The following is a 57,671-nucleotide window of genomic DNA, read 5'->3' as shown; positions in this document are numbered from 1 at the left end:
AAGCCACTGATAACTGGAAAGAAGAAACCGGCTACGCCTTTAGTTTGTACAGCACGCCAAGTGAAAACCTGTGTGATCGTTTCTGCCGTCTGGATACCGCAGAATTTGGTGTGGTCGAGGGTGTCACCGACAAAGGCTATTACACCAACAGCTTCCATCTGGATGTTGAAAAGAAAGTTAATCCGTATGACAAACTGGACTTCGAAGCGCCTTATCCACCATTGGCTAACGGCGGTTTCATTTGTTACGGCGAATACCCGAACTTGCAGCACAACCTCAGAGCGCTAGAGGATGTCTGGGATTACAGCTACAGCCGAGTGCCTTATTACGGCACCAATACGCCGATTGATGAATGTTATGAATGCGGTTTTACCGGCGAATTCTCTTGTACCAGCAAGGGTTTCACCTGCCCGAAATGTGGTAATCATGAGCCGTCGAAAGTGTCGGTCACCCGTCGGGTATGTGGTTATTTAGGCAGCCCGGATGCACGGCCATTTAACGCCGGTAAACAAGAAGAAGTGAAGCGCCGCGTTAAGCATTTGGCAAACGGACAACTGGGCTGATTATCACATTGAATTATCACCAATATTATCCAGTCGATGTCATCAACGGCCCCGGCACCCGCTGCACACTGTTTGTCTCCGGCTGTGTGCACGAGTGTGTGGGCTGTTATAACAAAAGCACCTGGCGACTGAATTCGGGTAAACCATTTACCCAAGAAATGGAAGATCGGATAGTTGCGGATCTGAATGACTCGCGCATCCATCGGCAAGGGTTATCCCTCTCCGGCGGTGATCCGCTACATCCGCAAAATCTGCCCGCCATTCTGCAATTGGTAAAACGTGTACGCCAAGAGTGCGACGGCAAAGATATTTGGGTCTGGACCGGCTATACACTGGCTGAACTGACCACCGAGCAGCTACAAGTGGTTGATTTAATTAATGTACTGGTCGATGGTAAATTTGTGCAAGACCTAAAAGACCCTTCACTTATCTGGCGCGGCAGCGGTAACCAAGTTATCCATCACCTGCGGTAATTTATTTTAGCCATTCTGTTCACTATTCCATTCTGTGCTTTCCAATGCGCAGAATGGTGGTGGCTATCGCTGTTCATATCTCCCCCCAAAATACACTTTCCCTTGTAAAAATCGCGTTATCAACCGCGTAAAACTTCATCGTTCTGCCATCTCAGCTTAACCCTACTGTCATTAAAAACCGCCAGCATAGCGGTGAGAAAACTTACGGGCTATCACCATGACCCTCCGCCACCTGCTCATCAATATTGCTACTTTTGTTGTTTCAGTGTGGATGGCTGTCGGGAGTGTTGATACACAGAGAAGGGTTATCTGCCATGCACTTATCTAGACCACCGACCAGTTATCCCACCCGCTATCAACAAATTGCGGCCCAGTTAGAGCAAGAGTTGCGCGGCGCTTATCGCTGTGGCGACTATCTGCCTTCCGAGCAACAATTGGCTGAACGCTATCAGGTGAATCGCCATACTCTGCGCCGCGCCGTCGATGAACTGGTCGAGCGCGGCTGGCTGCAACGCCGGCAGGGCATCGGCATTCTGGTGTTGATGCGCCCTTATGATTATCCGCTGCATGCCAATGCGCGCTTTAGCCAAAACTTATTAGATCAGGGCAGTGACCCCACCAGTGAGCGCTTACTCGCGGTTTTACGCCCCTGTATTGAGCATGTCGCCAAAGCCCTGTCACTGGATGAAGGGACGACAGTGATTCATTTACGCACCTTACGGCGAGTCAATGGTGTTCCGGTCTGCGTTATTGATCACTACCTACCAGATCTAAATTGGTGGCCCGCGTTGCAGCAGTTTAACTCCGGCTCACTGCATCAATTCATCACCCAACATCTACAACAGCCATTAAGCCGTAGCCAAACTCGCATCAGCGCACGCCGTGCTCAAGCCAAAGAGAGCCGCTTGCTCGAAATCGCCACCCACGCCCCACTGCTGTGTGTGCGCACCTTGAATATTCGTGTTGATAGCCAGCAGGTGGCGGAGTATTCCGTCAGTCTGACCCGCGCTGACATGATTGAACTGACCATGGAGCACTAAATGGAAAGTACCTCGAACACGCGGCAAGGCTGGATGTCAGTGTTGGCCCACAGCCAACCGGCGCAATTACTTGCCCATTGGCAACCTTTGAATCTATCACCGCAATATCAAGTCATTCGCGCTCCCGAAATTGGTTTAAACCAATTGCAGGCGCGGATGGGCGGTACTGGCCGCCGATTTATTCTGGGCGATATGACCATCACCCGCGCGGTTATCAAACTCGACGATAACGCGGACACCTACGGCTACAGCTACATTGCCGGGCGCAATAAGCCCCATGCAGAACTTTGCGCCGTGTTGGATGCGTTATTACAGCTTTCAATAATTAACGGTAAACCTGCTGGCCTGAGTGAATTGTTACTGAAAACCGTCATTCACCCACTGGCGGCGATACAGCAAGAACGGCGGGAATTACGCGCCCAAGCTATCGCCACCAGCAAAGTTGATTTCTTCACCTTAGTACGAGGAGAAGATTAATGATCTTATTAACCCATTTCGACCAACCGGTTGATGATGCCCAACATGCTTTTCGCCGTATTCTCAAAGCGTTAAGTGAGCCTGGGGTCTTGATTTCGCTACCCCATAGTCGCGGCTGGCCACCATTAAATCCCGCCGCCACCAGTATTTTGCTGACTCTGGCAGATCAGGAAACGCCGCTCTATTTAGCACCAGTGCTTAACAGTGATGCCGTGCAGCAGAATGTGCGTTTTCATTGCGGAGCGCCCCTGACGGCTAGCATCAGTACCTCCAGCTTTGCCTTATTTGACCATGAGATAACCGAAGATTTGCTGGCTAACTGCCCGGCGGGTAATGAACTTTCGCCGGAGCACTCCACCACGGTCATTCTTCAGGCCGAAAACCTGCATCACGGCGTACCTCTGCGCCTACGCGGGCCGGGAATTGAACACTACCGCACGGTCGCGCCGCAATTACCCTCTGCTGTGCTGAATTACTTGCTTAACCGCCCCGCCGCATTCCCTGCGGGACTCGATTTTCTACTCACCTGTGGCGAGAACCTAATGGCAATCCCACGCACTACCCATGTGGAGGTGTGCTGATGTACGTTGCCGTCAAAGGGGGCGAAAAAGCTATTGCCGCCGCCCATCAGTTACTGGAACACCAGCGCCGTGGCGATACACAAATCCCGGCGGTCGATTGCGAACAAATTGAGCAACAGCTAGGACTGGCGGTGGATCGGGTGATGACCGAGGGCGGAATTTATGATCGCGAATTGGCCGCTTTGGCCATCAAACAGGCCAGTGGCGATCTGGTGGAGGCCATTTTCCTGCTGCGCGCCTACCGCGCCACTTTGCCGCGTCTGGCAGTCAGCCAACCGCTGACCACTGGCAATATGCGGCTGGAGCGCCGTATTTCCGCCATTTACAAAGATTTGCCCGGCGGCCAAGTGCTTGGCCCGACTTACGATTACACCCACCGGCTACTGGATTTCACCCTGATGGCCGCAGGAGATGCCCCGCGCGCCCCCAATAGCAGGGAAGCATCGTCAGAAGATTTATCGCAAGTTTTTTACGCCCATGTGTTTGATTTATTGGCCCAAGAGCAATTAGCGCATGTTGAGCAAGATGACGATACCCCGCCGGAAGATATCACCCGCAATCCGCCGGTTTACCCATGCAATCGCTCGGCACGGCTGCAACAACTGGTGCGCGGTGATGAGGGGTTCCTGCTGGCGCTAGGATATTCCACCCAGCGCGGTTATGGCCGCACTCACCCATTCGCCGCCGAGATCCGCACGGGCTACCTGACAATTTCCATTGAGCCGGAAGAACTGGGATTTGCCATTGATATCGGCGAAATCCTGCTGACCGAATGCGAAATGGTGAATGGTTTTGTCAGCCCAGAGTCAGAACCGCCGCACTTTACCCGCGGTTATGGGCTGGTGTTTGGCCGTGGAGAGCGCAAAGCCATGTCGATGGCACTGATGGACCGCGCCCTGCAAAGCCGGGAATATGCCGAAGATGTCGCCAGCCCGGCACAGGATGAAGAATTTGTATTATCCCACGCCGATAATGTCGAAGCCGCCGGTTTTGTCTCTCACCTCAAACTGCCCCATTACGTGGATTTCCAAGCCGAACTCGAGTTACTCAAGCGCCTGCGGTGTGAGCATTTACTTACTTTACAACAGCCATCCACTCAGCCACTCACTTCACAACCGCAGGAGCCGCGCCATGACTGAAATCCTCGCCGGTTATAATCTGGGCTATCTGGATGAGCAAACCAAACGCACCCTGCGCCGCGCGCTACTCAAAGCCGTGGCCATTCCCGGCTATCAGGTGCCATTTGGCGGGCGTGAGATGCCGATGCCCTATGGCTGGGGCACCGGTGGAATTCAGCTAACCGCCTGTTTGATTGGCCGCTATGACGTGCTGAAAGTGATCGACCAAGGGGCTGATGACACCACCAACGCGGTGTCGATCCGCCGCTTCTTCCAGCGCGTCAGTGGGGTCGCCACCACGGAAAAAACCACTGACGCCACCTTGATCCAGACCCGGCACCGCATTCCAGAAACAGCACTGACTGAAGATCAGATTCTTATCTATCAAGTGCCCATCCCAGAGCCGCTGCGCTTTATTGAACCGCGCGAAACTGAAACCCGCAAAATGCATGCTTTGGAGGAGTACGGCGTGATGCAGGTCAAACTGTATGAAGATATCGCCCGCTACGGCCATATCGCCACCACCTATGCCTATCCGGTGAAAGTGAATGACCGCTACGTGATGGACCCGTCGCCAATCCCGAAATTTGATAACCCCAAGATGCACATGATGCCCGCGCTGCAACTGTTTGGAGCCGGTAGGGAAAAACGCCTGTATGCCCTGCCGCCCTTTACCAAGGTAGAAAGTCTGGATTTCGACGACCACCCGTTTACCGTGCAGCAATGGGATGAGCCTTGCGCCCTGTGCGGTTCGCGCCACAGTTATCTTGATGAAGTGGTGATGGATGATAAAGGCAGCCGGATGTTTGTTTGCTCGGATACTGATTATTGCCAGCAGCAATTGGCTGAGGCCGCTGCACCAGAGGTAAATATCCCATGATTTCACAAGCCGCTATTTTAACATCCATTACTTTAAAAACCCCCGTCGCCCATCCGCTGTTGTCGGTGGAGAATCTCACCCATTTGTACGCGCCGGGTAAGGGGTTCAGCGATGTCTCTTTCCAACTGTATCCCGGCGAAGTATTAGGGATTGTTGGCGAATCTGGCTCGGGGAAAACAACTTTGCTGAAATCCATTTCAGCCCGCCTGACACCGCAACAGGGGCAAATTATTTACCGCCCTGATGCACAGCAAGCACTTGATTTATATCAGATGGCAGAAAGCCAACGCCGCCGTTTACTGCGCACTGAATGGGGCGTGGTTCATCAGCATCCACTTGATGGGCTGCGGCCACAAGTCTCGGCGGGCGGCAATATCGGCGAACGGCTAATGGCCATCGGGCAGCGCCATTATGGCGAAATTCGCCAACAAGCAGGCCGCTGGCTGGAGGATGTCGAGATCCCATTATCCCGTCTGGACGACATGCCCACCACCTTCTCCGGTGGGATGCAACAGCGGCTGCAAATTGCTCGCAATCTGGTGACTCATCCAAAACTGGTGTTTATGGACGAACCGACTGGCGGTCTGGATGTGTCGGTGCAAGCACGGTTGCTAGATTTACTGCGCAATCTGGTGGTGGAAATGCAACTGGCGGTGGTGATTGTCACTCATGATTTGGGGGTTGCCCGCTTATTAGCTAACCGCCTGCTGGTGATGAAAGAGGGCCGGGTTATCGAAAGCGGCCTAACTGACAGGGTGTTGGATGATCCTCACCATCCTTATACCCAATTACTGGTTTCATCCGTGCTGCAAAACTGATTGAGAGCTGACTATGAACTCCCTGCAACTGCCCATGACTCCCCTGCAACTCAAAGTTGAAAATCTCAGTAAAACCTTTGTGTTACACCACCAGCACGGCATTCGTCTGCCGGTGCTACATCAAACTTCGCTGGAAGTCAGCAGTGGAGAATGTGTCGTGCTACACGGCCATTCCGGCAGCGGAAAATCGACCTTACTGCGCTCCTTATATGCCAATTATTTACCCGACAGCGGCCATATCTGGGTGAAACATCAGGGTGAATGGCTGGATATGGTGAGCGCCGAAGCTCGGCAGATTATGGTCGTGCGCCGCCATACTGTGGGTTGGGTCAGCCAATTTTTGCGGGTGATCCCGCGGATCAGTGCATTAAATGTAGTGATGCAGCCCTTGCTGGAGCTAGGGATTGACCGGCAAATCTGCCAACAGCGGGCGCAAGACTTGCTAACCCGCCTCAATGTGCCGCCGAGATTGTGGGATTTGGCCCCCTCCACCTTTTCCGGCGGCGAACAACAACGGGTCAATATCGCCCGTGGTTTTATCGTCGATTACCCTATTTTACTGCTGGATGAGCCGACCGCCTCACTGGACAGCACCAATAGCGCGGCAGTGGTTAGCCTGATTGATGAAGCTAAACAGCGCGGAGCGGCGATTGTCGGGATTTTCCACGATGAAAACGTGCGAAATCATGTCAGTGACCGCCTACTGACCATGACCCCACCGCCCTCTAATGTCAGCACGGAGGTCTCATTATGATCCTCAATAACATTAATCTTATTCTCGAGGATCAGGTGGTCAACGGATCACTGGAAATCCAGCAAGGCGTGATCCGCAGTTTCAGTGATCGCCCGACACAACTTTCAGCGGCTCTTGATGGACAAAATAGCTGGTTATTGCCGGGGTTGATCGAGCTGCATACTGATAATCTCGACAAGTTTTTCACCCCGCGCCCCAATGTGGATTGGCCCGCGCATTCAGCAATGAGCAGCCACGATGCGCTGATGGTGGCCAGCGGCATCACCACGGTGTTGGATGCCGTGGCTGTCGGCGATGTACGGGATGGCGGTCATCGGCTGGATAATCTGCAAAAAATGATTAATGCGGTGGTTGAGAGTCAGCGGGCGGGATTGAATCGAGCTGAACACCGGATTCATTTACGTTGTGAATTACCCCATGACAGCACATTGCCACTGTTTGAAGAACTGATGATGCAGCCAGAGCTTTCATTGGTTTCTTTGATGGATCACTCGCCGGGCCAGCGCCAATTTGCTTCACGGGCTAAGTACCGTGAATATTATCAGGGGAAATATCATCTTAATGACTCGCAAATGGCAGAATTTGAAGAAGAGCAAATCAGCCTTTCAGCCCGCTGGTCAGGGCAAAACCGGCAGGCCATTGCCGCTCACTGCCGCCAACGGGGCATTGCACTAGCCAGCCATGACGATGCCACTGCCGAACATGTGGCGGAATCACAACAATTGGGCAGCGTCATTGCCGAATTTCCCACCACCGAAGTGGCGGCCAGGGCTTCGCACCAACATGGGTTACAAGTTTTGATGGGTGCGCCCAATATTGTGCGCGGTGGCTCCCATTCCGGCAATGTGGCGGCGCACCAACTGGCGACACTGGGCGTATTGGATATTTTATCTTCCGATTATTACCCCGCCAGCTTGCTGGATGCGGCATTCCGTATCGCGCAGGACTCGACCAACAGCTTCACTTTGCCGCAAGCGGTCAATCTGGTGACACGTAACCCGGCCAGGGCCTTGGGGCTGGAGGATCGCGGTGTCATTGCCGAGGGAAAACGCGCGGATTTGATCTTAGCTCGCACCCATGATGGCCCGCAGGGTCAACATGTTTACGTGCAAAATGTCTGGCGGCAAGGAATACAGGTGTTTTGATGGCGCGCTTAATCTATCTAATGGGCGCTTCCGGTGCCGGTAAGGATTGCCTGCTGTCCGCACTACGGGCAGCAATGCCCGTCAATATGATGGTAGCGCACCGCTATATTACCCGCGAGGCCCACGCGGGCGCTGAAAATCATATTGCGCTGAGTGAGCAGGAGTTTTTATTGCGCGCCGAACAGGGATTATTTGCGCTGTGTTGGCAAGCACATCAGCATCATTATGGGGTGGGAATTGAGATTGATATCTGGCTGCAACGCGGGCTGGATGTGGTGGTAAATGGCTCCCGCGCTTATTTACCTGAGGCCCTACGGCGCTATCACGACCAATTACTGCCGCTGTGTCTGACTGTTTCGCCCGCTATTTTAGCCCAGCGTTTACAGCAACGTGGCCGTGAAAACAGTGAGCAAATCGAGGCGCGTTTACAGCGGGCGCAACATTATCAGCAACAACTGCCAGTTAACTGCTTGCAACTTTGCAATGACGGCGAGCTGTACCACACACTGGGGCAATTGCAGCAATTACTGGCAATCGGCTCGTCATCAGAACACACCAAAGAGAGTCAATCATGGAACTGACATTGTTAGGAACCGGATGCGCCCAACAGGTGCCGGTGTTTGGCTGTGAGTGTGTGATTTGCGCCAAAGCCAGAGTGCAGCCCGCGCTACGCCGTAAATCTTGCAGTGCAATGTTGCGTTATCAGGGGGAAACGACCTTGATTGATGCGGGGTTGCCGACACTGGATCAGCAGTTTGCTGCGGGGGAAATTCAGCGTTTTTTGCTTACACATTACCACATGGATCACGTTCAGGGGTTATTTCCGTTACGTTGGGGGTGCGCAAATGCGATCCCGGTCTATGGCCCTGCGGATCCTGACGGCTGTGACGATCTGTATAAGCACCCAGGAATACTGGCTTTTCAGCCGCCATTAAGGGCATTTCACCCGATTAAATTTGGCAATTTACGGGTCACGCCAGTGCCCTTAAATCACTCAAAAATCACCTTCGGCTATTTACTGCAAAGCACCAACAAAATTATCGCCTATTTGACAGATACCATTGGGTTACCGGCTGATAGCGCGCTATTTTTAACCAGTAAAAACATTGATTTACTGGTGCAAGATTGCAGCCATCCGCCACAGGAGCTTTCACAAAATAATCCACCGCCACGTAATCATAATGACGTGACAATGGCGCTCGCCATCAGTGAGTTATTGCAGCCCAAAGCCACTTTACTGACCCACATTAGTCACCAGTTGGATGTCTGGGCGCTCGACAACACACTGCCCGCCGGCATCACTATTGCTCAAGATAATCAGATAATTAGCTTATAATAATTGCTCCCCAAAGTCATTGGAATCGCAGGTAGACAGCCAGTAAATGAATTCCGATGAGCTTACGCCAGTAAGTGATTCGGGTGAGTGAATGCAGCTAACCCCCCTGCGGCTTCAAGTACGAAGGGGATGTTGCATTTGGGCTGATGATAATACTGTCACGCCCTCTTTCGGCGGAGCAAAAGCTTGATCCAGCAGTGCTTGCGCCACATCTTTGGCTTTAATTAAGCGCCATTTATCAGGTAATAAGGCAAATAGCGGGGCGCTGAGACTTTCCATTAATCGTGGTGCCGTGCGCTGACCCGCCAGCATGGACGGCCGGGCGAAAGTAAGTTGTGGCCAGCCCTGAGCTTGCAAATCCCGCTCAGCCTCACCTTTGGTGCGGTTATAAAACAGCCATGAATTTGGATTCGCCCCTATCGCGCTCACTAGCAGGAAATGCCGCGCACCAAGCCGCAAACCGGTTTCACCCGCTGCCAGCACCAGCCGATAATCCACCTGCCGAAACGCCGCCTGACTGCCCGCTTGCTTACGGGTGGTGCCCAGACAGCAAAAAACTAAATCCACTGGCTCATTGAGTGTTTTTAGCAACTCGCCGATATTCTCGCCTTGCGGATTAATCAGTTTATTCATAGCAGCCAATGGTTTACGAGTTGGCGCAATAATAGATGTCACGCGGGCATCCAAACGTAGCAAGCGCAGTAATTCGCCCCCTACCAAACCACTTGCCCCCAGTAATAGTACCTTCGCCATCTAACCTCCCAATAAAAACACTAGCACCACCCAACATGGAGACAATCATCAAATCAATTGTTATGAATAATAAATACCAGAAACACCAGAACATAGCGAAGAAACTATGCCCAAAGTCATTGGAGTTTTGCAGGTAGGCGGCAAACGAACTTATCCCGATGAGCTTACTCAAGTAAGTGATTCGGGTAAGTGAGAGTAGCTAACACCCCTGCAACTTCAAGGGCTAAGGGCATGTATTCCAATACAATTTCTTGCCAAAACCAAGGGTATTATTGGTCATCTTGATTTCCAGCAAATTGAGCTGCCAGAGGGGAGCGGAGGCGACTTTAGCCACTGGGAAACGGCGGCAATAGCGCTGGCGAGCGAGGTGTTCGGCATCGCCCGTTAATTCAGTTATTTCGCCGCGATATTGAATGCCTTTTATCAAGGCCACGGTACGCGGTTGGGTAGCAATGGTTCCGACAACCTGCGGGTTTACCTGCATCAGCTCGCCGTGGCGAGTGTGTTTTTCTGTCATCAGATAAAGCGCCATTTGGGCTTCATCAAAGACATAAAAACAGTTGGCGCACCACATCTCCATACCGCTGCCAGCGCACAGCGTCAGGACATGTTGCTGGCGCAGGAAGCGGGTAATGGAGATCAGATCATCAGGGTTATTCACGTCACTCATATTCACATCACTTTCCAGCTAAAAACAGCTTTCAGTGTACATCAACTTTAGCTCGATTAACTTTTGCCTCTATTAGCTTTTACCTCTATTAGCTTTGCCACATCAGACGGTCGCGTGATGTCAGGGTGTCTGCTGGCAAAGTGGCGAGCACCGCCTGATAGCGTTTGGCCTCTTGTGGATAGCCCCGAGCCGCCTGTAATAACAGCCGCAATGCGCTGTCATAATCAATGCCGCGCAAATCGCGGTAAGGCCACAATTCGGGTTCAGCAATAAAAGGCAGTAAATAATCAATGCCTTGCTGCACATTACGGCCGTCCTGCACCCACTCCCAGCGGCCTATTTCTACATGCTCGCCGTAGCGGCACAGCAGCAAATGCGCCTCCATATTGAATAAGGAATAATGGAAAGGCACGGTGCGCTCCAGTTCCATCCATTGCTTACCGTCTTGCGCTATTTGTGCCGCCAGCCGTTGGGTTATCCCCTGGCGAATAATGGTGGAAACCAGCCCACGATCGCCATAGAACATCGCATTTGCCGCGCGCTGCACGTCATACCAGGTGCCGTGGTTGTTGTGCCAGACATATTCCGAATGGCCCACTTCGCTGTGAAACATCCAATGGTTAAAGTCACGGAACCACTGCTGCAACACCGCGGTATCCTCGGTATCCAGTAGCTTGGCGGGCAATATCAACCCAATAGTATCAATCACCATCCACATCAGCCGGGTATCGATTAACCCCGTCCCACGGCCAGAAACAATGCCGGGGATGGCCTGACCATAATTCAAGTGCGGGTTCATCCGGGTTTTGGCATCTAAAAACCAACAACGGATCTGCTCTGCCGCCACCTGAGCATAGCGGCTATTTCCGGTAAAATAGTAAGCCAGTCCGAGGGTTAGGCAGCGGTCACACATCCGTTCAATGCGCTGCGTGTCGGTATCGTCATTCTGGCTCTGTGGATTGGTATGTCCATCGCGACGCACATAAGGCAATCCATTGGGCTTACGCGGATTCGGCCACCAGTAAGTGCCAAAACTGTAATAATCGTGAATGTCGCCACTGACGGGCAGTAGCGTTTTGTGTGTCACACTTTCCGGCGGTTGATCGCGCAATGCATCGGCTTCACTTAATAACCGGCGCAATGCCGGTTGTAATGGTGAAAATGGCTGCTGCAATACCGCTTTCGCTTTGGCAAGGCAATCCACATCGAGCGTGTACAATTTCATTGGCGTCATGGGCATTGCTTCCTTTATGCAGCCTGACTGGCAACCCGCACGCCAGTGGCGGCATCAAAAATGTGGATACCGGCCAGCTTAGGCTGCAAATACACGGTCTCCCCTGCATTCACCGCCAAACGCTGTTTGAACACCGAGGTAAAGCGGCCCCCACCAGTGCTGCAAAATAGCTGCATATCCGAGCCGGTATTTTCAATCGCGGTAATGGTTGCTTTCAGTGCGCTGGCGTGGTGCGTTTCATCCACCACATTGACCTGCTCCGGACGAATGGCATACACCACATTTTGCCCATCAGTCACTTGCAAACCGGCTGGCAATGTCAGCAAAGAGCCGTCTTCCAGCCGCAGCAAGAATTCTCCATCCTGTTGTTGCTCTCCAGTATTGAGCACTACGGTGCCTTTCAACTGATTGATCTCCGGCGATCCGATAAAGCCGGCGACAAATAGATTGGCGGGACGATCGTAAAGATCCAGTGGCGAGCCGACTTGCTCAATGCGCCCATCGCGCAACACCACGATCATCTGCCCCATAGTCATAGCTTCAATCTGATCATGAGTGACATACACCGACGTGGTTTTTAGCCGCTGATGTAATTCGCGGATCTCGCCACGCACCTGAGTACGCAATTTGGCATCCAGGTTCGACAAGGGTTCGTCGAACAAAAACACTTGTGGGTTACGCACGATGGCACGGCCCATGGCAACTCGCTGGCGCTGACCACCGGACAAATCTTTCGGGAGCCGCTCCAGCAAAGCTTGTAAACCCAGTAATTCCGCCGTAGATTCCACTTTTTTATTGATATCCGCTTTGGACATTTTGGCCATTTTCAGCGCAAAACCCATGTTCTCGCGCACCGTCATTTGCGGATACAGAGCATAACTTTGGAATACCATGGCAATGTCGCGCATCTTGGGTTCAACGTCAGTGACGTCTTTATCATTGATGCCCACCGTGCCGCCGGAGATCTCCTCCAGCCCGGCGATCATGCGCAGTAAGGTGGATTTTCCGCAGCCGCTCGGGCCAACTAACACGCAGAACTCACCGTCAGGGATTTCCAGCGATACATCGCGGATCACATGGGTGTCACCGTAAGATTTACAGACATTTTTAAGTACAACCGATCCCATTTTGTTTCTCCCTAGCCTTTAACCGCGCCAGACATGATCCCGCGATTGAAATGTTTTTGCAGACCCAGATACACGATGATGCTTGGCAACATCGCCAACAGAGTGATGGCAATAAAGATATTTGGTGTGATGGTCTCGTCAGTGCGTAATGTGCCGAGGATCACCGGAATAGTGTTCAAACTGTCCTGATTCACCACAATCAGTGGCAACAGGTATTGGTCCCAAATCATGATAAAGCCGAAAGTCACCACGGTGCCCAATGCCGGTTTAACCAGCGGTAAGATGACGTGGAAGAATATTTGCCATTCACTGGCACCATCAATGCGCGCCGCCTCTTCCAGCTCTTTCGGGATAGCCGCCATAAACTCGGTCAGCACGAAGATAGAGAAAGCCCAACCCACGACCGGCAGGATCATGCCCAGATAGCTGTTGTACAGCGAGGCATCAATCACCGGCAGCCGCCAGTTGATTATCATATACAGCGGGATGGCGATAACTTCTTCCGGCAGCATCATGGTCGACAGAATAATCAAGCTGGTCAGCGAGACCCCGACAAACTTTTTACGGGCTAGCGCATAGGCCGCCAGAGCACTGACCGACACCTGTAAAATGGTGCCGAAGAACACCACGACGATGGAGTTCAGCAGGTATTGCCAGACGCCGATATCCATCCAGGCAAAGATAAAGTTATCCCACGAGAATTGATTGGGCCAGGCCAGCAGCTCCCCCGGTTTTACCGGTGCGCCGCTGAATGCGGTGGCAATGATGCCCCAATATGGGCCGACAAAAACCACCAGCAACAGACCATAAATTACCCAGCGGCCGATACTGTTCCAACTTTTACTTTTCATTACCAGTCTCCGGCTCGGGTTAGTAACGGGCTATACGCTTTTTCAAGGTGAGATGACAAATAGTCAGCACCACAGTGAAAGCGAATAACAGGAAGGACACCGCTGACGCATAACCATAATCAAACTGTTCAAAGCCCAGCTTGTAGATATGAGTCATTATCATTTCTGTCGCATTAGACGGGCCGCCGCCTGTGGTGGCATAGACTTCAGCAAACACCCGGAAACCACGGATAAATGACAGCATCAGCACCACAGAAAGCGCGGGGATCATGCCCGGCAAAGTGACGTAACGCAGACGGTTCCACCAGTTAGCGCCGTCCACATTCGAGGCGTCGTACAAATCACGGCTAATCCCCACCAGACCCGCAATAAAGATAACCATGTTGTAAGGCACGGCTTTCCAGATATGCAGCAGCATCACGGTCCACAGCGCTTGGTCGGTATCGGCCAGAAAACCCTGCGCTTCAATGCTAAACCACGACAAAATGTGGTTGACGACACCGTTGCTGGTCGGGTTAAACAGAATTCGCCACATTTCGGCGACGATCGCTGCACTGGTCACCGCTGGCAAGAAGATTGCGGTACGGATAAAACGCAAATGCCGCGCTGGCCCTTCCAATAGCATCGCTAAGAAGAAAGCGATAAAAGCGGCCACCACCATGGTGACCACCACATATAACAGGGTGTTGAAAACCGCAGAATGCAGTGCTTCATCACCCATCGCGCGGGAAAAGTTGTCAAACCCGACCCACTCATTTGGCTGGTTAAAGTTAACCTTGTAAAAACTCATCACCAACCCTTGTAGCATCGGGATGAATTTAAACCAGGTGAAGATGACCAGTGCCGGGGCCAAGAACAGCCACGGAACCAGATTACGTTTTAGTCGGGGGGTTAGCGTTATCATGATTTACTCACTGCCCTAAGACATTCTGTTTAGCCAACTCATCATTCACTTTCTGATTCACTGCTTTTAATTCAGCAGGAATATCACCTTCACAGTTGGCTAAGATGCGGTTGAAACCTTCAGCAGTGACCTGACGAATTGGCGTCCAGTTAGGTACTTGCGGAATATAGCGGCCATGTTCGGCGTACAAATCTGCAAACATTGCCCAGCGTGGGTCGTTATAAACTGCTTTGGTATCAACCAGTTTATTAATGGATAAGCGCACGACCGGCATATTGTTGCTGCCCATGCCCATGCCGATTTGTTGGCCTTCAGGTGAAATCATGAATTCTATGAATTTCTGAGCAGCTTCTTTTTTCTCGCTACTTTTCATCATAAATACCGTGGTACCTTCGGCCAGTGTTGCCTGCCCTTTTGGCCCTTTTGGCGGCGGGATCACTTCAAAAGCATCTTTACCAGGATCTTTATCAAATAGAGCAATATGGTATGGGCCGGTGACGAACATGCCGCTTTGACCGGAGCGGAAAGAAGGGATGGCATCGGCGGTGGTGGCATTAATCGCGCCCGGCTGTGCCGTTTTGTCACACACCATGCCGCGAATGAAGCTCAGTGTTTCAACTGCTGCGGGTTCTTCTAGTGAGCCTTTAAATTTGCCCTCACCGGCCGGGCGAATGAAGTCACCACCGGCTTGCCACAGATAGGAGCTGATAAACCAGCTGGTGTAACCACGGGTGGTGGAGGCAGGCAAAATAAAGCCGTAAGTATCATTTTTGCCATTACCATCGGGGTCATTAAAGGTAAAGGCTTTGGCCAGAGTGCTGATATCTTCCCAGCTTTTCGGTAACTCTAACCCCAGTTTTTCGCGCCAATCTTTACGGATAAACAAAGCAAAAGTTTGTGCTGAAGTGGGTACGCCATAATATTTACCATCAATATATTGGGCACTCTCCCAAGCGGTATCTAAGATATCTGACCCGCCAATAATATTTTTCGGTTCAATCGGCTCAACAATACCGAGCTGAACAAACTGCCCGATAGCCGCCGCATCGTTGAAAATCAAGTCCGGCAAAGCATTACCTGCCGCAGCCCTTGCCAGGCGCTGTTCAAAATCGGTGGTGGCATTGAAATATTCAATTTTGATGCCGGTTTTCTTCTCAAAAGTTTCAGCTTCTGCTTTATAAATATTTTTTGAATCATTACTGGCGCGTATCCACACCTGTAATGTCTCTGCTGCGTGGAGAGAAGGAACCCCCATGGCTAAATAAGTTAACACCAGCAAAGATTTTATTTTTACTTTTGACATTATCATTTTTGTCTTCATCTTAGCGTCCTCGTTGAAATCTAATTTTTATGAATTTACCCAGAAGTTTAAATAACAGAATAAAATCACGAAACACTCGACAACATTAGAACCCAGAGGAAAACAAAAAACTACACCATAAAAAACAAAACTTAATTCCATTTTAAAATTTATGCTTAAGATCACACTTGAAAAATGAGACAAAATAACAATTAAGTTAAATTAACATTTAAAAACATAAAGTTATAATATTCATTTAAAAAAACAAAAAAACCGTGTAATTATTTAAATTGCCTAAAAAATGTCTAAAATAGAGATTTAATTTGATGCCAATCACAATTTAAATCATTTATTAACAGATGATTTATAATATCGATCTAGATCACAAAAGTCCTAAAACTTTACCCTAGAATTCAAATCCATCTGAAATGAAACAGCGTTCTCTTTATTGATAATGCACTAATAAATTTAATAACCTTGTTTTTTGAAAGGTAAGGAAACTATTCATTAAAAATGAATAAATTAATTAAATTAACCAAGACACTTTATTTTTAATCATGTAAATCATAAAAAATAAGGAAAGTATGATGAAAATGTTGGGTAAAAATAACCTATTACTGGCTATTCTTCTTGGCTCCTCGCCATTTATTTACGCGGCAGAAAGCCACCCATTATTATTAAAGATGAATGATATAAACTATAGCATTGACCAAATTAAACAAAACAATCCGCTATATGAGAAATCCTATAAAAATCTGATAGCTAAAGCAGACATTGCCCTGAAAGCGCCGCTCTACTCTGTCATGGATAAAAGTCTGTTGGCCGCCAGTGGTGATAAACATGACTATTACAGCTTCCCGCCTTATTGGTGGCCGGACCCAAGTAAGAAAGACGGCATGCCTTATTTACGCAAAGACGGCGAAACGAATCCTGATGCCAATAGCGACGCGACTGATAAAAAACGCATGAACAGCTTCAGTGCCGATGTCTATTATCTGGCATTAGCTTACAGCTTTACCGGCAAGCCAGAGTATGCCGAAAAAGCGCGCGATTTATTGGTCAATTGGTTCGTCAACCCTAACACCCGAATGAACCCGAATCTACAATATGCTCAAGCTATTCCAGGCATCAATGAAGGCCGAGGTATTGGCTTGATAGATAGCCGGGCACTGGTAGACGTGATTGATGCGGTGGAATTGATAAGGCCCGCAAATGTCCTCAATGACGCCGACTATCAAGCGATCAAACTTTGGTACAAAGATTTTTATCAATGGATGACCACCAGCCAAAATGGTTTCGAAGAGGATAATTGGCATAATAACCACGGCACCTATTTTGATATGCAAGCCGCCTCTTTTGCGTTATTCAGCGACCAAAAAGCCGCCGCACAAAAACGCTTAGAAATCACGCAACTGCGCCGAATTCCGTCACATTTTGATATGCAAGGCCGCCAAAATGCAGAACTGGAACGCACCCGCCCATGGCATTACAGTAATTTCCATCTGGAAGCCTACAACAAGCTGGGCCGCCTGGGTGAAGTCGCCGATAAAGATATCTGGAACTTTAGCCTTGATGAACACAGTTTGAAAAAAGGCTATCAATATGTCGCGGGCTTTATCAATACCGACCAGGTTTGGCCGTACAAAGACTTGGACGGGGTACAAGATAAAAAAGCCTTGGTCAATATGATAACGGCCGCCCGCGCCTACCCGGCTGACACTGATTTCCAACAGAAAGCGCAATACCTGATTGCCCAATATCCGGATGCCGTTGAAATCCTGCTTTACCCAATAACACAGCCATTGAACACAAAAAAATAAGCACCGCGAGGACACACCAGATATGAAGCAGTTTACGGATCGGCAGATGGCAAAAATCCGCCAGCGCGCTGTGCTACATCAGGAAAATACAGTGCAATATCAAGGAAATCCAGTGCAGCAGCCGGATATTATTGCCACGCTGATTGCGGGTAATCAGGTGATTTTGGACTCAAAAACACAAGTCCCGACCACCGGTATCGCCACCTGGAACCATTACTATTATTGCCCTGATCACGGTGTGATGTTGGAGTGGGATCGCCATTCACCGACTCAACACCGGTGCCCGATAGACTCGCATCTGTTTAGCGGAGAACCCTATGACGGCGCCTGGTGGCGGGCGCTTAATGGCCTCAATGCCAAAGCTTGTAATCAGCTCGGTTTACTGTGGCAACTCACTGGAGAAATACGTTACTTCGAAAAGGTGCGGGATATTCTGATCAATTACGCCCGCTACTATCCTGACTATGAAGTTCACGGGGGGATACCGTACAACGGGCCGGGCAAAGCCAATGCGCAGACATTGTGTGAGGCCAATTGCCTGCTTGATTTTGCATTGGGTTATGACTTTATTGCCGATACGCTCAGTCAGGAACAACGCGACTGTATCGCCGGGCGTTTATTGCGGGAGGGTGCGGATTTCTTAATGCAACACCGCACCCGCCAGTTGCATAACCATGAAGTGAAGATCAGCAGCGCTATCGCGGTGATCGGCTTGATCCTCGAAGATGAACACTATATTGAGTTTGCGGTGAATGCCGAGTATGGCCTGCGTTATCAGCTAGAACATGGGTTGTTCAATGAGGGATTATGGTTTGAAGGCTCGGTGCATTATCACTTTTATGCGCTGCAAGGCTTCTGGTCATTTGAAAAACTGGCCGCCGGTAGCCGCTACAGTCTGCTGGCGTTACCTTATTACCGCGATATGCTCAGCTTCCCTTTAAAACTGCTGATGCCCGATGGCACATTCCCGCGCATCAATGATTGTACTGCGGGTCAAGAGCAACTCAATCATGCCCATTTGTATGAGTTTGCTTTTAAAACTTATGGTAATGATGAATATGCTGCCGCCCTACAGCATATTTATCGCCATGAGCCGCGCCTAAATTTGGATGCTCTGCTGTATGGCGTTGAAGAATTACCACCACAAATGATTGATGTCATTCCAACAGATACACTGCATGCACCGGATTGCGGGCTGACCATCTTGCGCCAACCGCAGTCTGGTCGTGCTTTGTTGGTAAAACACAGCCCTTACGGAGGTGAACACGATCATTATGATCGGCTAAATTTAATTCTGTTTGAGCAAGGGCACGAAATTCTGCCGGATTTAGGCACCACTGGTTATGGCGCGCAGCTACATTATGGTTACTACAAAAATAGCGCCACTCACAATACGCTTAGTATTAACCAGGCAAATCAGCCGCCCGCTGTGCCGGTGATTCATAACTGGCATCAATCGGCAAAATTTAGTTGGTTGGATACAGAGGTAGATTGGCGTAAAAAAGCGCCCGAGTTAGACAGCCATACTCGTGTTCAATGGGATTGCGAAGCTTATCGCGATGTAAAATTCCGTCGCCGTATTTTGTGGCTGGATGACGCCATTATTGACCTCAGCAGTATCATTAATCCACATCAGCAAGAGTGGAGCTGGACACTGCATATTGACGGCATGGCAATGGAATCAGTCGGGGAAAGTACCACCTTCAGTAACAGTGGGCCGATGCAATATTTACATCAGGTTACCGCCCAACCACTTAATGGCGTGATTCAGTGCCACTATCAAACAGCAGCAGCACACCCATTATCACTTTGGCTCGCTGCGGATGCCACCCTATTCCAAGGGCTGGCACCAGCAAACCCGTCAGTGCGTGATATCAGTTATCTGGTTTTACGTCATCATCAACCCGAGTCACTGGTCACTTGCGTATTTGATATGAATAACCACGACCCACTGTTGGATGTTCAAGTGGACAATAATGGCGAGATATTATCCATCAAATTAACTCGTCAACAGCAGGTTATACAGGTAAAAATTCCCTTTACCGACAGTAACCTACCGCTATTCAGTTAATTTTATTCCGGATGGGGCAATCATTGCCCCTCTGTGTCGATACTTATCTCTTTTAGCAGAGACATTCCCAGCACATCCCCCCATAGAAAAGGATTTATGGCGAGAAACAGCCTGATAACGTGATTTAGTTAGCATTTACTGCATAAGATACATATGAATTTATATGCAAAATAAGCGTATAAGTTCGGATGTAACAAATAATTATAGATTAACAAATAAAATACAAAATCTATTAAGAAGCCGCACTCATTGCTGGCAATCGCATAATAATAAACCCGCCAATGTATCTGCCATGTTAAATATAATCTTACTGTATTGCATAACATCCAGTACAGTTTTGAATAAATACCGTTAAAAACGAATAAAAATAGTTATTTATTCATTTTTTAGTCAAAAGGCATTTAAAAATCGGATAAAAACGTGACCCAAATCACAGAACGAATGAGTGTTATGACTAGAATAGCCGCCATCAGTTCATTTTTTGAAAACCTTGTTTAAAACGGCAACCTTGTTTAAAACCAGAAATTTGTTTAAAAAACCAGAGACCTTACACAAATGGAAAATAACAACAAGAAAATGGCACATATAAGGCGAACAACGCATTTAATGATGCCCGCACACCGTAGTTATTTTAATTTTTCTTATTACCATTATAGATAATCTCCCTCCTGCGATGACATCCATTTTTATTGGATAGTCATTGTCTATGCTCAATTTTTAACAGCGACGAAAAGCGTGTTCTTACCTTGGCGTAATGTTAACTATTGTCTGCGTTATTCGAAAAGACGAACAATCGTAATATTTCCATGCCTAACAGATGGGTGCATTTTATGACTCAATCTCTATTAGTGCGATGTTTACGTCTTTCAGCAGAAACATAGCTATCTCGTAAAAAATTAATGTCACCTTTGTCATTGATGCTTCATGACATAAGGACAACTGCGCCTTAAATTCAGTCCTTTTTTATACCAAAGAAATGAATGATATAAAGGCAACGTGTGCGCAGACAAGCAAACTATTTATTAATGAATATTAATTCATTGATACGGATTGCTATACACAGAATTTATTAAACGACTAAATCCAACTTGAAAAAATGTTGGACGGGTTCATATACCCTAAATAAAAAAAGAGAGAAAAATAAATGAAAAAGTTAAATATCGCGGCAAGTACCTCAGCAATACCCTGCTTTGAAACTCAACGCGAAGTAGTAGATGTTTTACACACAGACTTTACTGATGTTGCTGCTGTGGTGCTTTCTGTTCAGGATATTAATAATGATGTCATTGAAAACATTCATTCATTAGGTCTGGATATTCCTATTTTTGCGGCGGTTTGTTGTGAAGAAGAACTAAATACTGATGTATTACCGTCTTTAAATGGGGTGTTTGAGCTGTGCGGTGACAATACTGATTTTTACGGTAAACAGCTGGAATCCGCCGCTGAAAAATATGAGAAAGAATTATTGCCGCCCTTCTTCAATACATTAAAAAAATATGTAGAAATGGGAAATTCTACTTTTGCCTGCCCAGGGCACCAAGGAGGGCAATTCTTCCGTAAACATCCAGCTGGTCGTCAATTTTTTGACTTCTACGGAGAAACTATTTTCCGTTCTGATATGTGTAATGCTGACGTCAAATTAGGTGATTTGCTTATTCATGAAGGCGCACCTTGTGATGCTCAAAAACATGCAGCAAAAGTATTTAATGCCGATAAAACTTATTTCGTCCTGAACGGGACTTCTGCCTCTAATAAAGTGGCAACCAATGCTCTGTTAGCCCGTGGTGATCTGGTGCTATTTGACCGCAATAATCACAAATCCAACCACCATGGCGCACTGATTCAAGCTGGGGCAACACCGGTGTATCTGGAAACTGCCCGTAACCCGTTCGGCTTTATCGGCGGTATTGATGCCCACTGTTTCGAAGAAAAATACCTGCGCGAACAAATACGTGCCGTAGCGCCTGACCGGGCCAATGAAGCTCGCCCATTCCGTCTGGCCATTATTCAATTGGGGACTTATGACGGCACTATTTATAATGCCCGTCAGGTCGTGGATAAAATTGGTCACCTTTGCGATTATATTCTGTTCGACTCCGCTTGGGTGGGCTATGAACAATTTATTCCGATGATGAAAGATTGTTCACCATTATTGCTTGAACTGAATGAAAATGATCCGGGCATTATCGTTACACAATCAGTGCATAAACAACAGGCTGGTTTCTCACAAACTTCGCAAATTCATAAGAAAGATAAACATATTAAAGGCCAAGATCGTTATTGTAACCATAAGCGTTTTAATAATGCCTTTATGTTACATGCATCCACCAGCCCATTTTATCCATTATTCGCAGCATTAGATGTTAATGCGAAAATGCATGAAGGAAAAAGTGGCCAGCGTATGTGGTTAGATTGTGTTAAGACTGGTATTGAAGCCCGTAAAATGATTTTAAATACCTGTAACATGATTAAACCTTTTGTTCCGGTAGAGGTTGACGGTAAACCTTGGCAACAATATGACACCAATGCCATGGCACAAGATTTACGCTTCTTTAATTTTATTCCGGGCGAAAAATGGCATGCTTTTGAAGGCTACGAAGAATCACAATATTTTGTTGACCCATGCAAACTATTATTAACCACACCTGGGATTGATACCAATACTGGCGAATATACTGCATCGGGTATTCCAGCGACTATTCTAGCTAACTTCCTGCGTGAAAATGGCATCGTGCCAGAAAAATGTGACCTTAACTCCATCCTGTTCTTATTAACGCCAGCAGAAGACTTGGCAAAAATGCAACACTTGGTGGCGCAAATTGCTCGTTTTGAACGTTTTATTGAAGAAGATGCATTATTAAGTGAGGTATTACCAACTGTTTATCGTAATAACGAAACTCGTTATAAAGGATATACCATCGGAAAACTATGTCAGGAAATGCATGATCTTTATGTCAGCTATGATGTGAAACAACTGCAAAAAGAAATGTTCCGCAAACAATATTTCCCTAAAGTCGTGATGAATCCTCAGGATGCCAATATTGAATTCGTCCGTGGACATGCCGAATTAGTACCATTGTGCAAAGCAGAAGGTCGAATTGCCGCTGAAGGCGCACTTCCTTACCCACCGGGAGTATTGTGTGTTGTCCCTGGTGAAGTTTGGGGCGGCGCAGCTCAACGTTATTTCTTGGCACTTGAAGAAAGTATTAATTTATTGCCCGGTTTTGCACCTGAATTACAAGGTGTTTATTTACAAGTCGATGAAGACGGATGGAACCGTGCATACGGCTATATGATGAAAAATAAATAACTCAAACCTGCGGGGAATTATCCCCGCAGTCTCTGAAATTTTAAAAGAGATAATAAAAATGAGTAAAACAAATAATAAGATGGGAGTCGTCCAGCTGACTATTCTGACCGCCGTCAATATGATGGGGTCCGGCATAATTATGCTGCCAACCAAACTCGCCGAAGTTGGGACGATTTCTATCGTTTCGTGGTTAGTTACCGCAGTGGGTTCTATGGCACTGGCTTACGCCTTTGCTCAGTGCGGGATGTTCAGCCGCAAATCAGGGGGGATGGGCGGTTATGCAGAATACGCGTTCGGCAAATCCGGCAACTTTATGGCCAACTATACCTATGGTGCATCCCTGTTGATTGCCAATATCGCCATTGCGATATCAGCCGTCGGGTACGGGACAGAATTACTGGGTACCACTTTAACGCCACTCGGTATTTGTATCGCCACCATCGGCGTGTTGTGGTTGGCAACTGTGGCTAACTTCGGTGGCGCGCGCATTACCGGACAAATCAGCAGCGTCACTATCTGGGGGGTCATTATCCCGGTGGTAGGCATCTCTATTGTGGGCTGGTTCTGGTTTAGCGGCTCGGCCTATATGGCAGCATGGAATCCACATAACGTGCCGACCTTTGAAGCTATCGGCTCTTCTATCTCTATGACGTTATGGGCTTTTCTGGGATTGGAATCTGCCTGTGCCAACACCGATGCAGTAGAAAACCCTGAACGTAACGTTCCGATCGCGGTATTGGGCGGGACTTTAGGTGCAGCAGTTATCTACATTATTTCGACCAACGTCATCGCCGGTATTGTGCCGAATATGGATTTGGCGAACTCAACTGCGCCGTTTGGCCTGGCATTCGCTTATATGTTTACCCCAGCCGTGGGTAAAATCATCATGGCATTGATGATTATGTCTTGTGTCGGTTCATTGCTCGGCTGGCAGTTCACCATTGCTCAGGTCTTTAAATCCTCTGCTGATGAAGGTTTCTTCCCGAAAATTTTCTCTAAAGTCAGCAAAGCTAATGCGCCAATCAAAGGGATGCTGACCATTGTTGTCATCCAGAGTGTCTTGTCGCTAATGACCATTAGCCCGTCATTGAATAAACAATTCAATGTGCTGGTCAATCTGGCGGTCGTGACCAATATCATCCCATACATTCTATCTATGGCAGCGCTGGTGATTATTCAGAAAACTGCCAATGTTCCACCAGCCAAAGCGCGCAAAGCCAATATCATTGCCTTTATTGGTGCAATGTACAGCTTCTATGCGCTTTACAGTTCTGGTCAGGAAGCCATGACGTGGGGCGCGATTGTGACGTTCCTTGGTTGGACACTGTACGGCTTGGTTTCACCGCGCTTTGAGTTTGCAGCAAAGACTAAATAAGCAACAGAATGGCTCATATCGAGCAAGATAGGGCCAATTTAAACTGATCAGGTGCCAGCAGATAAAAAAGTCAGGATGCAATAGGAAATTCCGGTAATAATGTTCCTAACCGCCACCCCGGACTGGAATAAGATTATGTCGGACAGCCTTTGGCATCTTTATTTGCTGCGCACCGCCAGCGGCATGCTGTATACCGGCATTACCACTGATGTGGCCAGAAGACTCACGCAACATCAAGCAGGAAAAGGCGCAAAAGCGCTGCGGGGCAAGGGGGAGTTAGCGCTGGTATTTCATTGTGAAGCAGGGGATCGTTCAACTGCCTTAAAACTAGAATATCGGGTGAAACAGCTTAGTAAGCAGCAAAAAGAAAAGCTGGTGATGAGCCAGCCTTCTTCATTGGTATCTCTGCTAGAGGTTAGAACCGATTAAACGGCGCAGAAAACACCACTTCGCCATCAGCGTCAGTCAGTGCATCGTCTGCCAACGCATACACCTGAAAGGCTTCTTCAGTATCAGGCCAACGGCAGGTTAATTGATGACGGGTGGCAGGAACAAAACCAAAACGCTGATAATAAGCTGGCTCACCTAATACCACGACAGCGGCATAGCCAAACTCATTCAGAGAGTCGAGACCTTCATAGACCAGCTTCTCCGCCAGACCTTGCCGACGCAGGCCATCCTCCACTGCCAGCGGAGCCAGCGCAACCCATTGCCGGTCCTCACCGCCCACATCTACCGGGCTGAATGCGACATAACCAACCACACCGCCCTCATCATCCGTCGCCACAACACCCAGCGTCAGTAAGCCGTCCTCGCGCAGTTGTTGCACCAATTCCGCTTCATCATCTCGCTTGAATGCCTCGCGCAATAAGGTGTCAATCCCCGGCGCATCGACTGGAATTTCAACCCGGATCAGCATGATGCTAATGTACGGGAAGCACCCACCGCACCCTCTTGCTGACCTGCTTCAATAAATTCAGCCAATTGTTGCAGACCTACTCGCAGTAGCGTCGGCATGGATTCCAATTCAATGGCATCCATCAGATTTTTCACATACAGGCCCAATTCGGTATCCCCCTCAATTCGCAACCGGCGCTGAAAAAACAGTGTATCCGGATCTTCTTTACGGGCAGCGATCAAAATCAGATCGTTGGCATCACCACTAAAGCTAACATCTGCCTCAGCCTGTTGGCTGACCACCAGCCTACCGCTTTCTACCGTCATAAACCATTGCAATGCGAGATCGCGCACTTCAATTTTTAACCAGCGAGATTCTAAAAATTCCAAATCACCGTCCAGCAGTGCCTGACGGAATTGCCAACCCAACACCTGTTCTAGTACCTGGCGCTGTAAGGCAAATGGTGTCAATTTTAACGGACCCCGCAGCAGCGCAGGCCCTTGGCGCACAAGGCGCGCTCGTAGTTCTCCCAACACAGGCGGTGACTCCTCTAAATCCAGATAAATATGTTATATCGATAAATTTTGCACCAAGTTGTCTCTGAAAGTCTTGCTAAATATCAGGAGAATGGTGCCAATGCCAAAGAAACTGCCCTAAATCAAGGTCAGTTCACAGCAGGTTAACTAAAATCGCCCTTCGCTATATTCTAATATCATCTTCGGATAGGGAAAATTCTATGGAGCTGCTTTGTCCTGCCGGCAATTTACCCGCATTAAAGGCCGCAATTGATAATGGTGCTGACGCAGTTTATATCGGCTTGAAAGATGATACTAACGCCCGCCATTTTGCCGGACTGAATTTCACCGAGAAAAAGCTACAGGAAGCGGTCAATTACGTTCACAGCCGCAAGCGCAAATTACATATCGCTATTAATACTTTCGCCCACCCCGACGGCTATTCCCGTTGGCAGCGAGCGGTGGATATGGCGGCGCAACTGGGGGCCGATGCTCTGATTTTAGCGGATTTGGCCATGTTGGAATATGCCGCTGAACGCTACCCAGAGGTTGAGCGCCACGTGTCGGTGCAAGCATCTGCGACCAATGATGAAGCTATCCGTTTCTATCAACGCCATTTTGATGTGGCACGGGTCGTTTTACCGCGCGTGCTATCCATGCATCAGGTTAAGCAATTGTCCCGCACCAGCCCGGTGCCGCTGGAAGTCTTTGCCTTTGGTAGCTTGTGCATTATGGCCGAAGGCCGCTGTTATCTTTCATCCTATTTGACCGGTGAATCCCCCAATACCGTGGGTGCCTGTTCACCAGCGCGCTTTGTTCGCTGGCAGCAAACCCCGCAAGGGATGGAATCTCGCCTCAATGAGGTGCTGATCGACCGTTATGAAGATAACGAAAACGCCGGTTATCCGACCCTGTGTAAAGGGCGCTATCTGGTGGATGGCCAGCGCTATCATGCACTGGAAGAGCCGACCAGCCTGAATACCCTTGAACTGCTACCAGAATTATTTGCCGCCAATATTGCCTCAGTGAAAATTGAAGGGCGTCAGCGCAGCCCGGCTTATGTCAGCCAGGTCGCCAAAGTATGGCGGCAGGCAATTGACCGCTATCAGGCAAACCCTGCGCAATTTTCTGCTAAAGCAGAATGGATGGAACAACTGGGCGCAATGTCCGAAGGCACCCAAACCACCCTGGGCGCTTATCATCGTAAGTGGCAGTAGCCGGAGGAAATATGAAGTACGCCTTAGGCGCAGTGCTCTATTACTGGCCAAAAACCGATATTGAAGCTTTTTATCAGGCCGCAGTCAGCAGCAGCGCCGATATCATTTATCTTGGTGAGAATGTTTGCACCAAGCGCCGCGAAATGAAAGTGGGTGATTGGTTAGCTTTAGCCAAAGAAGTTGCCGCCAGCGGTAAGCAGGTGGTGATTTCCACTCTCGCCTTGTTGCAAGCGCCATCAGAGTTAAATGAACTAAAGCGCTATGTGGAAAACGGCGAATTCTTGCTGGAAGCGAATGATTTGGGTGCGGTGAATATGGCGGCCGAACGCGGTTTGCCGTTTGTGGCCGGTCATGCACTCAATTGCTACAACGCTTATACCCTGCGGATTTTACATCGCCAGGGGATGATGCGCTGGTGTATGCCAGTTGAGCTATCTCGCGATTGGCTGGCTAATGTGCTGCAACAGTGTGAAGAGCTGGGGTTCCGCAATCAGTTTGAAGTCGAAGTGTTGAGCTACGGCCATCTGCCATTGGCTTATTCTGCCCGCTGTTTTACTGCGCGTTCAGAAAATCTAGCTAAAGACCAATGTGAAACTTGCTGCATTAAGTACCCACAAGGGCGGCCAGTGCGGTCACAAGAAGAGCAGCAGGTGTTTATTCTCAATGGCATTCAAACTCAGAGTGGCTACTGCTATAACCTCGGTAATGATTTGATTTCCATGCAAGGTTTGGTGGATATCGTCCGTCTTTCGCCACAAGGTATTGATACACTGAATGTTATCGACCAGTTCCGCGCCAACGAGCAAGGTTTAGTTCCCCTGACCTTGGCCAATAAAGCCGATTGTAACGGCTACTGGCGGCGATTAGCCGGGCTAGAATTGGTGTCCTAATAGATTAGGCGGGGGGCCACGGCTCCCCATTTATTCACATTGATTATTCACGCAGACAATCTGTCCCCTTTCAGGCCGCATTTATTCCCCTCCCGAAAGACACTATTTCGATTATGCTCTTATTCATGCATGGCTGTTATGGCTGTGATTTATTCACATGGTGAATATAGTAATCCGTAGTTATCTCTTTAAAATCAATGCGGTTATCAATAAACGCGCTCGCCCTTCAAGCGACTCGACTAAGGTTAAGATGGACGATTCTATGAATGATAACAACGTTTCTATGGCAGATAGCTCGCCAGTACCGCTTTCGGTTCTCGATTTATCACCAATAGCACTGGGTAAGACCCCACGAGATGCATTTCATGCCTCGCTGGATTTAGCTCAACATACTGAAAAGTGGGGATATCACCGCTATTGGCTGGCTGAACATCATAATATGACTGGCATTGCCAGCGCCGCGACCTCCGTGCTGATTGGCTATATTGCCGGTGGCACCAGCACCATCCGCGTCGGTTCTGGCGGTGTTATGCTGCCAAACCATTCGCCACTGGTGATTGCTGAGCAGTTTGGTACCCTTGCCTCGCTGTATCCTGACCGCATCGATCTCGGCCTTGGCCGGGCCCCCGGCAGTGATCAGCGCACTATGATGGCGCTACGCCGCCATCTCTCTGGTGAGGTGGATAATTTCCCGTCCGATGTACGCGAACTGCAAAACTACTTTGCCGATGCGCAACCAGGGCAAGCGGTACAAGCCGTCCCCGGCCAGGGTTTGCATGTCCCGCTGTGGCTGCTGGGTTCTAGCCTGTATAGTGCGCAATTGGCCGCCGCCATGGGCCTGCCCTTTGCTTTCGCCTCGCATTTTGCACCAGACATGCTATTCCAGGCGCTCAAACTGTATCGGGAGAATTTCAAACCCTCCACTCAGTGGCCAAAACCTTATGCGATTGTGTGTGTGAATGTCGTCGCCGCAGATACTGAGCGTGATGCCCGTTTTCTGTTTACCTCGATGCAGCAACAGTTTGTCAATCTGCGCCGTGGCACACCGGGCCAGTTGCCGCCGCCTATCGACGATATGGAAAAAATCTGCTCGCCAGCCGAACAGTTTGGTGTCGACCAAGCGCTGCGCCTGTCTATCATTGGCGATAAAAGTAAAGTCCGGCACGGGCTTCAGTCACTATTGCGGGAAACTCAGGCCGATGAATTGATGGTCAATGGCCAGATTTTTGATCATCAAGCACGATTGTATTCATTTGAAATAGTTGCCAGTTTGCAGCAAGACTTGCAACCCGCCGAGCGGCTGTAATTCATTCACAGGTTGAATATCGCAGACATAAAAAAACCAGCCCGAGGGCTGGTTTTTTTTAATCATCAAAGATGACTAAGACTTATGCATCACCGAAACGACGGCGAGCGGGTGCGGCTGGCGCTGCGGCATCATCGCGACGTGGTGCTGGTGCAGCTGAGCGCTGACCATCACGATTGCCACGACGTTGTTCGCCACCACCAGCTGGAGCACGGTCGCTGCCGAATGAACGACGAGGAGGAGCACCTGCGCCTTCACGACGTTCGCCACCGGCTGAACGGCCAGCACCACCACGGCGCTCACCACCACCGTTACCACCCGCTGGGCGCTCACGGCGCTCATGCGGCTGTGCATCACCCAACAGCTGCATGTTCAGCGGCTTGTTCAGGATACGGGTACGGGTGAAGTGAGATAACATTTCGCCCGGCATGCCTTTTGGCAGCTCGATAGTTGAATGCGAAGCAAACAGCTTGATGTTGCCGATATAACGGCTGCTGATATCACCTTCGTTAGCGATAGCGCCAACGATATGACGAACTTCAACACCATCATCACGACCCACTTCAATGCGGTACAGTTCCATCTCACCAACATCACGACGTTCGCGACGTGCTGGACGCTCGCCACCGTCACGGCTGTCAGAGCGAGGTTCACGACGGCTGTCATTGCGATCACGGCCGCGATCGCTACCACGGTCATCGCGAGAATTGAATTCACGCTGTGGACGACGCGGTGCTTCTGGAGGCAAGATCAGAGGACGTTCGCCCTGTGCCATTTTCAGCAGTGCAGCAGCCAGAGTTTCAATATCAAACCCTTCTTCTGGTTGCATCTTAGCCAGCAACGCACGGTACATATCCAAATCACTGCTTTCCAACTGTTTGCTGACTTTATCCGCAAATTTGGCTAAGCGACGTTCGCCCAGTACTTCTGCGTTTGGCAATTGGACTTCAGGGATAGTCAGCTTCATGGTACGTTCAACGTTCTGTAACAGACGACGTTCACGGTTCTCGACGAACAGTAACGCGCGGCCTGCACGACCCGCACGACCAGTACGGCCGATACGGTGAACATAAGACTCTGAATCCATAGGGATATCATAGTTTACAACCAAGCTGATACGTTCAACATCCAGCCCACGAGCAGCAACATCAGTCGCAATCAGGATATCCAGACGGCCATCTTTCAGGCGATCCAGTGTCTGCTCACGCAGCGCCTGGTTCATGTCGCCGTTCAATGCAGCGCTGTTGTAACCACTACGTTCCAGAGCTTCTGCAACTTCCAGCGTCGCATTTTTAGTACGCACGAAGATGATGGCTGCATCGAAATCTTCAGATTCCAAGAAACGAACCAATGCTTCTTTCTTGTTATAACCACCACCAACTCTCCAGAAACTCTGGCTAATGTCAGGGCGGGTCGTCACGCTAGACTGAATGCGGACTTCCTGTGGCTCTTTCATAAAGCGACGGGTGATACGACGAATCGCTTCTGGCATGGTAGCAGAGAACAGTGCAGTCTGATGTTCTGCTGGGATCTGCGCCATGATAGTTTCGACGTCTTCGATAAAGCCCATACGCAGCATTTCATCTGCTTCATCCAACACTAAACCGCTCAGGTTGGATAGGTTAAGAGTACCGCGTTTCAGGTGGTCTAACAGACGACCTGGGGTGCCGACAACAACTTGTGGCCCTTGGCGCAAAGCGCGTAATTGAACGTCATAACGCTGACCGCCGTACAGGGCCACCACGTTAACGCCGTTCATGTGTTTTGAAAAATCGGTCAGTGCCTGTGCAACCTGAATAGCCAACTCACGGGTCGGTGCTAACACCAGTACCTGTGGCGCTTTCAATGTTGGGTCAATGTTGTGCAACAGCGGCAGACCAAATGCGGCTGTTTTACCACTACCGGTTTGTGCCATGCCGAGAACATCACGGCCGTTCAACAGGTGTGGAATACATTCCAACTGAATAGGAGATGGTTTTTCATAACCAAGATCAGTCAGAGCGGAAAGAATTGGAGCGGACAGCCCCAGATCAGCAAAAGAGGTTTCAAGCTCAGTAGTCATGTACACGTGCCTCATTAATAATGGCAGCCAGTCTACATAACTCGTCGAGAAAATTTTCAGTCATTTTCATTGAAAAGTGTGAACCGGCTCAAATTAGATTATAAAACGAACAAAAAGGCCATCACCTGTTAGGGTGATTAACGTTGGTAAAAACCAAGGTATATCAGGCTAATAATTGTTCGTCAGCTATTGCTGGTCCGATTCCGATAGGTCGTCTTGTTCTTGGCCCAAAAGCGCCAATTCCAACAATGCATAGCGGTGCTCAACAAAGTTATGAACGTTGTTAGCTACCGTCAGTTTGAACAGCGCCGAAGCAGTGTTCTTGTCCCCCAGACTTAGGTAATGTTTACCTAAATAGAAGTCAGTTTCACTGAGATGCTCAGCGAGCGAAGTGTTATCCATTGCATCTGCCTTGAGCCGTTCCATCAGCGTTTTTTCGCTGATTGTGCCCAAGTAGAATTCGACAATATTCCATCCCCATTGCCCTCTGTCCGATTTTTCATAGCGCTGTTGTAGCGCTACTGCAGCTGTCTTAGGATCGATTTCTCTTTCCACCAGATACAGCCATAACGAACGGAAGGGATCATTTGGATCGTCTTGATAAAACGCCTGCAGATCATCCTGCGCCAACGGGAGTCGACCGCCATAATACAGAGCGATACCCCGGTTTAAACGCGCGTAATTGTAAGTTGGATCAAGCTCTAGTACAGAATCAAACGCTTCATAGGCAGCATCAAAATTGCCTGCCTGCGTTAAATAAATGCCCAGATAGTTAAAAACTTCTGGCATATCAGGACGAATAGCTAACGCTTGCGAAAAATCATTTCGCGCTAGTGCCCGTAGCCCGAGGCTATCATACAGCACTCCGCGCTCATATAAAAGCTGCGCGCGCTCATCATCCGTAAGTGCCCGACTTGCAAGGATTTGTTCCATGCGCGCCAGAATCACTTCCTGCTGCAACGTAGGTTGCAACGGAATTGCCAACACCTCGTCTTTACGCCAATCATGGTTGCTGCATCCTGCCAGCATCAGTGCTGTCACAACGTAACACCAGCGCAAGAAAGGCTTCATTTCCTACTCCCGAAGACAAACATTGGATAAATATCCTTTCATCCATTTGTTTAATACAAGAGCATCCTGCCCTCGAGATAACACAGCCCCTCACTCATCAGCAAGGAGCTGTGGAATACTAATTACTCAGCTGCCGGAGTTTCTACAGCAGGAGTGGCAGTTTCTAAAGCTTCTTTGATACTCAGGCGAATACGTCCCTGACGATCAACTTCTATTACTTTCACTGGAACTTCCTGGCCCATTTGCAGATGGTCAGTCACTTTATCAACACGCTTGTCAGCGATTTGAGAAATGTGAACCAGACCTTCTTTACCGCCACCAATGGCCACAAATGCACCGAAGTCAACAATACGGGTCACACTACCATTATAGATACGACCTACTTCGATTTCGGCAGTAATCTCTCCGATACGGCGGATAGCATGCTGTGCTTTTTCGCTGTCGGTTGCCGCAATCTTAATGGTGCCATCATCGCCGATCTCAATGGTAGTACCGGTTTCATCAGTCAACGCACGGATCACTGAACCACCTTTACCGATCACATCCTTGATTTTCTCAGGATTGATTTTTATGGTGTAGATGCGTGGCGCGAACTCAGAGATATCGCCACGCGGTGTGCTGATAGCCTGTTCCATAACACCCAGAATGTGCAGACGCGCACCCTTAGCTTGGTTCAGAGCCACCTGCATGATTTCGCGGGTGATACCTTCGATTTTAATATCCATTTGCAATGCGGTGATACCGTCACGGCTACCGGCTACTTTAAAGTCCATGTCGCCCAAGTGATCTTCGTCACCCAGAATGTCAGACAGCACCACAAAGTTTTCGTCTTCTTTAACCAAGCCCATTGCGATACCGGCAACAGCGGCTTTAATCGGCACACCTGCATCCATCAAGGCCAGAGAAGCACCACAAACAGAAGCCATTGAGGAAGAACCGTTAGACTCGGTGATTTCAGAAACCACACGAATCGTGTAAGGGAATTCACTCGGGCTTGGCATTACTGCCAACACACCACGTTTTGCCAGACGGCCATGGCCAATCTCACGACGTTTCGGTGAGCCAACCATACCGGTTTCACCAACACAATATGGAGGGAAATTATAGTGTAGCAGGAATGAGTCAGTACGCTCACCCATCAGCTCATCAATATTTTGTGCATCACGTGCAGTACCCAATGTTGCAGTAACCAGTGCCTGAGTTTCGCCACGGGTGAACAACGCAGAACCATGAGTACGTGGCAATACGCCGGTACGCACATCCAGACCACGGATCATATCTTTTTCGCGGCCATCAATACGCGGCTCGCCAGCTAATACACGGCTACGCACGACGTTTTTCTCAACACTGCCCAGGATATCCTGAATTTCAGCAGCATCTAAAGTATCGTCTTGCGCTAACAGCGCTTCAGTCACGTCAGCTTTGATAGCATCAACTTGTGTGTAACGCTCTTGTTTCTCGGTGATACGGTATGCGTCACCCAGACGAGCAGCAGCCAACTCAGCAACACGCGCGTGCAGCGCTTCATTCACTGGTTCTGCATGCCAATCCCACTTCGGTTTGCCCGCTTCAGCAACCAGAGCGTTGATATTTTCAATCACAACTTGTTGTTGTTCGTGACCGAAGACAACCGCGCCTAACATTTGATCTTCAGACAGAATTTGAGCTTCTGATTCAACCATCAATACTGCAGCAGCAGTACCGGCAACAACCAAGTCCAGACGGCTTTCTTTCAGCTCGTCAGTGGTTGGGTTCAGCACGTACTGGTCGTTGATAAAGCCAACGCGCGCAGCACCGATTGGGCCGTTGAATGGAATACCTGACAGGCTTAGCGCAGCTGATGCACCAATCAATGCCACGATATCTGGGTTAATTTGTGGGTTAACCGAAACAACAGTCGCAATAACCTGAACTTCATTCAGGAAGCTGTCTGGGAACAGTGGGCGAATCGGACGGTCAATCAGACGTGAAGTCAGTGTTTCGCCTTCACTTGGGCGGCCTTCACGACGGAAGAAGCTGCCTGGGATACGACCAGCAGCGTAAGTACGCTCCTGATAGTTAACTGTCAGAGGGAAGAAGCTCTGGCCTGGTTTGGCTTTCTTTTGGCCAACAACAGTGACGAATACTGCTGTGTCATCCATGCTTACCATTACAGCAGCAGTTGCCTGACGAGCCATCATGCCAGTTTCGATGGTGACGGTATGTTGGCCGTACTGGAATTTACGAATAATCGGAGTCAGCAAAATAGTATCCTTATACTATGCGGTGCCGGATCGTATTGACGATCTCATCCACCTGTTACTAATACCTTCACACTGCATCCTCGCGACTAATGACAACCCTTAACTCCCATTGAGTTAAAGTCTCTCATTAGCCGCGCGAACCTCTGCACCGGAAGATCCTTTTTTTAAAATATAGAACAACAACAATATACTAACGTATTTTATCATTGCTTCTTAGAAAAAAGGGGCCAATTTGGCCCCTTTCTCCCGAAACTCGCAGACTTAGCGACGCAGACCCAGACGCTCGATCAGGGAAGCATAACGCGATATGTCTTCACGCTTCAGGTAGTCCAGCAGCTTACGACGCGTGGATACCATACGCAGCAGACCACGACGACTGTGGTGATCTTTTTTGTGCTCGGAGAAGTGACTTTGCAAATGGTTAATTTGAGCAGTCAACAGAGCAACCTGAACTTCGCTTGAACCGGTGTCATTGGCACCGCGACCGAAGTCAGCAACGATTTTAGCTTTCGCTTCAACACTTAGAGACATGATACAACTCCAAATATAAATATATAGATAAATTAAGACAGGCGCCGATCTCTAATTCAGCAACCCAATATGTAAGCCGCACTATTCTACTCTTTGAACTGCGGGATCGCAAGGTAGGCCGCTAGGCCCTACTCAGCATATTCCACAACCAAGCGCTTAGGAGCCACTCGGCCATCTTCTGCAATGGTGCCAATACCAATGAAATTACGCTCTTCACCTTCAGTGATACGAACCATTCCTTCGCCTGGCGCACCGGCTACATGCACCGGCTGCCCTTGTTTTATATAAGCAGCAACAGCAGGTAACAGATTGACTTCAGGGAAATTTAATACTGCACTGTCCATCGGCAATAGCAGCGCATCCAGTTCCGCATTTGGCGAACGCTCTGCTGCTTGTGCCGCTTCAACCATCGCCGTTAACTGCTCTAAAGTCACCATACGATCACTTGGATAAGTCGCTACCTGCAAACGGCGCAAATAACTGACATGCGCGCCGCAACCCAACAATTCACCCAAATCATCAACAATGGTGCGAATGTAAGTCCCTTTAGAGCAATGAATTTCCAGCTCTAGGTCATTACCTTCCCAGCGGATAAAGAGCAGCTCGTACACAGTAATACTGCGCGCTTCGCGCTCTACTTCAATCCCCTGACGGGCATATTCATACAGTGGCTTGCCTTGATGCTTCAACGCAGAATACATGGATGGCACTTGCTGGCTATCACCACGGAAACTGTCCAGAGCGGCATCCATCTGCGCCTGCGTGACATTAACTTCCCGCTCGCTGATTAATGCGCCTTCGGCATCCGAGGTATCAGTCCGTTGACCTAAACGGGCCACAACACGATAGCGTTTATCTGAATCTAGCAAAAATTGGGAAAACTTGGTCGCTTCACCCAGACAGATAGGCAACATACCGGTCGCCAAAGGATCAAGTGCACCAGTATGACCTGCGCGGTTTGCGCTAAAGAGGCGTTTTACCTTTTGTAAAACGTCATTAGAGGAGAGGCCCAGCGGCTTATCCAATAACAGAACGCCGTTAATGTCACGGCCGCGACGACGTGGACGACCCATTACTTCTCCTCGTCGTTTCCTGGATTAACCTGACGTTCTGCATCATTTTTGATGACGTTAGTCACCAGGTTAGACATCCGCATCCCTTCAATCAGAGAGTTGTCATAAGCGAAAGTCAGTTCTGGCACGATACGCAAGCGCATTGCTTTACCCAGCAGAGTGCGGATATAACCGGAGGCATCTTGCAGTGCTTTAATGCCATTTTTTACTGTATCCGGATCAGCATTGTCAGTTAACACATTCAGGAAGGTCACAAAGACTTTAGCGTAAGCCAAATCACGAGATAGCTCGATACCTGACACGGTCGCCATGCCAACACGAGGGTCTTTGATTTCGCGCTGTAAGATGAGTGCGATCTCTTTTTGCATTTCTTGTGAAACACGCTGAGAACGGCTGAATTCTTTTGCCATTTGGATTCTCCAGACAAATTGGGGGGCCAAGGCCCCCCAAATGGATATAAGCAGATCTAAGGCGATTAATCGATAGTACGTTTGATTTCGATAATTTCGAAGACTTCGATCACATCACCCGTACGGACGTCATTGTAGTTCTTAACGCCGATACCACATTCCATGCCATTACGAACTTCGCTAACGTCATCTTTGAAGCGGCGCAGAGATTCCAGCTCGCCTTCATAGATAACCACGTTGTCGCGCAGAACACGGATTGGATTATTACGCTTAATCACACCTTCAGTAACCATACAACCAGCAATGGCGCCAAATTTCGGTGATTTAAACACATCACGAACTTCAGCCAAACCAATGATTTGTTGTTTGTACTCAGGTGCCAGCATACCACTCATCGCCTGCTTAACTTCATCAATCAAGCTATAAATGACTGAGTAGTAACGCAGATCCAAGCCTTCAGTTTCTACTACACGACGCGCTGAAGCATCAGCACGAACGTTAAAGCCAAGGATGATTGCGCCAGAAGCTGCGGCCAGTGTTGCGTCAGTTTCGGTGATACCACCAACGCCTGAACCCACAATGCGGACTTTCACTTCATCGGTAGACAGTTTTTCTAGTGAATCACAGATAGCTTCACAAGAACCCTGTACGTCAGATTTGATGACGATGTTCAGTTCAGAAACTTCACCTTCGGTCATGTTAGCAAACATGTTTTCCAGTTTAGATTTCTGCTGACGAGCCAGCTTAACCTCGCGGAATTTGCCCTGACGATACAGTGCAACTTCACGGGCTTTCTTCTCGTCACGAACAACAGTAACTTCGTCACCAGCAGCTGGAACACTGGACAAGCCCAGGATCTCAACCGGAATAGAAGGACCAGCAGACGTGATATCACGGCCTAGCTCGTCACGCATCGCACGTACACGGCCATACTCGAAGCCACACAGTACGATATCGCCTTTGTTCAGCGTACCTTGTTGAACCAGCACGGTAGCAACTGGGCCACGGCCTTTATCCAAGAAGGATTCGATAACAACACCACTTGCCATGCCAGTACGAACTGCTTTCAGTTCCATGACTTCAGCTTGCAGCAGAATTGCTTGCAGCAGATTATCAATACCGGTACCGACTTTCGCAGAGACTTCGATGAATGGAACATCGCCGCCAAAATCTTCGGATATAATACCGTATTGAATCAATTCAGTTTTAACACGGCTTGGGTCAGCGGCTGGCTTATCGACTTTATTCACAGCAACCACAACTGGCACGTTCGCCGCTTTGGCATGCTGAATAGCTTCGATAGTCTGTGGCATCACGCCATCGTCGGCTGCAACAACCAGCACCACTATATCAGTCGCCTGAGCACCACGGGCACGCATTGAAGTAAACGCGGCGTGTCCCGGTGTATCCAGGAAAGTGATCATGCCGTTTTCAGTTTCAACGTGATAAGCGCCGATGTGCTGTGTAATACCGCCGGCTTCACCTGACGCCACTTTCGTGGAGCGGATGTAATCCAGCAGAGAAGTTTTACCGTGGTCAACGTGGCCCATGATGGTCACAACTGGAGCGCGGTGCTCAGCTGCAGCTTCAGCGCCGGTATCACGGTCGCTCATCAGCGCTTCTTCCAGCTCGTTTTCACGACGCAGGATAACTTTGTGGCCCATCTCTTCAGCAACCAGCTGTGCTGTTTCCTGATCGATAACCTGGTTAATGGTTGCCATTGCACCCAGTTTCATCATTGCTTTGATGACCTGAGAGCCTTTAACAGCCATTTTGTTTGCCAGTTCAGCAACAGTTACCGTCTCGCCAATCACTACATCGCGGTTAACGGCAACAACAGGCTTGTTGAAGCTCTGTTGTAATGTGCTTGGTTTACGTTTGCCTTTACGGCCAACAGCACGTGCTTCTTCGCGATCAGCTTTAGACTCGGAGAGTTTATTGCCTTTCTTCTGTTTAGTTGCTTTACCACCACGAGTGCGGCTGCGGCGATCACCTTCAACTTTGGCGTCGTTTTCATCTTCCGCGGCGCGCGCATGTTGTGAGGTGGTCACATGGTAATCGGCAGATTCAGTCTGCTCAGTCACAGGTGCTGGCCATTTACCTTCATTTTCGGCTGCCATTTTACGGGCTTCCTCAGCAACGCGTTTAGCGTCTTCCTCGACCTTACGGCGTGTTTCTTCTTCTACAGAGCGTTTCAGCTCGGCAGCTTCAGCTTCACGGCGTGCTTTATCAGTCTGAGCTGGCTTGGTTTTTTCGTCGGTTTGTTGATTCGTCACTTTTTCTTTTTCCGCTGCTTGGCGTTTAGCTTTTTCAGCGGCCTCACGTTTGGCTTGTTCTTCGGCCGCTCGTTTAGCTTTTTCTTCAGCGATTTTCTGCGCTGCTGCTTCCGCTTCACGTTGTGCCTGCTCTTCCGCTTCACGCTGTGCCTGCTCTTCCGCTTTCGCTTGTTCAGCTTCCGGCGTATTTACATAAGTGCGTTTCTTGCGGACCTCTATTTGCACCGATTTACTTTTTCCGCCGGTGCTCGGAATATTCAAGGTGCTACGCGTTTTGCGTTGCAACGTGAGTTTATTAGGCGCACTACCGTGTTCACGGTTTAAGTGCGCCAGCAATGTTTCTTTTTCTTGCTGGGTAACTGAGTCTACTTCAGACTTCTTGATCCCTGCATCAGCAAATTGCTGTACCAGGCGATCAACTGGAGTCTGAATCTCAGCTGCCAGCGATTTTACGGTTACATCTGTCATGCTGTTCCTTCCTGCTACAGTTTATTACGCGTTATCGCCAAACCAACAGATATTACGTGCAGCCATTATCAGCTCGCCGGCTTGCTCATCGCTAAGCCCTTCAATATCTGCCAGATCATCGATACCCTGCTCGGCAAGATCTTCCAGCGTACACACACCGCGCGCAGCCAATTTAAATGCCATGCTACGTTCCAGACCAGCCAGATTCAGCAGATCATCAGCGGGTTTTTGGTCGCCAAGACTTTCTTCTTGTGCCAGGGCCAGCGTGGTCAATGCAGCTTTGGCGCGGTCACGCAGCGCTTCAACCGTATCTTCGTCAAGACCATCGATTTCCAGAAGTTCTTTCATTGGCACGTAAGCCAATTCTTCCAGAGAAGAGAAACCTTCCTCTACCAAGATGGTGGCAAAGTCTTCATCGATATCAAGATATTTGGTGAAGGTATCAATAGCGGCATGAGCCTCGGCCTGATGCTTCGCCTGAAGATCGTCCGCCGTCATTACGTTCAGTTCCCAGCCACTCAGCTGTGCCGCTAAACGCACATTCTGGCCATTACGGCCAATTGCCTGTGCCAGGTTACTGGCTTCAACGGCAACATCCATTGTGTGTTTGTCTTCATCAACCACAATTGACGCAACATCAGCTGGCGCCATGGCATTAATAACAAACTGGGCTGGATTATCATCCCACAATACAATATCAATGCGCTCGCCGCCAAGTTCGCTGGAAACAGCTTGAACACGGGCACCACGCATACCAACACAAGCACCGACCGGGTCGATACGTTTGTCGTTGGTTTTAACCGCAATTTTAGCACGCGAACCTGGATCACGGGCAGCGGCTTTAATTTCGATCAATTCTTCGCCGATTTCTGGCACTTCAATGCGGAACAGTTCGATCAGCATTTCAGGGCGTGAACGGCTGACAAACAGCTGAGCACCGCGAGCTTCTGGACGAACATCGTACAAAACACCACGGATACGGTCGCCTGGGCGGAAGTTTTCACGCGGTAACATGTCTTCGCGGTTAATAACAGCTTCGGCATTATGGCCCAGATCCAGTGCAATACTGTCGCGGTTAACTTTCTTAACCGTGCCGGTAACAATCTCACCTAAATACTGGCGGAATTGTTCAACTACCATAGCCCGTTCTGCTTCACGCACTTTTTGTACGATAACTTGCTTGGCAGTTTGGGTGGTAATGCGGTCAAAAGTGACAGATTCAATCTGATCTTCAACATAATCGCCCAACTGGAGCGATGGATCTTCATATTGAGCCGCGTCTAACGTAATTTCGCGAGTTGGCATCGTGACTTCATCAACGGCAACCCAACGACGGAAGGTGTCGAAATCACCGGTTTTACGGTCGATGCTGACGCGAACTTCAATTTCTTGTTCGTATTTTTTCTTGGTCGCTGTCGCTAGAGCGGTTTCCAACGCCTCAAAAATCTTCTCGCGCGGAAGGGATTTCTCATTGGAAACTGCTTCTACAACAGCCAGAATCTCTTTGTTCATCCTAGTTGCCTCATCCAAACTTTAAAAGTGGGGTACCAGGTTCGCTTTCTGGATGTTGCTCAGCGCGAACACTTCATCTTTTCCATCCACAGTAACCGTGATCATTTCACCATCAACGGCTTTGATAATGCCCTGCCATTTACGGCGGTTCTGCATAGCCATACGCAACACCAAAGTAACTTCTTCACCAAGGTAACGAGTATAGTGTTCAGCAGTGAACATTGGGCGTTCAAGGCCCGGAGAGGAAACTTCTAAGTTGTAAGCGACCGTAATGGGATCTTCGACATCCAAGACAGCGCTGACCTGGTGGCTGACATCAGCACAAGCATCAACAGTGATTCCGTCGTCACTATCAATATAGATTCGTAGCGTCGATTGGCGCCCCCGGATGAACTCGATGCCGACTAATTCATAGCCTAAGGCCTCTACCGGTGCTGAAATTATCTCTGTTAACTTTTGTTCTAATGTGGACAAGCCCACCCCCAAGACATAAAAAAAGGGCCTAATAGCCCAGTGATTCTGCTGTCAAATAACAAAAAACCCCGAAATTCGGGGCTTTATGCAACTGGACCCTGTTTGCCGCAAAGCGGCTTCGGTACAACTTTCTGACAAGTATTTTTTTCAAATTGAAATCGAAAGTATCTGAGGTCTACCGAATACAACATTTGAAAAAAAACACTTTAGGAAAGTGGTTGCGGGGGCCGGATTTGAACCGACGACCTTCGGGTTATGAGCCCGACGAGCTACCAGGCTGCTCCACCCCGCGTCCGAAAACGTGGCAAATATTACGTTGATAACGACAAAAAAGCAAGTTATCTGTCTGATTTGGTACCGAGGACGGGACTTGAACCCGTAAGCCCAATCGGGCACTACCACCTCAAGGTAGCGTGTCTACCAATTCCACCACCCCGGCACTGATTCAAATGGTTGTTTTTACTGATTAAGTCGTCACAACCACTTTAAAACTTTCTTTCTATTTCTGACTACTGACTTCTTTTGAAACATTACTGCGGGATATCACTACTCGGCTTAGTCGGCGCTACTGGTGCTGTAGTCTGTTCAGCTTTTGCTGGCTGACCCAGATTTTCCCACTCGCTGCCTTTATTGCCCTGGTTGGTGCTCATATTGCCCAAAATCAAGCTAATGACGAAAAATAGCGCCGCCAATACAGCCGTCATGCGGGTCATAAAGTTACCGGAACCATTCGAACCGAACAGAGTTGCAGAAGCACCTGCTCCGAATGAGGCTCCCATATCCGCGCCTTTACCTTGCTGCAGCATGATCAGAGCAACTAGCCCAATCGAAATCAGCAAGAAAATAACCAGAAGAGCTTCGTACATAGTTGTACCTGTATCCTTGCGGGTTCACCGCATGCCAAATGCTTCTCACCCATCAAGCGGGGGACTTATTCACCCACTTAAGCGGGTGTGAATACTAACCAAAGCGTCTAGTACACGCAAGGGCAATTTCATTACATAGGTTTATTTGCGGAAAAAAACGTCAAGTTATTCAACTTCAGCATAATTTACAGGGGAGAGAACCCCCTCCCCCGCTAAAAAATCATTATCCTGCCGCTTTTACCGCATCAGCAATCCGATTCGCCATTTCAGAAATCAGTGCCTCTTCAGCATCACCTTCAACCATCACTCGGATTAATGGTTCAGTACCTGACTTACGCAACAGAACTCGGCCACGGTCGCCCAGTTCTTTTTCAACCTGGCGGGTCACTTCTTCAACTGAATCTGATTTCAGTGGATTATGATCACCAGAGAAACGCACATTGACCAGAATTTGTGGCAATAACTTCATACCGCTGCACAAATCCTGCAAGCTCATATGGTTACGCACCATCGCAGTCAGCACCTGCAAACCAGCCACAATACCATCACCAGTGGTGGTTTTATCCAACAGGATTACGTGGCCTGAGTTTTCAGCACCAATTCTCCAGCCTTTTTCCTGCATAGCTTCCAGCACGTAGCGGTCGCCTACTTTAGCGCGAACAAACGGAATGCCCAGCTCCTTCAACGCCAGTTGCAACCCCATATTGCTCATCAGAGTGCCGACAGCGCCGCCTTTCAGCTGGCCTTGACGTAGACCTTCACGAGCAATGATATAGAGGATCTGGTCGCCATCAACCTTATTACCCAAGTGATCGACCATCATCAGCCGGTCACCGTCGCCGTCAAATGCCAGCCCAACATGCGCTTTTTCGGCAAGAACACGTTCTTGCAGCAAGCGAACATCTGTGGCACCACATTGCTCGTTAATGTTCATACCATCCGGCTCACAGCCGATAGTAATGACGGTTGCACCTAGCTCGCGCAATACGCTTGGCGCAATGTGATAAGTTGCGCCATTAGCGCAATCGACCACAATTTTCAGCTCATTCAAGCTGAGTTCGCTCGGGAATGTCCCTTTGCAAAACTCAATGTAACGGCCCGCAGCATCCACGATACGGTTGGCTTTGCCCAGCTCCGCAGATTCTACGCAAGTTAATGGTTTTTCCATCTCGGCTTCAATCGCCTCTTCCACATCATCAGGCAATTTAGTGCCGTCAATTGAGAAGAATTTAATGCCATTATCATAGAAAGGATTATGGGATGCCGAAATAACGATGCCCGCTTCTGCGCGGAAAGTTCGCGTCAAATAAGCAACCGCAGGGGTCGGCATCGGACCGGTGAATGAAGCGGATAGCCCTGCAGCAGCCAGACCGGCTTCCAGTGCTGATTCCAGCATATAGCCAGAAATGCGCGTATCCTTACCGATGATAATTTTACGAGAACCATGTCGAGCCAGAACTTTACCGGCAGCCCAGCCCAGCTTTAATACAAAATCTGGCGTAATCGGGCTGTCACCCACTTTGCCGCGAATGCCATCTGTACCAAAGTATTTACGGTTACTCATAATTTTTATTTATCCCTTCGCTGAAAGTGTTGCCTCGACGATACACATCGCCTCGACAGTTTCTTTGACATCATGCACTCTGACAATCTGCGCGCCTTGCATTGCGGCAATGACAGCGCAAGCGACACTCCCGATAACCCGTTGTTGTGGTGGAACATTTAATAGCTGCCCAACCATAGATTTTCGTGACATCCCGACCAATAATGGCAGATCAAAATGGTGAAGTTCGGCCAACCGTGCCAGTAGTTGATAATTATGCGCCAGATTTTTACCGAAACCGAAGCCCGGGTCGAGTAACAATTTACTTTTTGCGATACCGCCCGCAACACAACGGTCAATATGGTGCTTAAAAAACTGATTTATATCAGTCATAAGATCATCGTAATGAGGGGACTGCTGCATACTTTGTGGCTGCCCTTGCATATGCATCAGGCACACCGGCAAGCCGGTTTTTGCCGCAGCTTCAAGCGCACCGGGTTCTTGCAACGAACGAATATCATTGATTAGGTGAGCGCCGACACGAGCTGACTCAGTGATTACCGCTGCTTTGGATGTATCTACAGATAGCCAAACATCAAAACGTTTCGCCAATGCTTCCACCACAGGCACGACCCGATCAAGTTCTTCTTGCTCACTAACTTCAGCAGCACCGGGGCGAGTGGACTCACCACCAATATCAATTAGCGTAGCACCCGCCGATAACATCAGTTGGGCGTGTTGTAATGCTTTATCAAGATTATTGTGATGCCCACCATCCGAAAATGAATCTGGTGTGACATTCAGAATACCCATAACCTGCGGGCGAGTGAGATCCAACTTCAGACCTCTAGCCTTTAAATGCATACTATTACGCCTCAAAAAAGAAAAACCCCGAGCAAGCCCGAGGTTTATATTAATCACATCGCTTTTAGATGCCAACAGTAGACTTACTTATCGCCCAACTGCTCTGACATAGTATTGCCCGGCGTTGGTGTATGTGGCTCATCAACCGGTGTTGGTGCCTTTGGCGTACTATCGTTGTCAGATGATTTAGTCTTGTTTACATCATCCCACCCCGCTGGCGGGCGGACTTCTTTGCGATTCATCAAGTCATCAATCTGTGGAGCATCAATAGTTTCATACTTCATCAAAGCGTCTTTCATGGTATGCAGAACATCCATGTTTTCCATCAGCAAAGTACGCGCGCGCTGATAGTTACGCTCGACAAGTAATTTAACTTCCTGATCAATAATACGCGCTGTTTCATCGGACATATGCTTGGCTTTCGCAACAGAACGGCCAAGGAACACTTCGCCCTCTTCTTCAGCATACAGCAACGGCCCCAGTTTCTCGGAGAAGCCCCACTGTGTCACCATGTTGCGTGCGATAGACGTAGCGACTTTGATATCATTCGATGCACCGGTAGAAACTTTTTCCGGGCCATAAATGATTTCTTCAGCAAGACGACCACCATACAAAGTCGAGATCTGGCTTTCCAGTTTCTGACGGCTGGCACTGATTGCATCACCTTCCGGTAGGAAGAATGTCACACCCAATGCACGACCACGCGGGATAATGGTCACTTTATGTACTGGGTCATGCTCAGGTACCAGGCGACCGATAATCGCATGCCCTGCTTCATGATATGCCGTCGATTCTTTCTGCGCTTCTGTCATTACCATGGAGCGACGTTCCGCACCCATCATAATTTTGTCTTTCGCTTTCTCAAACTCAGACATTGAAACAACACGTTTGTTACCGCGAGCGGCAAACAGTGCGGCTTCGTTGACCAGGTTAGCCAAGTCAGCACCAGAGAAGCCTGGTGTACCACGAGCGATGACGGAAGCATCAATATCGGTATCTAATGGCACGCGGCGCATGTGAACTTTCAAAATCTGTTCACGACCACGAACATCCGGTAAACCCACCACAACCTGACGGTCAAAACGGCCTGGACGCAGTAACGCCGGGTCAAGAACGTCTGGACGGTTAGTTGCCGCGATGACGATGATGCCTTCATTACCTTCAAAGCCATCCATCTCCACCAGCATTTGGTTCAGAGTCTGTTCACGTTCGTCATGACCGCCGCCCAGACCTGCGCCACGCTGACGGCCTACCGCATCAATTTCATCAATAAAGATGATACAAGGCGCGGCTTTCTTAGCCTGTTCAAACATGTCACGGACACGGGATGCACCCACACCAACAAACATTTCTACGAAGTCAGAACCCGAAATGGTGAAGAATGGCACTTTAGCTTCACCTGCAATGGCTTTCGCCAGCAAGGTTTTACCCGTCCCCGGAGGGCCGACCATCAATACGCCTTTCGGAATTTTACCGCCCAATTTCTGGAAACGGCTTGGCTCGCGTAGATATTCAACCAATTCACTGACTTCTTCTTTTGCTTCGTCACAACCGGCGACATCAGCAAAAGAAGTTTTTATCTGATCTTCCGTCAGCATTCGGGCTTTGCTCTTGCCAAAGGACATTGCCCCTTTGCCGCCGCCGCCCTGCATTTGACGCATAAAGAAGATCCAGACCCCAATCAGCAACAGCATTGGGAACCAAGAAATAAAGATAGAAGCCAGCAAGCTCGGTTCTTCCGGTGGCTCACCAACAACTTTCACATTTTTAGTCAATAAGACATCTAACAGCTTTGGATCGTTGACCGGAATGAAAGTCGTATATTTGCTGTTATCTTTCTTACTGACGTTAATTTCACGTCCATTGATACGTGCTTCACGAACCTGATCTTGGGTTACGTCGGACATGAAAGTAGAGTAATCCACTCTACGACCATTCGATTCGCTGGGTCCAAAGCTCTGGAATACAGACATCAATACGACTGCAATAACTAACCAGAGTATTAGGTTTTTCGCCATGTCACTCAAGGGATTAACCTCATATTACAACTGTGTTAACAAACAGCGTTAGGGTACTACAGTTTCCGCCCTGTCGCTACAATGTACACTTCACGTGATCGCGCACGAGAAGCGTCTGGCTTACGAATCTTAACTTTCGTAAACAGGGAGCGAATTTCCCGTAGGTATTCATCAAAGCCATCTCCCTGGAACACTTTCACCAAGAAACTTCCGCCTGGTGCAAGTACATCACGACACATTTCCAAAGCTAATTCAACCAGATACATTGATTTAGGTATATCAACTGCCGGAGTACCACTCATATTCGGGGCCATATCAGACATGACCACCTGAACTTTTTTATCCCCAACGCGCTCAAGTAAAGCTTTCAGAACCAGTTCATCACGAAAATCGCCCTGAAGGAAATCGACACCAACGATAGGATCCATTGGTAGAAGATCACATGCGATGACTCGCCCTTTACCGCCGATCTGGGTTACAACATATTGAGACCAACCTCCGGGTGCAGCGCCTAAATCGACGACTGTCATACCGGGTTTAAAAAGTTTATCGTTTTGTTGTATTTCATCAAGTTTAAACCAGGCACGGGAGCGAAGCCCCTTTTTCTGTGCCTGAATGACATATTTATCGCTAAAGTGTTCTTGTAACCAGCGACTCGAGCTACCTGAACGCTTTTTATTAGACATCTCTTTTTCCAACTATCTTAATTAAGAGTCCGCGCATCTATTGCTTAGCTCGCGTAAACTCCCTCTCGGCGTAGACCGATTTGGTGATACACATGAGATGGCGGTAGAATGAACCGTTTTCAATCCCAACTTAAGCAAAAAAGACGATGAATCTGAATAACAAACAAAAACAGCACCTGAAAAGCTTGGCCCATCCATTAAAGCCAGTAGTCATGTTAGGCAATAACGGATTAACCGAAGGGGTGCTGGCTGAAATCGAACAAACGCTGGAACATCATGAACTTATTAAGGTGAAGATCACTGCTGAAGAGCGTGAAACCAAAGCCCTAATTGCTGATGCCATCGTGCGTGAGACCGGTGCCGTTAACGTCCAAATCATCGGTAATATTTTAGTGCTCTATCGTCCAGCAAAAGAGCGCAAAATTATTTTACCGCGTTAATGACGCTTGTTTTAGAGAAAAGGTGCCATGCACTTTGTTCTGATAAAAGGCCGCAAGCGGCCTTTTACTTTTCTTTACAACTTCATTTTTTATAAATAATGCATGCTTACTGTTCAGTTGAACAAGTATTACACATAATCTACGGTAAGAATTTCATATTCTACTTCGCCACCTGGAGTACGGATAACAACTACGTCATCGACTTCTTTACCAATCAGGCCACGAGCAATAGGTGAGTTAACGGAAATAAGATTTTGTTTAAAATCAGCTTCGTCATCACCCACAATCCGGTATTGCTGCTCTTCTTCAGAAACCACATTTAATACACGCACAGTGGAACCAAAAATAACGCGGCCATTATTTGGCATTTTGGTGATATCAATCACCTGCGCATTAGAGAGCTTTGCTTCTATTTCTTGAATGCGGCCCTCACAGAACCCTTGCTGCTCGCGGGCTGCGTGGTATTCCGCATTTTCTTTTAAGTCGCCATGTTCACGGGCAGTAGCGATATCAGCAATAATTTTAGGGCGACGAACGCCTTTCAAAAAATCCAGCTCTTCGCGCAATTTTTCTGCGCCATTTACCGTCATCGGAATCTGTTTCATCTTTTAAATACCTCTAAATCTATCCTGTTCAAAAAACCGTCATCCTAACGTTTTCGAATGAAAATGCGGCAAGTCAGATACTTTACCCGCCTCCAGGCGATAAACAAAAAAATCACCCCCGGAGCTAAAACCCCAAGTCAGGATCGATTTTGCATTTTGATATGCATTTTAACGTAGAGTTCCTTTAGGGTCATCGTTTACTTTCGCCCTCGTTGCACCGTAGTATGGCAACACGTTATTCAGCAGTTATATCGAAATTATGCATTTTTCACGAATTGTCAGTGGATTGGCCTGTGCTATTGCAATCAATATCAGCATATCTAATGCCAATGCGGCTCAAGTTGAGAATTACACACAATATCTGCCTGATGGGGCAAATCTTGCGTTAGTCGTGCAAAAAATCGGGGCCACAACCCCGGCAATAGACTATCACGCTCAGCAGATGGCATTACCTGCCAGTACGCAAAAGGTTCTGACCGCGTTGGCGGCATTGTTACAACTGGGCCCAGATTTTCGCTTTAATACCACATTGGAAAGCCACGCCACAATCGCGGACGGTGTATTACGCGGTAATTTAATTGCCCGTTTTGATGGCGATCCCACCTTAACACGCCAACAGTTGCGTAATATGGTGGCGACACTCAGAAAAGCGGGTGTAAAACAAATCGCCGGTGATTTGATTATCGATACGTCGGTTTTTGCCAGCCATGACAAAGCCCCTGGTTGGCCGTGGAACGACATGACGCAATGCTTTAGCGCCCCGCCAGCTGCGGCGATTGTCGACCGGAACTGTTTTTCAGTCTCCCTCTATAGCGCCCCGAACCCCGGCGACATGGCGTTTATCCGAGTCGCATCTTATTACCCGGTGCAGATGTTCAGTGAAGTCCGCACCTTAGCTAAAGGTTCGCCTGATGCACAATATTGCGAATTAGATGTGGTGCCCGGTGAGTTAAACCGGTTCACACTGACGGGCTGCCTGACACAACGCAGTGAGCCGCTGCCCTTGGCCTTCGCAGTACAAAATGGTGCCAGCTATGCCGGGGCTATTTTGAAGGATGAATTGAAGAAAGCTGATATCCAAATTGATGGCAGTTTGCGCCGTCAAACTACGCCAAATCCAGCAGGCACCCTGTTAGCTCAAGCGCAATCAGCGCCGCTACATGACTTATTGAAAATCATGTTGAAAAAGTCTGACAACATGATTGCGGACACGGTATTTAGAACTATTGGTCATCAGCGGTTTGGGGTGCCAGGTACATGGCGCGCTGGCGCTGATGCTGTACGCCAAGTATTGCGCCAAAAAGCGGGGGTAGACCTCGGAAATAGTATTGTCGTGGATGGGTCTGGCTTATCACGGCATAACCTTATTTCACCGGCAACCATGATGCAGACGTTGCAATATATTGCTCAACACGATCAAGAGCTTAACTTTATCTCAATGCTGCCATTATCAGGCTACGACGGCACATTACGTTATCGTGGTGGGCTACACGAAGCCGGGGTTGACGGCAAGGTTTCAGCGAAAACAGGTGCTTTGCAAGGCGTGTACAATCTGGCCGGATTTATAACTACCGCCAGTGGGCAGCGTATGGCCTTTGTACAATTTTTATCTGGCTACGCGGTACCACCTGAAGACCAAAAAAATCGTCGGGCACCATTAGTTCGTTTCGAAAGTCGCCTGTATAAAGATATTTATCAGAATAACTAACATCCTTATTATGATAGCGAAAAACCATGAAACTACTGATTGTTGAAGATGACGAACTGTTACAACGAGGGATCGCCATGGCGCTGACTAACGCGGGCTATCCCTGTGACTGCGCGGGTACCGCCGCAGAGGCGCACAGTTTGTTGCTCACCAGCCAGTACAGCATGGTGATTCTTGACCTCGGTTTACCGGATCAAGATGGTGCCGTATTGCTTCGTCAATGGCGGCGCGAGCATGTCACGCTGCCGGTGCTTATCCTGACAGCGCGCGATGCACTTGAGGATAGAGTTGACGGGCTGGATGCCGGTGCTGACGATTACTTAATAAAACCTTTCGCCCTCGCAGAATTGCTGGCCCGTGTTCGAGCGCTGATCCGCCGCTATCAAGGGCAAAGTGACAATCTGGTCCAGCAAGATGACCTGAGTCTTAATCTGTCTACCCAGCAAGTGTGTTTGCAGGGCCAACAGTTGGAAGTCACGCCCAAAGAATTTGCGATTCTCTCGCGTTTAATTATGCGGGCTGGCCAAACTGTCAATCGTGAATTGTTGCAGCAAGACCTGTATACCTGGAATGACGATCTCGGCTCCAATACGCTGGAAGTACATATTCACAATCTGCGGCGTAAATTGGGTAAAGACAGGATCCGGACAGTCCGGGGCATTGGCTATCGACTGGAAGCACTATGATGATCAGTATGCGACGCCGTCTCATTTTAATGCTGGCGTTAATATTACTGATTACTCAGTTGATCAGCGCGTTTTGGTTATGGCATGAAAGCCAAGAGCAAATCAGCTTTCTGGTCGATGAAACCCTAAGTGCCAAAGTGCGCAATGAGCGGGTTGATACCGAAATCGCCGAAGCCATTGCCTCACTACTTGCGCCGTCGCTCATCATGATGGCTATCACCCTGCTGCTCTCTTTATGGGCAATCAGTTGGATTATTCGGCCACTGGACCAATTACAGCAGAAGCTAGCCGAGCGTTCCGCCGATAATCTGACGCCCGTCATTGTTAACAGTGACATGCAAGAAATTGTCTCGGTCACTTCGACCCTTAATCAGCTGCTATCCCGGCTCTCCAATACTATTCAACAGGAGCGCTTGTTCACCGCCGATGCTGCGCACGAGCTGCGCACTCCGCTTGCCGGCATTCGGCTGCATCTTGAATTGATGGAACAGCAAGGTATTGCTGAAAGCAAACCGCTTATCAGCCGGATTGATTTATTAATACATACCATTGAGCAATTATTGATGCTGTCGAGGGCTGGGCAAAACTTTGCCAGCGGCCTTTATCAGACTCTCGATTGGATAGAAAACGTGGTGCAACCACTGAAAGAAGAGCTGGAGGAAATGTGTGCTCAGCGCCAGCAAACTCTACTGTGGGCACTTCCCCCTGATGCTCAGACTCAGGGCGATGCTACATTACTACGTTTGATGCTGCGTAATTTGGTGGAGAATGCACATCGTTACAGCCCGGTAGGCAGCCAAATATCCGTCAAACTCGCGACCGAAGCTCAGGGCAACCTGTTGCAAATCATAGATGAAGGGCCGGGAATAAAGCAGGAACAAGCCGGTGAACTGACTCAGGCGTTTCGCCGTATGGATCAGCGTTATGGCGGCAGCGGCTTAGGGTTGAATATTGTGATCCGAATTGCCCAACTGCACCAAGGCCGTCTAACGCTGGAGAATCGCACTGATCGCTCCGGGTTAAAAGCGCAATGTTGGATACCGACGACCACCCATAGCTAAAGTCAGCAGTTCAAATATCAACTTTATAATCATCTGTTTTATAAACAAAAAGGCCACCATGAAAGGTAGCCTTTGTTTCAATTCTTTTTTACTGATGAACGATAATTCTTACAGACAAACTATAATTCTTACAGACAAACTACAACGGACAAATTAGCGTTCGTAGATAAACTCTATGCCGTCATCGTCTTCTTCATCCCAATCATCGTCTTCATCTTCTGCTTCAGCTTCCACTTCAGCCAGTTGCTCACGGTGATAGTCATCCCACATGAATTCAACTTTTTCTGGCGCGCTTTCAGCAATAGCCATCTCTTTGGGTTGCGAGTTAATGAAGTTCATTACATCCCAGCACAGCGCATTCACGTTGTCGCGATTTGCAGCCGAGATCATATAATACTTATCTTCCCATCCCAGAGCTTCTACAATGGCCTTAGCGCGTGCTTCAGCTTCTTCTGGGTCTAGCAGGTCAATCTTATTGAAAACAAGCCAGCGTGGCTTCTTAGCCAGATTTTCACTGTATTGCTGCAACTCATTAATAATGACTTTGGCATTTTGAACCGGATCAGATTCATCAATGGGGGCCAAATCGACTAAGTGCAGTAGCACGCGGCAACGTTCCAAATGTTTTAGGAAACGGATACCCAGGCCAGCACCTTCTGAAGCGCCTTCAATCAGACCAGGAATATCGGCAACCACAAAGCTTTGCTCGTAATCCATACGCACCACACCCAAGCTTGGGATTAGAGTGGTAAATGGATAATCAGCAACTTTTGGTTTAGCAGCAGAAACCGCGCGGATAAAGGTTGATTTACCGGCATTAGGTAACCCCAGCATCCCAACATCAGCCAGCAGCAGCAGCTCTAACGTCAGGTCACGGGTCTCGCCTTCAGTACCCATAGTCTTCTGGCGCGGGGCACGGTTAACTGAGGATTTGAAGCGGGCATTACCTAATCCGTGGAAACCGCCTTTTGCGACCATCTGACGCTGACCATGACGGGTCATATCAGCGACAATCTCACCTGTTCCCTGATCCAATACGCGGGTACCCACCGGGACTTTAATGGTGATGTCTTTACCCCGTTTACCGGTACAGTCGCGGCTCTGACCATTCTGCCCACGTTCAGCACGGAAAGATTTCACAAAATGGTAATCAATCAGTGTGTTGAGGTTTTCATCAGCCAGCAGGTAAATATCGCCACCGTCGCCACCGTCGCCACCATCAGGGCCACCATTAGGGATATATTTTTCGCGACGGAAACTGACACAACCGTTACCACCGTCACCGGCTACAACCAAAATCGTAGCTTCATCAACAAACTTCATTTACTTTCTCCGTAAATCATTCACCAGGCTGCTATTTTTGCGCAGCAACCGGGTTTATCGCTGTCCGACGTGGCCACCAACGGTGCCCAATTGCGGAAAACATTGCACCTGCCACCACCACGAATGCGCCTACATATCCCACAAAGTTGAGAGATGGTGCGGCGAACATATCTGGCCAGGCCAGCGCCAATAAAATTGAAAAAAACAAGGTAAATAGCGGCGTCAATGTGACGAGCGCACTTACCTGCGCTGCCTGCCAGCGCGCCATGGCCTCAGCCAAAGCACCATAACCAACCAGGGTATTAACCCCACAAAATAGTAAACAGGCAAACTGCCACCCATTTAGCTGAAAAATAACGGCTGGCTTTGCTAATGGGAATAATGCAATTGCACATAAAGTGTACAACAATAATAAGATTTGTTGCGATGCCATACGCCTTAATAGCACCTTCTGGGCAACACCATAACTCACCCAGACAACCGCTGCACAAACTCCCAATACCACGCCAAGAGTGTAATCAGTCAAACGGGTAAAAATCTCATGCAAACTGGTGTTAAAAAATAACATCAGGCCACAAATCAGCATAACCGCACCAATAACTTGGTTGATGCGCATCTGCTCTTTTAAAATCAGCACACTGGCAACCATCATCCCGACGGGTGAAAGTTGCCCGATGACCTGAGATGTGGTCGGGCTGAGATATTGTAATGATGAACTGAAGAAGATGAAATTCCCCAGCAAGCCACAGGTCGCAATAATCAGTAATACCAGCCAGCGACGTTGGCGAAAAAGTTTAAGCGAGGGCAACTGACGGCGTGAAGCCAGAATAATCCCCAAGCCGATAGCCGCCATCATAAAACGATACCAAACAATGGTATAAGGCTCCATGACCTCGAGCACTTGCTTCATTGCAATCGGCAAGGCACCCCAGAATACGGCAGTGGTCAGTGCCAAAAAAATACCTAAACCAGCCTGCTGCTTCGTATCCATTTTTTACCAGGGGGGTTAACCCAGAAATGTAAAAAGCCCCGCAACGAAATTGCAGGGCTTACATCTATTTACAGGACGCGAAAAACTTATTCAGCTTCGATGCTGATAAATTTACGGTTTTTCGGGCCTTTAACTTCGAACTTGACTTTACCGTCAGCCAAAGCAAACAGAGTATGGTCTTTGCCGCAACCAACGTTGATGCCTGCATGGAACTTAGTGCCACGCTGACGAACGATGATGCTGCCTGCCAGAACTGCTTCGCCGCCAAAACGTTTTACGCCAAGACGTTTACTTTCGGAGTCACGACCGTTACGAGTCGAGCCACCAGCCTTTTTATGTGCCATTTATCCGCTCTCCTAAATCTTAAGCGCTGATGCCGGTGATTTTGACATCAGTGAACCACTGACGATGACCTTGCTGCTTACGGTAATGCTTACGACGACGGAATTTAACAATCTTAATCTTCTCGCCACGACCGTGAGCAACTACTTCAGCCTTGATCTTGCCACCATCGACTAAAGGAGCGCCGATACTGATTTCTTCACCGTTAGCAATCATCAGAACTTGGTCAAACTCAACAGTTTCACCAGTTGCGATGTCCAGCTTTTCCAGGCGAATGGTCTGACCTTCGCTTACTCGGTGTTGTTTACCACCACTTTGGAAAACCGCGTACATATAAAACTCCGCTTTCCGCGCACTCCACTTTTGTAGTCCAGAGCGCACTATAAATATTCACAATAGGGCGCGAATTCTACGCAAAAATGTAGTGAATGACAAGTATATAATCAGCTCAAGAGAAGAAAAAAAGCACAGTTTCTTACATCTCGTTTATTTGATGGATTTTTCAAGTACAATCATAGTCTCAGGGAACGTCATGTAATAATGTGGGCGGTAATCTCATCGCAGTTAAAGAGAAAAACAGCTGAATATAACAATGAACCTAGAAAAGATTATCGACTTAACCGCGCCAGATATGGCGGCTGTAAACACCACTATTCTCGACCAATTGAACTCTGATGTTGTTCTCATCAATCAATTGGGCCATTACATTATCAGTGGTGGCGGCAAACGCATTCGCCCCATGATCGCTGTCTTGGTGGCTCGAGCGCTTGGCTATCAAGGGACGAAACATATCACGGTCGCAGCATTGATTGAATTTATTCATACGGCCACTCTGCTGCATGATGATGTCGTCGATGAATCTGATATGCGCCGAGGTAAGGCTACAGCAAATGCCGCCTTTGGTAATGCTGCCAGCGTATTGGTGGGCGATTATATCTATACGCGCTCATTCCAGATGATGACCAGCCTTGAATCACTGCGGGTGCTAACATTGATGTCAGCAGCCACGAACGTGATTGCTGAGGGTGAGGTTTTGCAGTTAATGAACTGCAACAATCCTGACATCACTGAAGAAAACTATATGCAGGTCATCTATAGCAAGACAGCGCGCTTATTCGAAGCGGCTTCACAGTCTGCGGCTATATTGTCTGATGCCACGCAAGAGCAAGAACTCGCATTACAGAATTATGGCCGCTATCTGGGCACCGCTTTTCAACTTATCGACGACTTGCTGGATTACAGCTCCGATGGCACCACTTTGGGTAAAAATACCGGTGATGACCTCAATGAAGGCAAGCCGACACTTCCCTTACTGCATGCCATGCGTAATGGGACGCCGGAACATGCCGCAATGATTCGGCAAGCCATTGAAGAAGGGAATGGCCGCCATTTACTCGAACCGGTATTGCTTGCCATGCAACAGTGCGGATCACTGGACTACACCCGCCAGCGTGCTGAAGAAGAAGCCGATAAAGCCATTGCTGCCTTGCAGGTTCTCCCTGAAAGCGAATATCGACTGGCACTGGAAGGATTAGCTCATATTTCTGTACAACGCTCATTTTAAGAAACCATTAGGAAAACTCTGGCACCTTGCCGGAGTTTTCCTTTTGTTAGTCACCAAAAACATTGAGATACATATCAATCTACTGATATTAAAAGAGTTAAATAGCCTGTAACTGTTGTATTTCATTCATGACAAAAGCTGCACCTCGCCCACCATTATCCACACTCATCTATCGTCAACCGCTCTATTAAGCTTTTAGCGCCCTCACGAAAAATAAATGCGATAACTTGCTCACGTTCGGCTTCTGTAAAACGATAATACGCTTCAACCCATAGCACCAGAGGGTCCTGCCTCGTTGTAATATATTGGGCTGGCTCTTCTCTTAACTGTAATGAATTCAATATGGTGACAGGTAAACTTTCAATATGATACTCGACAGCCTTACCCTGAACACCACGACGACGGCGCTGTTCCCATCCCTCACGTTTAGCCATGAGGTTGACTCCTTGTGGAGATGACGGTAACCCATCAAGACCTGCCAATTCCTTAGCGGCAAACCACTCTTTTTTCATGGTGTTGCTTCCTAATATGCGTTATGACACAAAAAAGGAATATTTAGAAAACATTTAAAATTTTTCAGAAAATAAATGTTAGTATACTTCTAAATGATTACTTTCTGTTCACCGTACGATTAACAATGTACCGTTATTTATATCACTAACACGTCAGCGGCTTAGAAAAAAAAAAGGATTAAAGATGATTTTAAGGAAATCTGATTGGCACCCTGCCGACATCATTGCTGCACTTCGTAAGAAAGACACCACTCTGGCGGCGGTCTCTCGAAAAGCAGGTTTAAGTTCATCCACACTTGCTAATGCATTAACACGCCCTTGGCCCAAGGGAGAATGGTTGATTGCAGAATGCCTGGACATTCATCCTTCCGAAATTTGGCCAACACGCTATTTTGATTCAAAAACCGGTGCCCTTATCGACCGAAAAGTGAGGATTCGCCAGCCTATTGTCCAGGCATAAAAAAACCGCCAATAAACTGCTTCGGCGGTTGATGGTGTCATTTCAGGGGCGACGTTAGCCCCTGCTACACAGATTTATTTGACGAACTGCTCGCCTAACTCAATATCTTTGTGCAGGACATCTAGCATGCTTTCCAGCGCTTGTTGTTCAAAAGCACTCAGTTTGCCGATATCTTTACGTTCTGCTACGCCGTTTTTGCCCAATAGAATTGGCTGAGCAAAGAAGCGGGCATATTTACCATCGCCTTCAACGTAAGAACATTCCACAACATTGCTTTCGCCTTGCAGAGCGCGAACCAAAGAAAGACCGAAGCGTGCAGCAGCTTGCCCCATAGACAGAGTCGCTGACCCGCCACCGGCTTTTGCTTCAACCACTTCAGTACCTGCATTCTGGATACGCTTTGTCAGATCAATAACTTCTTGTTCTGTGAAGCTGATACCTGGAATTTGTGAAAGT

General features: G+C 48.6%; 58 protein-coding genes and 2 tRNA genes (2 of these 60 cut by a window edge). 27 read left to right on the top strand and 33 right to left on the bottom strand.

All coding sequences use genetic code 11. The annotated features are described in order from the left end of the window. The 12 genes from nrdD to phnP form a co-directional block, all read left to right on the top strand. Window positions 1-563: the final stretch of an anaerobic ribonucleoside-triphosphate reductase gene (nrdD, locus tag OVO64_RS12430; RefSeq protein WP_145585951.1), read on the top strand. It extends 1,576 nt beyond the left edge of the window; only the last 563 of its 2,139 coding nucleotides appear in the window; its start codon lies beyond the left edge, outside the window; its stop codon occupies window positions 561-563. Window positions 564-571: 8 nt separating this feature from the next. After that, entirely contained in the window at window positions 572-1,036 is a 465-nt protein-coding gene (gene nrdG / locus OVO64_RS12425; RefSeq protein ID WP_038636714.1) for an anaerobic ribonucleoside-triphosphate reductase-activating protein, read from the top strand. A gap of 314 nt (window positions 1,037-1,350) precedes the next feature. Next, the gene (gene phnF, locus OVO64_RS12420; RefSeq protein ID WP_032819358.1) at window positions 1,351-2,076 is read left to right on the top strand and encodes a phosphonate metabolism transcriptional regulator PhnF; all 726 of its coding nucleotides are present in this window, start codon (window positions 1,351-1,353) and stop codon (window positions 2,074-2,076) included. Then, on the top strand, window positions 2,077-2,553 hold the full coding sequence (gene phnG, locus OVO64_RS12415; protein WP_038636719.1) for a phosphonate C-P lyase system protein PhnG: 477 nt from the start codon (window positions 2,077-2,079) through the stop codon (window positions 2,551-2,553). It abuts the gene before it with no gap. Further along, complete coding sequence (phnH, locus tag OVO64_RS12410) at window positions 2,553-3,134, top strand: phosphonate C-P lyase system protein PhnH (RefSeq protein WP_038636722.1); 582 nt, start codon at window positions 2,553-2,555, stop codon at window positions 3,132-3,134. The genes phnG and phnH overlap by 1 nt, the downstream gene beginning before the upstream one ends. After that, window positions 3,134-4,273, top strand: a complete 1,140-nt coding sequence (locus OVO64_RS12405) for a carbon-phosphorus lyase complex subunit PhnI (protein WP_267248801.1) — start codon at window positions 3,134-3,136, stop codon at window positions 4,271-4,273. Before phnH ends, OVO64_RS12405 begins: the two co-directional genes overlap by 1 nt. Beyond that, window positions 4,266-5,132 (top strand): alpha-D-ribose 1-methylphosphonate 5-phosphate C-P-lyase PhnJ, encoded by an 867-nt coding sequence (locus OVO64_RS12400; protein WP_038636728.1) that lies wholly within the window; start codon window positions 4,266-4,268, stop codon window positions 5,130-5,132. The genes OVO64_RS12405 and OVO64_RS12400 overlap by 8 nt, the downstream gene beginning before the upstream one ends. Beyond that, window positions 5,129-5,950 carry a phosphonate C-P lyase system protein PhnK gene (gene phnK / locus OVO64_RS12395; RefSeq protein ID WP_042562591.1) on the top strand — a complete coding sequence of 274 codons (822 nt, stop codon included), beginning with the start codon at window positions 5,129-5,131 and terminating at the stop codon, window positions 5,948-5,950. Before OVO64_RS12400 ends, phnK begins: the two co-directional genes overlap by 4 nt. A 34-nt stretch (window positions 5,951-5,984) precedes the next feature. Beyond that, window positions 5,985-6,704: a phosphonate C-P lyase system protein PhnL gene (gene phnL / locus OVO64_RS12390; protein WP_072103613.1), complete on the top strand. Its 720-nt coding sequence runs from the start codon at window positions 5,985-5,987 to the stop codon at window positions 6,702-6,704. Then, the gene (gene phnM, locus OVO64_RS12385; RefSeq protein WP_050291553.1) at window positions 6,701-7,849 is read left to right on the top strand and encodes an alpha-D-ribose 1-methylphosphonate 5-triphosphate diphosphatase; all 1,149 of its coding nucleotides are present in this window, start codon (window positions 6,701-6,703) and stop codon (window positions 7,847-7,849) included. Before phnL ends, phnM begins: the two co-directional genes overlap by 4 nt. Further along, window positions 7,849-8,430 (top strand): ribose 1,5-bisphosphokinase, encoded by a 582-nt coding sequence (gene phnN, locus OVO64_RS12380; RefSeq protein WP_038636736.1) that lies wholly within the window; start codon window positions 7,849-7,851, stop codon window positions 8,428-8,430. The genes phnM and phnN overlap by 1 nt, the downstream gene beginning before the upstream one ends. Continuing rightward, window positions 8,421-9,185: a phosphonate metabolism protein PhnP gene (phnP, locus tag OVO64_RS12375; protein WP_038636738.1), complete on the top strand. Its 765-nt coding sequence runs from the start codon at window positions 8,421-8,423 to the stop codon at window positions 9,183-9,185. The genes phnN and phnP overlap by 10 nt, the downstream gene beginning before the upstream one ends. Window positions 9,186-9,299: 114 nt before the next feature. On the opposite strand, the gene OVO64_RS12370 is transcribed toward phnP, so the two are convergent. The 7 genes from OVO64_RS12370 to OVO64_RS12340 form a co-directional block, all read right to left on the bottom strand. Continuing rightward, a complete protein-coding gene (locus OVO64_RS12370; RefSeq protein WP_050291552.1) occupies window positions 9,300-9,938 on the bottom strand; it encodes an NAD(P)H-binding protein in 639 nt (212 codons plus the stop codon). Window positions 9,939-10,161: 223 nt separating this feature from the next. Next, window positions 10,162-10,608, bottom strand: a complete 447-nt coding sequence (locus OVO64_RS12365; protein WP_038636744.1) for a YhbP family protein — start codon at window positions 10,606-10,608, stop codon at window positions 10,162-10,164. 88 nt (window positions 10,609-10,696) lie between these two features. After that, complete coding sequence (locus OVO64_RS12360; RefSeq protein WP_038636747.1) at window positions 10,697-11,842, bottom strand: alginate lyase family protein; 1,146 nt, start codon at window positions 11,840-11,842, stop codon at window positions 10,697-10,699. 14 nt (window positions 11,843-11,856) lie between these two features. Then, a complete protein-coding gene (locus OVO64_RS12355) occupies window positions 11,857-12,969 on the bottom strand; it encodes an ABC transporter ATP-binding protein (RefSeq protein ID WP_038636751.1) in 1,113 nt (370 codons plus the stop codon). Window positions 12,970-12,980: 11 nt separating this feature from the next. Then, entirely contained in the window at window positions 12,981-13,820 is an 840-nt protein-coding gene (locus tag OVO64_RS12350) for a carbohydrate ABC transporter permease (protein WP_038636754.1), read from the bottom strand. 19 nt (window positions 13,821-13,839) lie between these two features. After that, entirely contained in the window at window positions 13,840-14,724 is an 885-nt protein-coding gene (locus OVO64_RS12345) for a carbohydrate ABC transporter permease (protein ID WP_005156239.1), read from the bottom strand. Window positions 14,725-14,731: 7 nt separating this feature from the next. Continuing rightward, window positions 14,732-16,045 carry an ABC transporter substrate-binding protein gene (locus tag OVO64_RS12340; RefSeq protein WP_038636758.1) on the bottom strand — a complete coding sequence of 438 codons (1,314 nt, stop codon included), beginning with the start codon at window positions 16,043-16,045 and terminating at the stop codon, window positions 14,732-14,734. A 566-nt stretch (window positions 16,046-16,611) separates the two neighbouring features. Between OVO64_RS12340 and OVO64_RS12335 the strand changes: the two genes are divergently transcribed. The 6 genes from OVO64_RS12335 (at window position 16,612) to OVO64_RS12310 (ending at window position 25,029) form a co-directional block, all read left to right on the top strand. After that, window positions 16,612-17,844: an alginate lyase family protein gene (locus tag OVO64_RS12335; protein WP_162928769.1), complete on the top strand. Its 1,233-nt coding sequence runs from the start codon at window positions 16,612-16,614 to the stop codon at window positions 17,842-17,844. Between the two features lie 22 nt (window positions 17,845-17,866). After that, window positions 17,867-19,915, top strand: coding sequence for a heparinase II/III domain-containing protein (locus OVO64_RS12330; protein WP_038636764.1), 2,049 nt, complete (start codon window positions 17,867-17,869; stop codon window positions 19,913-19,915). A gap of 555 nt (window positions 19,916-20,470) precedes the next feature. After that, entirely contained in the window at window positions 20,471-20,575 is a 105-nt protein-coding gene (gene speFL, locus OVO64_RS12325) for a leader peptide SpeFL (protein WP_105877053.1), read from the top strand. A gap of 484 nt (window positions 20,576-21,059) precedes the next feature. Continuing rightward, complete coding sequence (gene speF / locus OVO64_RS12320; protein WP_267248800.1) at window positions 21,060-23,225, top strand: ornithine decarboxylase SpeF; 2,166 nt, start codon at window positions 21,060-21,062, stop codon at window positions 23,223-23,225. Between the two features lie 58 nt (window positions 23,226-23,283). Then, the gene (potE, locus tag OVO64_RS12315) at window positions 23,284-24,600 is read left to right on the top strand and encodes a putrescine-ornithine antiporter (protein WP_038636771.1); all 1,317 of its coding nucleotides are present in this window, start codon (window positions 23,284-23,286) and stop codon (window positions 24,598-24,600) included. Between the two features lie 135 nt (window positions 24,601-24,735). After that, window positions 24,736-25,029: a GIY-YIG nuclease family protein gene (locus tag OVO64_RS12310; RefSeq protein WP_038639871.1), complete on the top strand. Its 294-nt coding sequence runs from the start codon at window positions 24,736-24,738 to the stop codon at window positions 25,027-25,029. Here the strand turns inward: OVO64_RS12310 and OVO64_RS12305 are convergent. Both OVO64_RS12305 and ubiT read right to left on the bottom strand, forming a co-directional pair. Next, window positions 25,016-25,519, bottom strand: a complete 504-nt coding sequence (locus tag OVO64_RS12305; RefSeq protein WP_038636774.1) for a GNAT family N-acetyltransferase — start codon at window positions 25,517-25,519, stop codon at window positions 25,016-25,018. The two genes, OVO64_RS12310 and OVO64_RS12305, sit on opposite strands and share 14 nt — an antisense overlap. Then, on the bottom strand, window positions 25,513-26,034 hold the full coding sequence (gene ubiT / locus OVO64_RS12300) for a ubiquinone anaerobic biosynthesis accessory factor UbiT (protein ID WP_038636777.1): 522 nt from the start codon (window positions 26,032-26,034) through the stop codon (window positions 25,513-25,515). The genes OVO64_RS12305 and ubiT overlap by 7 nt, the downstream gene beginning before the upstream one ends. Before the next feature lie 200 nt (window positions 26,035-26,234). Between ubiT and ubiU the strand changes: the two genes are divergently transcribed. From ubiU to OVO64_RS12285, 3 genes are all read left to right on the top strand, one after another. After that, complete coding sequence (gene ubiU, locus OVO64_RS12295; RefSeq protein WP_038636779.1) at window positions 26,235-27,230, top strand: ubiquinone anaerobic biosynthesis protein UbiU; 996 nt, start codon at window positions 26,235-26,237, stop codon at window positions 27,228-27,230. 11 nt (window positions 27,231-27,241) lie between these two features. Continuing rightward, the gene (locus OVO64_RS12290) at window positions 27,242-28,120 is read left to right on the top strand and encodes a U32 family peptidase (protein ID WP_038636782.1); all 879 of its coding nucleotides are present in this window, start codon (window positions 27,242-27,244) and stop codon (window positions 28,118-28,120) included. Window positions 28,121-28,403: 283 nt separating this feature from the next. Then, on the top strand, window positions 28,404-29,426 hold the full coding sequence (locus OVO64_RS12285; RefSeq protein WP_038639874.1) for a luciferase-like monooxygenase: 1,023 nt from the start codon (window positions 28,404-28,406) through the stop codon (window positions 29,424-29,426). Between the two features lie 82 nt (window positions 29,427-29,508). On the opposite strand, the gene OVO64_RS12280 is transcribed toward OVO64_RS12285, so the two are convergent. From OVO64_RS12280 to rlmE, 17 genes are all read right to left on the bottom strand, one after another. Then, window positions 29,509-31,488 (bottom strand): DEAD/DEAH family ATP-dependent RNA helicase, encoded by a 1,980-nt coding sequence (locus OVO64_RS12280; protein ID WP_145509860.1) that lies wholly within the window; start codon window positions 31,486-31,488, stop codon window positions 29,509-29,511. Beyond that, window positions 31,478-31,552 (bottom strand): protein YrbN, encoded by a 75-nt coding sequence (gene yrbN, locus OVO64_RS20630; protein WP_223499600.1) that lies wholly within the window; start codon window positions 31,550-31,552, stop codon window positions 31,478-31,480. The genes OVO64_RS12280 and yrbN overlap by 11 nt, the downstream gene beginning before the upstream one ends. Before the next feature lie 122 nt (window positions 31,553-31,674). Further along, a complete protein-coding gene (nlpI, locus tag OVO64_RS12275) occupies window positions 31,675-32,559 on the bottom strand; it encodes a lipoprotein NlpI (RefSeq protein WP_032819273.1) in 885 nt (294 codons plus the stop codon). 122 nt (window positions 32,560-32,681) lie between these two features. After that, entirely contained in the window at window positions 32,682-34,802 is a 2,121-nt protein-coding gene (gene pnp / locus OVO64_RS12270) for a polyribonucleotide nucleotidyltransferase (protein WP_038636789.1), read from the bottom strand. A 261-nt stretch (window positions 34,803-35,063) separates the two neighbouring features. Beyond that, window positions 35,064-35,333, bottom strand: coding sequence for a 30S ribosomal protein S15 (gene rpsO, locus OVO64_RS12265; protein ID WP_038636793.1), 270 nt, complete (start codon window positions 35,331-35,333; stop codon window positions 35,064-35,066). A gap of 128 nt (window positions 35,334-35,461) precedes the next feature. Then, window positions 35,462-36,406: a tRNA pseudouridine(55) synthase TruB gene (gene truB, locus OVO64_RS12260; RefSeq protein ID WP_038636795.1), complete on the bottom strand. Its 945-nt coding sequence runs from the start codon at window positions 36,404-36,406 to the stop codon at window positions 35,462-35,464. Beyond that, complete coding sequence (gene rbfA / locus OVO64_RS12255) at window positions 36,406-36,816, bottom strand: 30S ribosome-binding factor RbfA (protein WP_032819271.1); 411 nt, start codon at window positions 36,814-36,816, stop codon at window positions 36,406-36,408. The genes truB and rbfA overlap by 1 nt, the downstream gene beginning before the upstream one ends. A gap of 65 nt (window positions 36,817-36,881) precedes the next feature. Continuing rightward, window positions 36,882-39,560, bottom strand: coding sequence for a translation initiation factor IF-2 (gene infB, locus OVO64_RS12250; protein WP_042562590.1), 2,679 nt, complete (start codon window positions 39,558-39,560; stop codon window positions 36,882-36,884). A gap of 24 nt (window positions 39,561-39,584) precedes the next feature. Then, window positions 39,585-41,072, bottom strand: coding sequence for a transcription termination factor NusA (gene nusA / locus OVO64_RS12245; protein WP_038636801.1), 1,488 nt, complete (start codon window positions 41,070-41,072; stop codon window positions 39,585-39,587). A 21-nt stretch (window positions 41,073-41,093) separates the two neighbouring features. Next, entirely contained in the window at window positions 41,094-41,546 is a 453-nt protein-coding gene (rimP, locus tag OVO64_RS12240; protein ID WP_005156279.1) for a ribosome maturation factor RimP, read from the bottom strand. Window positions 41,547-41,761: 215 nt separating this feature from the next. Further along, a tRNA-Met gene (locus tag OVO64_RS12235) sits at window positions 41,762-41,838 on the bottom strand. Window positions 41,839-41,898: 60 nt separating this feature from the next. After that, window positions 41,899-41,985, bottom strand: a tRNA-Leu gene (locus tag OVO64_RS12230). Between the two features lie 91 nt (window positions 41,986-42,076). Then, window positions 42,077-42,412 (bottom strand): preprotein translocase subunit SecG, encoded by a 336-nt coding sequence (gene secG, locus OVO64_RS12225; protein ID WP_004389230.1) that lies wholly within the window; start codon window positions 42,410-42,412, stop codon window positions 42,077-42,079. Between the two features lie 223 nt (window positions 42,413-42,635). Further along, entirely contained in the window at window positions 42,636-43,976 is a 1,341-nt protein-coding gene (gene glmM, locus OVO64_RS12220) for a phosphoglucosamine mutase (RefSeq protein ID WP_038636804.1), read from the bottom strand. Window positions 43,977-43,985: 9 nt separating this feature from the next. Then, entirely contained in the window at window positions 43,986-44,819 is an 834-nt protein-coding gene (gene folP, locus OVO64_RS12215; protein ID WP_038636807.1) for a dihydropteroate synthase, read from the bottom strand. 83 nt (window positions 44,820-44,902) lie between these two features. Beyond that, window positions 44,903-46,837 carry an ATP-dependent zinc metalloprotease FtsH gene (gene ftsH, locus OVO64_RS12210; RefSeq protein ID WP_038636810.1) on the bottom strand — a complete coding sequence of 645 codons (1,935 nt, stop codon included), beginning with the start codon at window positions 46,835-46,837 and terminating at the stop codon, window positions 44,903-44,905. A gap of 56 nt (window positions 46,838-46,893) precedes the next feature. Further along, entirely contained in the window at window positions 46,894-47,523 is a 630-nt protein-coding gene (gene rlmE, locus OVO64_RS12205) for a 23S rRNA (uridine(2552)-2'-O)-methyltransferase RlmE (RefSeq protein WP_032819268.1), read from the bottom strand. 146 nt (window positions 47,524-47,669) lie between these two features. On the opposite strand from rlmE, the gene yhbY reads away from it, so the two are divergent. Further along, a complete protein-coding gene (gene yhbY, locus OVO64_RS12200; protein WP_004389225.1) occupies window positions 47,670-47,963 on the top strand; it encodes a ribosome assembly RNA-binding protein YhbY in 294 nt (97 codons plus the stop codon). Window positions 47,964-48,091: 128 nt separating this feature from the next. Here the strand turns inward: yhbY and greA are convergent, their stop codons facing one another. Beyond that, window positions 48,092-48,568 (bottom strand): transcription elongation factor GreA, encoded by a 477-nt coding sequence (gene greA / locus OVO64_RS12195; protein ID WP_038636813.1) that lies wholly within the window; start codon window positions 48,566-48,568, stop codon window positions 48,092-48,094. 259 nt (window positions 48,569-48,827) lie between these two features. Here greA and dacB point away from each other — a divergent pair, with 259 nt between their 5' ends. The 3 genes from dacB to pmrB are packed head-to-tail and all read left to right on the top strand — an operon-like array spanning window position 48,828 to window position 52,023. Next, complete coding sequence (dacB, locus tag OVO64_RS12190) at window positions 48,828-50,276, top strand: serine-type D-Ala-D-Ala carboxypeptidase (RefSeq protein WP_267248799.1); 1,449 nt, start codon at window positions 48,828-48,830, stop codon at window positions 50,274-50,276. Window positions 50,277-50,302: 26 nt separating this feature from the next. Next, on the top strand, window positions 50,303-50,962 hold the full coding sequence (gene pmrA / locus OVO64_RS12185) for a two-component system response regulator PmrA (RefSeq protein WP_038636819.1): 660 nt from the start codon (window positions 50,303-50,305) through the stop codon (window positions 50,960-50,962). After that, the gene (pmrB, locus tag OVO64_RS12180; protein WP_038639877.1) at window positions 50,962-52,023 is read left to right on the top strand and encodes a two-component system sensor histidine kinase PmrB; all 1,062 of its coding nucleotides are present in this window, start codon (window positions 50,962-50,964) and stop codon (window positions 52,021-52,023) included. The genes pmrA and pmrB overlap by 1 nt, the downstream gene beginning before the upstream one ends. 153 nt (window positions 52,024-52,176) lie before the next feature. On the opposite strand, the gene cgtA is transcribed toward pmrB, so the two are convergent. From cgtA to rplU, 4 genes are all read right to left on the bottom strand, one after another. Beyond that, window positions 52,177-53,346, bottom strand: a complete 1,170-nt coding sequence (gene cgtA / locus OVO64_RS12175) for an Obg family GTPase CgtA (protein ID WP_038636821.1) — start codon at window positions 53,344-53,346, stop codon at window positions 52,177-52,179. Window positions 53,347-53,377: 31 nt separating this feature from the next. After that, window positions 53,378-54,337, bottom strand: a complete 960-nt coding sequence (locus OVO64_RS12170; RefSeq protein ID WP_038636824.1) for a DMT family transporter — start codon at window positions 54,335-54,337, stop codon at window positions 53,378-53,380. Window positions 54,338-54,423: 86 nt separating this feature from the next. Then, window positions 54,424-54,681 (bottom strand): 50S ribosomal protein L27, encoded by a 258-nt coding sequence (gene rpmA, locus OVO64_RS12165; protein ID WP_002210179.1) that lies wholly within the window; start codon window positions 54,679-54,681, stop codon window positions 54,424-54,426. 19 nt (window positions 54,682-54,700) lie between these two features. Further along, window positions 54,701-55,012 carry a 50S ribosomal protein L21 gene (rplU, locus tag OVO64_RS12160; RefSeq protein ID WP_038636827.1) on the bottom strand — a complete coding sequence of 104 codons (312 nt, stop codon included), beginning with the start codon at window positions 55,010-55,012 and terminating at the stop codon, window positions 54,701-54,703. Between the two features lie 259 nt (window positions 55,013-55,271). Between rplU and ispB the strand changes: the two genes are divergently transcribed. Continuing rightward, complete coding sequence (gene ispB / locus OVO64_RS12155; protein WP_038636830.1) at window positions 55,272-56,243, top strand: octaprenyl diphosphate synthase; 972 nt, start codon at window positions 55,272-55,274, stop codon at window positions 56,241-56,243. 155 nt (window positions 56,244-56,398) lie between these two features. Here the strand turns inward: ispB and OVO64_RS12150 are convergent, their stop codons facing one another. Further along, complete coding sequence (locus OVO64_RS12150) at window positions 56,399-56,755, bottom strand: DNA-binding protein (RefSeq protein ID WP_038636833.1); 357 nt, start codon at window positions 56,753-56,755, stop codon at window positions 56,399-56,401. Window positions 56,756-56,939: 184 nt separating this feature from the next. On the opposite strand from OVO64_RS12150, the gene OVO64_RS12145 reads away from it, so the two are divergent. Then, window positions 56,940-57,215, top strand: a complete 276-nt coding sequence (locus OVO64_RS12145) for a helix-turn-helix domain-containing protein (RefSeq protein ID WP_038636837.1) — start codon at window positions 56,940-56,942, stop codon at window positions 57,213-57,215. A gap of 74 nt (window positions 57,216-57,289) precedes the next feature. Here the strand turns inward: OVO64_RS12145 and mdh are convergent, their stop codons facing one another. Beyond that, window positions 57,290-57,671 carry the end of a malate dehydrogenase gene (mdh, locus tag OVO64_RS12140; protein WP_267248798.1) on the bottom strand. 554 nt of this gene lie beyond the right edge of the window, so 382 of the gene's 936 nt are visible here — the last part of the coding sequence; its start codon lies beyond the right edge, outside the window; the stop codon is at window positions 57,290-57,292.

The sequence above is a fragment of the Yersinia sp. Marseille-Q5920 genome (assembly GCF_946902935.1).
Lineage (GTDB): Bacteria > Pseudomonadota > Gammaproteobacteria > Enterobacterales > Enterobacteriaceae > Yersinia > Yersinia rochesterensis.
Note: the sequence above shows the minus strand (reverse complement) of the source record. Positions and strands in the feature narration are given on the sequence as shown.

Bases quoted from the DNA above. Each gene is read 5' to 3' on its own strand.
- OVO64_RS12405 (WP_267248801.1), top strand. From the start codon at position 3,134: ATGTACGTTGCCGTCAAAGGGGGCGAAAAAGCTATTGCCGCCGCCCAT.
- OVO64_RS12305 (WP_038636774.1), bottom strand. From the start codon at position 25,519: ATGCTGATCCGGGTTGAAATTCCAGTCGATGCGCCGGGGATTGACACC.
- folP (WP_038636807.1), bottom strand. From the start codon at position 44,819: ATGCATTTAAAGGCTAGAGGTCTGAAGTTGGATCTCACTCGCCCGCAG.
- OVO64_RS12290 (WP_038636782.1), top strand. From the start codon at position 27,242: ATGAAGTACGCCTTAGGCGCAGTGCTCTATTACTGGCCAAAAACCGAT.
- phnF (WP_032819358.1), top strand. From the start codon at position 1,351: ATGCACTTATCTAGACCACCGACCAGTTATCCCACCCGCTATCAACAA.
- OVO64_RS12335 (WP_162928769.1), top strand. From the start codon at position 16,612: ATGAAAATGTTGGGTAAAAATAACCTATTACTGGCTATTCTTCTTGGC.
- OVO64_RS12355 (WP_038636751.1), bottom strand. From the start codon at position 12,969: ATGGGATCGGTTGTACTTAAAAATGTCTGTAAATCTTACGGTGACACC.
- OVO64_RS12310 (WP_038639871.1), top strand. From the start codon at position 24,736: ATGTCGGACAGCCTTTGGCATCTTTATTTGCTGCGCACCGCCAGCGGC.
- secG (WP_004389230.1), bottom strand. From the start codon at position 42,412: ATGTACGAAGCTCTTCTGGTTATTTTCTTGCTGATTTCGATTGGGCTA.
- dacB (WP_267248799.1), top strand. From the start codon at position 48,828: ATGCATTTTTCACGAATTGTCAGTGGATTGGCCTGTGCTATTGCAATC.
- OVO64_RS12285 (WP_038639874.1), top strand. From the start codon at position 28,404: ATGGCAGATAGCTCGCCAGTACCGCTTTCGGTTCTCGATTTATCACCA.
- nlpI (WP_032819273.1), bottom strand. From the start codon at position 32,559: ATGAAGCCTTTCTTGCGCTGGTGTTACGTTGTGACAGCACTGATGCTG.
- OVO64_RS12170 (WP_038636824.1), bottom strand. From the start codon at position 54,337: ATGGATACGAAGCAGCAGGCTGGTTTAGGTATTTTTTTGGCACTGACC.
- speF (WP_267248800.1), top strand. From the start codon at position 21,060: ATGAAAAAGTTAAATATCGCGGCAAGTACCTCAGCAATACCCTGCTTT.
- rpmA (WP_002210179.1), bottom strand. From the start codon at position 54,681: ATGGCACATAAAAAGGCTGGTGGCTCGACTCGTAACGGTCGTGACTCC.
- OVO64_RS12145 (WP_038636837.1), top strand. From the start codon at position 56,940: ATGATTTTAAGGAAATCTGATTGGCACCCTGCCGACATCATTGCTGCA.
- pmrA (WP_038636819.1), top strand. From the start codon at position 50,303: ATGAAACTACTGATTGTTGAAGATGACGAACTGTTACAACGAGGGATC.
- rpsO (WP_038636793.1), bottom strand. From the start codon at position 35,333: ATGTCTCTAAGTGTTGAAGCGAAAGCTAAAATCGTTGCTGACTTCGGT.
- OVO64_RS12330 (WP_038636764.1), top strand. From the start codon at position 17,867: ATGAAGCAGTTTACGGATCGGCAGATGGCAAAAATCCGCCAGCGCGCT.
- infB (WP_042562590.1), bottom strand. From the start codon at position 39,560: ATGACAGATGTAACCGTAAAATCGCTGGCAGCTGAGATTCAGACTCCA.
- phnG (WP_038636719.1), top strand. From the start codon at position 2,077: ATGGAAAGTACCTCGAACACGCGGCAAGGCTGGATGTCAGTGTTGGCC.
- phnH (WP_038636722.1), top strand. From the start codon at position 2,553: ATGATCTTATTAACCCATTTCGACCAACCGGTTGATGATGCCCAACAT.
- ubiU (WP_038636779.1), top strand. From the start codon at position 26,235: ATGGAGCTGCTTTGTCCTGCCGGCAATTTACCCGCATTAAAGGCCGCA.
- phnM (WP_050291553.1), top strand. From the start codon at position 6,701: ATGATCCTCAATAACATTAATCTTATTCTCGAGGATCAGGTGGTCAAC.
- ftsH (WP_038636810.1), bottom strand. From the start codon at position 46,837: ATGGCGAAAAACCTAATACTCTGGTTAGTTATTGCAGTCGTATTGATG.
- rbfA (WP_032819271.1), bottom strand. From the start codon at position 36,816: ATGGCAAAAGAATTCAGCCGTTCTCAGCGTGTTTCACAAGAAATGCAA.
- OVO64_RS12345 (WP_005156239.1), bottom strand. From the start codon at position 14,724: ATGATAACGCTAACCCCCCGACTAAAACGTAATCTGGTTCCGTGGCTG.
- rlmE (WP_032819268.1), bottom strand. From the start codon at position 47,523: ATGTCTAATAAAAAGCGTTCAGGTAGCTCGAGTCGCTGGTTACAAGAA.
- greA (WP_038636813.1), bottom strand. From the start codon at position 48,568: ATGAAACAGATTCCGATGACGGTAAATGGCGCAGAAAAATTGCGCGAA.
- speFL (WP_105877053.1), top strand. From the start codon at position 20,471: ATGGAAAATAACAACAAGAAAATGGCACATATAAGGCGAACAACGCAT.
- OVO64_RS12340 (WP_038636758.1), bottom strand. From the start codon at position 16,045: ATGAAGACAAAAATGATAATGTCAAAAGTAAAAATAAAATCTTTGCTG.
- OVO64_RS12400 (WP_038636728.1), top strand. From the start codon at position 4,266: ATGACTGAAATCCTCGCCGGTTATAATCTGGGCTATCTGGATGAGCAA.
- truB (WP_038636795.1), bottom strand. From the start codon at position 36,406: ATGGGTCGTCCACGTCGTCGCGGCCGTGACATTAACGGCGTTCTGTTA.
- pmrB (WP_038639877.1), top strand. From the start codon at position 50,962: ATGATCAGTATGCGACGCCGTCTCATTTTAATGCTGGCGTTAATATTA.
- ispB (WP_038636830.1), top strand. From the start codon at position 55,272: ATGAACCTAGAAAAGATTATCGACTTAACCGCGCCAGATATGGCGGCT.
- OVO64_RS12150 (WP_038636833.1), bottom strand. From the start codon at position 56,755: ATGAAAAAAGAGTGGTTTGCCGCTAAGGAATTGGCAGGTCTTGATGGG.
- OVO64_RS12365 (WP_038636744.1), bottom strand. From the start codon at position 10,608: ATGAGTGACGTGAATAACCCTGATGATCTGATCTCCATTACCCGCTTC.
- OVO64_RS12280 (WP_145509860.1), bottom strand. From the start codon at position 31,488: ATGACTACTGAGCTTGAAACCTCTTTTGCTGATCTGGGGCTGTCCGCT.
- cgtA (WP_038636821.1), bottom strand. From the start codon at position 53,346: ATGAAGTTTGTTGATGAAGCTACGATTTTGGTTGTAGCCGGTGACGGT.
- phnK (WP_042562591.1), top strand. From the start codon at position 5,129: ATGATTTCACAAGCCGCTATTTTAACATCCATTACTTTAAAAACCCCC.
- phnL (WP_072103613.1), top strand. From the start codon at position 5,985: ATGACTCCCCTGCAACTCAAAGTTGAAAATCTCAGTAAAACCTTTGTG.
- phnN (WP_038636736.1), top strand. From the start codon at position 7,849: ATGGCGCGCTTAATCTATCTAATGGGCGCTTCCGGTGCCGGTAAGGAT.
- nusA (WP_038636801.1), bottom strand. From the start codon at position 41,072: ATGAACAAAGAGATTCTGGCTGTTGTAGAAGCAGTTTCCAATGAGAAA.
- OVO64_RS12360 (WP_038636747.1), bottom strand. From the start codon at position 11,842: ATGACGCCAATGAAATTGTACACGCTCGATGTGGATTGCCTTGCCAAA.
- potE (WP_038636771.1), top strand. From the start codon at position 23,284: ATGAGTAAAACAAATAATAAGATGGGAGTCGTCCAGCTGACTATTCTG.
- yhbY (WP_004389225.1), top strand. From the start codon at position 47,670: ATGAATCTGAATAACAAACAAAAACAGCACCTGAAAAGCTTGGCCCAT.
- OVO64_RS12370 (WP_050291552.1), bottom strand. From the start codon at position 9,938: ATGGCGAAGGTACTATTACTGGGGGCAAGTGGTTTGGTAGGGGGCGAA.
- phnP (WP_038636738.1), top strand. From the start codon at position 8,421: ATGGAACTGACATTGTTAGGAACCGGATGCGCCCAACAGGTGCCGGTG.
- OVO64_RS12350 (WP_038636754.1), bottom strand. From the start codon at position 13,820: ATGAAAAGTAAAAGTTGGAACAGTATCGGCCGCTGGGTAATTTATGGT.
- glmM (WP_038636804.1), bottom strand. From the start codon at position 43,976: ATGAGTAACCGTAAATACTTTGGTACAGATGGCATTCGCGGCAAAGTG.
- rplU (WP_038636827.1), bottom strand. From the start codon at position 55,012: ATGTACGCGGTTTTCCAAAGTGGTGGTAAACAACACCGAGTAAGCGAA.